At 66.2% G+C, this 56,705-nt stretch carries 51 protein-coding genes and 1 pseudogene (2 of these 52 cut by a window edge); 24 read left to right on the top strand and 28 right to left on the bottom strand.

The genetic code is table 11. The features are described from left to right. The 8 genes from ACOXXX_RS07685 to ACOXXX_RS07650 form a co-directional block, all read left to right on the top strand. On the top strand, positions 1-1,054 hold the 3' portion of the coding sequence (locus tag ACOXXX_RS07685) for an ABC transporter substrate-binding protein (protein ID WP_422825979.1). The gene continues 635 nt to the left of window position 1, outside the view; 1,054 of the gene's 1,689 nt are visible here — the last part of the coding sequence; the start codon falls outside the window, past its left edge; its stop codon occupies positions 1,052-1,054. A gap of 18 nt (positions 1,055-1,072) precedes the next feature. Continuing rightward, positions 1,073-1,882: an SDR family oxidoreductase gene (locus ACOXXX_RS07680; protein ID WP_422825978.1), complete on the top strand. Its 810-nt coding sequence runs from the start codon at positions 1,073-1,075 to the stop codon at positions 1,880-1,882. A gap of 66 nt (positions 1,883-1,948) precedes the next feature. Next, complete coding sequence (locus ACOXXX_RS07675; RefSeq protein ID WP_422825977.1) at positions 1,949-3,247, top strand: M24 family metallopeptidase; 1,299 nt, start codon at positions 1,949-1,951, stop codon at positions 3,245-3,247. Between the two features lie 74 nt (positions 3,248-3,321). Beyond that, positions 3,322-4,317, top strand: a complete 996-nt coding sequence (locus ACOXXX_RS07670) for a thiamine pyrophosphate-dependent dehydrogenase E1 component subunit alpha (protein ID WP_422825976.1) — start codon at positions 3,322-3,324, stop codon at positions 4,315-4,317. A 10-nt stretch (positions 4,318-4,327) separates the two neighbouring features. Next, complete coding sequence (locus ACOXXX_RS07665; RefSeq protein WP_422825975.1) at positions 4,328-5,323, top strand: alpha-ketoacid dehydrogenase subunit beta; 996 nt, start codon at positions 4,328-4,330, stop codon at positions 5,321-5,323. Next, a complete protein-coding gene (locus tag ACOXXX_RS07660) occupies positions 5,313-6,620 on the top strand; it encodes a biotin/lipoyl-containing protein (protein ID WP_422825974.1) in 1,308 nt (435 codons plus the stop codon). Before ACOXXX_RS07665 ends, ACOXXX_RS07660 begins: the two co-directional genes overlap by 11 nt. Before the next feature lie 15 nt (positions 6,621-6,635). Beyond that, positions 6,636-8,060, top strand: coding sequence for an NAD-dependent succinate-semialdehyde dehydrogenase (locus ACOXXX_RS07655; RefSeq protein ID WP_422825973.1), 1,425 nt, complete (start codon positions 6,636-6,638; stop codon positions 8,058-8,060). 7 nt (positions 8,061-8,067) lie between these two features. Further along, positions 8,068-8,952, top strand: a complete 885-nt coding sequence (locus ACOXXX_RS07650; protein WP_422825972.1) for a 2-oxo acid dehydrogenase subunit E2 — start codon at positions 8,068-8,070, stop codon at positions 8,950-8,952. A gap of 299 nt (positions 8,953-9,251) precedes the next feature. Here the strand turns inward: ACOXXX_RS07650 and ACOXXX_RS07645 are convergent, their stop codons facing one another. The 13 genes and pseudogenes from ACOXXX_RS07645 to ACOXXX_RS07585 all read right to left on the bottom strand — a co-directional run bounded on the left by ACOXXX_RS07645 (position 9,252) and on the right by ACOXXX_RS07585 (position 23,621). Further along, positions 9,252-10,457, bottom strand: coding sequence for an NAD(P)/FAD-dependent oxidoreductase (locus ACOXXX_RS07645; RefSeq protein ID WP_422825971.1), 1,206 nt, complete (start codon positions 10,455-10,457; stop codon positions 9,252-9,254). A gap of 3 nt (positions 10,458-10,460) precedes the next feature. Beyond that, complete coding sequence (locus tag ACOXXX_RS07640) at positions 10,461-12,140, bottom strand: thiamine pyrophosphate-dependent enzyme (RefSeq protein WP_422825970.1); 1,680 nt, start codon at positions 12,138-12,140, stop codon at positions 10,461-10,463. Positions 12,141-12,179: 39 nt separating this feature from the next. Continuing rightward, positions 12,180-12,650, bottom strand: coding sequence for an asparaginase domain-containing protein (locus tag ACOXXX_RS07635; protein WP_422825969.1), 471 nt, complete (start codon positions 12,648-12,650; stop codon positions 12,180-12,182). 42 nt (positions 12,651-12,692) lie between these two features. Then, positions 12,693-13,499, bottom strand: coding sequence for a 5-deoxy-glucuronate isomerase (gene iolB, locus ACOXXX_RS07630; RefSeq protein WP_422825968.1), 807 nt, complete (start codon positions 13,497-13,499; stop codon positions 12,693-12,695). A 30-nt stretch (positions 13,500-13,529) separates the two neighbouring features. Next, a complete protein-coding gene (locus tag ACOXXX_RS07625; protein ID WP_422825967.1) occupies positions 13,530-14,711 on the bottom strand; it encodes a phytanoyl-CoA dioxygenase family protein in 1,182 nt (393 codons plus the stop codon). Between the two features lie 31 nt (positions 14,712-14,742). Beyond that, positions 14,743-15,648, bottom strand: a complete 906-nt coding sequence (gene iolE, locus ACOXXX_RS07620; protein ID WP_422825966.1) for a myo-inosose-2 dehydratase — start codon at positions 15,646-15,648, stop codon at positions 14,743-14,745. Then, positions 15,648-17,480: a 3D-(3,5/4)-trihydroxycyclohexane-1,2-dione acylhydrolase (decyclizing) gene (gene iolD, locus ACOXXX_RS07615; protein WP_422825965.1), complete on the bottom strand. Its 1,833-nt coding sequence runs from the start codon at positions 17,478-17,480 to the stop codon at positions 15,648-15,650. The genes iolE and iolD overlap by 1 nt, the downstream gene beginning before the upstream one ends. Positions 17,481-17,542: 62 nt before the next feature. Beyond that, a complete protein-coding gene (gene iolG / locus ACOXXX_RS07610; RefSeq protein WP_422825964.1) occupies positions 17,543-18,547 on the bottom strand; it encodes an inositol 2-dehydrogenase in 1,005 nt (334 codons plus the stop codon). Positions 18,548-18,634: 87 nt separating this feature from the next. Beyond that, on the bottom strand, positions 18,635-19,408 hold the full coding sequence (locus tag ACOXXX_RS07605; protein ID WP_422825963.1) for an ATP-binding cassette domain-containing protein: 774 nt from the start codon (positions 19,406-19,408) through the stop codon (positions 18,635-18,637). Positions 19,409-19,419: 11 nt separating this feature from the next. Further along, the gene (locus ACOXXX_RS07600) at positions 19,420-20,502 is read right to left on the bottom strand and encodes an ABC transporter permease (RefSeq protein WP_422825962.1); all 1,083 of its coding nucleotides are present in this window, start codon (positions 20,500-20,502) and stop codon (positions 19,420-19,422) included. Between the two features lie 100 nt (positions 20,503-20,602). Then, positions 20,603-21,492 (bottom strand): annotated as a pseudogene (locus ACOXXX_RS07595) (sugar ABC transporter substrate-binding protein). Positions 21,493-21,630: 138 nt separating this feature from the next. After that, positions 21,631-22,425, bottom strand: a complete 795-nt coding sequence (locus ACOXXX_RS07590) for a TIM barrel protein (protein ID WP_422825961.1) — start codon at positions 22,423-22,425, stop codon at positions 21,631-21,633. Positions 22,426-22,592: 167 nt separating this feature from the next. Next, positions 22,593-23,621: a LacI family DNA-binding transcriptional regulator gene (locus ACOXXX_RS07585; RefSeq protein ID WP_422825960.1), complete on the bottom strand. Its 1,029-nt coding sequence runs from the start codon at positions 23,619-23,621 to the stop codon at positions 22,593-22,595. Positions 23,622-23,774: 153 nt separating this feature from the next. On the opposite strand from ACOXXX_RS07585, the gene ACOXXX_RS07580 reads away from it, so the two are divergent. Next, positions 23,775-24,773: a LacI family DNA-binding transcriptional regulator gene (locus tag ACOXXX_RS07580; protein WP_422825959.1), complete on the top strand. Its 999-nt coding sequence runs from the start codon at positions 23,775-23,777 to the stop codon at positions 24,771-24,773. Here the strand turns inward: ACOXXX_RS07580 and ACOXXX_RS07575 are convergent. Genes ACOXXX_RS07575 through ACOXXX_RS07565 form a run of 3 tightly spaced genes read right to left on the bottom strand, consistent with a single transcriptional unit; the run spans position 24,770 to position 27,973 of the window. Next, entirely contained in the window at positions 24,770-25,927 is a 1,158-nt protein-coding gene (locus tag ACOXXX_RS07575) for a Gfo/Idh/MocA family protein (RefSeq protein WP_422825958.1), read from the bottom strand. The two genes, ACOXXX_RS07580 and ACOXXX_RS07575, sit on opposite strands and share 4 nt — an antisense overlap. A 40-nt stretch (positions 25,928-25,967) precedes the next feature. Next, on the bottom strand, positions 25,968-26,858 hold the full coding sequence (locus ACOXXX_RS07570; protein ID WP_422825957.1) for a TIM barrel protein: 891 nt from the start codon (positions 26,856-26,858) through the stop codon (positions 25,968-25,970). After that, positions 26,855-27,973: a Gfo/Idh/MocA family protein gene (locus ACOXXX_RS07565; protein WP_422825956.1), complete on the bottom strand. Its 1,119-nt coding sequence runs from the start codon at positions 27,971-27,973 to the stop codon at positions 26,855-26,857. Before ACOXXX_RS07565 ends, ACOXXX_RS07570 begins: the two co-directional genes overlap by 4 nt. 83 nt (positions 27,974-28,056) lie before the next feature. Here ACOXXX_RS07565 and iolC point away from each other — a divergent pair, with 83 nt between their 5' ends. From iolC to ACOXXX_RS07550, 3 genes are read left to right on the top strand one after another with little or no spacing between them, the layout of a single operon-like run. Beyond that, on the top strand, positions 28,057-29,034 hold the full coding sequence (iolC, locus tag ACOXXX_RS07560) for a 5-dehydro-2-deoxygluconokinase (protein ID WP_422825955.1): 978 nt from the start codon (positions 28,057-28,059) through the stop codon (positions 29,032-29,034). Between the two features lie 11 nt (positions 29,035-29,045). Then, a complete protein-coding gene (locus tag ACOXXX_RS07555; RefSeq protein WP_422825954.1) occupies positions 29,046-29,885 on the top strand; it encodes a 5-deoxy-glucuronate isomerase in 840 nt (279 codons plus the stop codon). Beyond that, positions 29,882-30,706 carry a class II fructose-bisphosphate aldolase gene (locus tag ACOXXX_RS07550; protein WP_422825953.1) on the top strand — a complete coding sequence of 275 codons (825 nt, stop codon included), beginning with the start codon at positions 29,882-29,884 and terminating at the stop codon, positions 30,704-30,706. Before ACOXXX_RS07555 ends, ACOXXX_RS07550 begins: the two co-directional genes overlap by 4 nt. Here the strand turns inward: ACOXXX_RS07550 and ACOXXX_RS07545 are convergent. Both ACOXXX_RS07545 and ACOXXX_RS07540 read right to left on the bottom strand, forming a co-directional pair. Beyond that, on the bottom strand, positions 30,703-31,011 hold the full coding sequence (locus ACOXXX_RS07545) for a MocE family 2Fe-2S type ferredoxin (protein ID WP_422825952.1): 309 nt from the start codon (positions 31,009-31,011) through the stop codon (positions 30,703-30,705). The genes ACOXXX_RS07550 and ACOXXX_RS07545 overlap by 4 nt on opposite strands. Positions 31,012-31,041: 30 nt before the next feature. After that, positions 31,042-31,950 (bottom strand): fatty acid desaturase, encoded by a 909-nt coding sequence (locus ACOXXX_RS07540; protein ID WP_422825951.1) that lies wholly within the window; start codon positions 31,948-31,950, stop codon positions 31,042-31,044. A 325-nt stretch (positions 31,951-32,275) separates the two neighbouring features. Here ACOXXX_RS07540 and ACOXXX_RS07535 point away from each other — a divergent pair, with 325 nt between their 5' ends. Continuing rightward, positions 32,276-33,283 (top strand): LacI family DNA-binding transcriptional regulator, encoded by a 1,008-nt coding sequence (locus ACOXXX_RS07535; RefSeq protein WP_422825950.1) that lies wholly within the window; start codon positions 32,276-32,278, stop codon positions 33,281-33,283. A gap of 7 nt (positions 33,284-33,290) precedes the next feature. Here the strand turns inward: ACOXXX_RS07535 and ACOXXX_RS07530 are convergent, their stop codons facing one another. The 4 genes from ACOXXX_RS07530 to ACOXXX_RS07515 form a co-directional block, all read right to left on the bottom strand. Further along, positions 33,291-33,758, bottom strand: coding sequence for a CoA-binding protein (locus tag ACOXXX_RS07530; protein WP_422825949.1), 468 nt, complete (start codon positions 33,756-33,758; stop codon positions 33,291-33,293). Between the two features lie 51 nt (positions 33,759-33,809). After that, entirely contained in the window at positions 33,810-35,357 is a 1,548-nt protein-coding gene (locus tag ACOXXX_RS07525; RefSeq protein ID WP_422825948.1) for a hypothetical protein, read from the bottom strand. 257 nt (positions 35,358-35,614) lie between these two features. Beyond that, positions 35,615-37,912 carry a xanthine dehydrogenase family protein molybdopterin-binding subunit gene (locus ACOXXX_RS07520; RefSeq protein WP_422825947.1) on the bottom strand — a complete coding sequence of 766 codons (2,298 nt, stop codon included), beginning with the start codon at positions 37,910-37,912 and terminating at the stop codon, positions 35,615-35,617. Positions 37,913-37,943: 31 nt separating this feature from the next. Next, the gene (locus ACOXXX_RS07515) at positions 37,944-39,095 is read right to left on the bottom strand and encodes a type III PLP-dependent enzyme (RefSeq protein WP_422825946.1); all 1,152 of its coding nucleotides are present in this window, start codon (positions 39,093-39,095) and stop codon (positions 37,944-37,946) included. Between the two features lie 115 nt (positions 39,096-39,210). Between ACOXXX_RS07515 and ACOXXX_RS07510 the strand changes: the two genes are divergently transcribed. Beyond that, entirely contained in the window at positions 39,211-39,645 is a 435-nt protein-coding gene (locus ACOXXX_RS07510; protein WP_422825945.1) for an Lrp/AsnC family transcriptional regulator, read from the top strand. Between the two features lie 14 nt (positions 39,646-39,659). On the opposite strand, the gene ACOXXX_RS07505 is transcribed toward ACOXXX_RS07510, so the two are convergent. Both ACOXXX_RS07505 and ACOXXX_RS07500 read right to left on the bottom strand, forming a co-directional pair. Continuing rightward, positions 39,660-40,058: a hypothetical protein gene (locus ACOXXX_RS07505; protein ID WP_422825944.1), complete on the bottom strand. Its 399-nt coding sequence runs from the start codon at positions 40,056-40,058 to the stop codon at positions 39,660-39,662. Between the two features lie 46 nt (positions 40,059-40,104). Next, on the bottom strand, positions 40,105-41,130 hold the full coding sequence (locus ACOXXX_RS07500; RefSeq protein ID WP_422825943.1) for an alkane 1-monooxygenase: 1,026 nt from the start codon (positions 41,128-41,130) through the stop codon (positions 40,105-40,107). 206 nt (positions 41,131-41,336) lie between these two features. Between ACOXXX_RS07500 and ACOXXX_RS07495 the strand changes: the two genes are divergently transcribed. Then, positions 41,337-43,022: an NAD(P)H-dependent oxidoreductase subunit E gene (locus tag ACOXXX_RS07495; protein WP_422825942.1), complete on the top strand. Its 1,686-nt coding sequence runs from the start codon at positions 41,337-41,339 to the stop codon at positions 43,020-43,022. Between the two features lie 39 nt (positions 43,023-43,061). On the opposite strand, the gene ACOXXX_RS07490 is transcribed toward ACOXXX_RS07495, so the two are convergent. Then, on the bottom strand, positions 43,062-43,946 hold the full coding sequence (locus ACOXXX_RS07490; RefSeq protein ID WP_422825941.1) for a transglycosylase SLT domain-containing protein: 885 nt from the start codon (positions 43,944-43,946) through the stop codon (positions 43,062-43,064). A gap of 102 nt (positions 43,947-44,048) precedes the next feature. Between ACOXXX_RS07490 and ftsY the strand changes: the two genes are divergently transcribed. The 5 genes from ftsY to glmM all read left to right on the top strand — a co-directional run bounded on the left by ftsY (position 44,049) and on the right by glmM (position 49,278). Beyond that, positions 44,049-45,416, top strand: coding sequence for a signal recognition particle-docking protein FtsY (gene ftsY, locus ACOXXX_RS07485; RefSeq protein WP_422825940.1), 1,368 nt, complete (start codon positions 44,049-44,051; stop codon positions 45,414-45,416). A gap of 44 nt (positions 45,417-45,460) precedes the next feature. Continuing rightward, entirely contained in the window at positions 45,461-45,850 is a 390-nt protein-coding gene (locus ACOXXX_RS07480; protein WP_422825939.1) for a metallopeptidase family protein, read from the top strand. Between the two features lie 103 nt (positions 45,851-45,953). Next, positions 45,954-46,886 carry a dihydroneopterin aldolase gene (locus tag ACOXXX_RS07475; protein WP_422825938.1) on the top strand — a complete coding sequence of 311 codons (933 nt, stop codon included), beginning with the start codon at positions 45,954-45,956 and terminating at the stop codon, positions 46,884-46,886. A 39-nt stretch (positions 46,887-46,925) separates the two neighbouring features. Next, on the top strand, positions 46,926-47,945 hold the full coding sequence (gene folP / locus ACOXXX_RS07470) for a dihydropteroate synthase (protein WP_422825937.1): 1,020 nt from the start codon (positions 46,926-46,928) through the stop codon (positions 47,943-47,945). After that, entirely contained in the window at positions 47,935-49,278 is a 1,344-nt protein-coding gene (glmM, locus tag ACOXXX_RS07465) for a phosphoglucosamine mutase (RefSeq protein ID WP_422825936.1), read from the top strand. The genes folP and glmM overlap by 11 nt, the downstream gene beginning before the upstream one ends. A gap of 120 nt (positions 49,279-49,398) precedes the next feature. On the opposite strand, the gene ACOXXX_RS07460 is transcribed toward glmM, so the two are convergent. Together ACOXXX_RS07460 and proS are read right to left on the bottom strand one after the other, a co-directional pair. Beyond that, complete coding sequence (locus ACOXXX_RS07460; protein ID WP_422825935.1) at positions 49,399-49,932, bottom strand: DUF2937 family protein; 534 nt, start codon at positions 49,930-49,932, stop codon at positions 49,399-49,401. A gap of 114 nt (positions 49,933-50,046) precedes the next feature. Beyond that, on the bottom strand, positions 50,047-51,390 hold the full coding sequence (proS, locus tag ACOXXX_RS07455) for a proline--tRNA ligase (RefSeq protein ID WP_422825934.1): 1,344 nt from the start codon (positions 51,388-51,390) through the stop codon (positions 50,047-50,049). Between proS and ACOXXX_RS07450 the strand changes: the two genes are divergently transcribed. The 4 genes from ACOXXX_RS07450 to ACOXXX_RS07435 all read left to right on the top strand — a co-directional run bounded on the left by ACOXXX_RS07450 (position 51,389) and on the right by ACOXXX_RS07435 (position 56,103). After that, on the top strand, positions 51,389-51,997 hold the full coding sequence (locus ACOXXX_RS07450; protein WP_422825933.1) for a hypothetical protein: 609 nt from the start codon (positions 51,389-51,391) through the stop codon (positions 51,995-51,997). The genes proS and ACOXXX_RS07450 overlap by 2 nt on opposite strands. Positions 51,998-52,121: 124 nt before the next feature. Further along, positions 52,122-53,189, top strand: a complete 1,068-nt coding sequence (locus ACOXXX_RS07445; protein WP_422825932.1) for an AI-2E family transporter — start codon at positions 52,122-52,124, stop codon at positions 53,187-53,189. 1 nt (position 53,190) lies between these two features. Next, a complete protein-coding gene (locus ACOXXX_RS07440; RefSeq protein WP_422825931.1) occupies positions 53,191-53,886 on the top strand; it encodes a chromosomal replication initiator DnaA in 696 nt (231 codons plus the stop codon). A gap of 39 nt (positions 53,887-53,925) precedes the next feature. Further along, on the top strand, positions 53,926-56,103 hold the full coding sequence (locus tag ACOXXX_RS07435) for an RNA degradosome polyphosphate kinase (protein WP_422825930.1): 2,178 nt from the start codon (positions 53,926-53,928) through the stop codon (positions 56,101-56,103). Positions 56,104-56,111: 8 nt separating this feature from the next. Here ACOXXX_RS07435 and ACOXXX_RS07430 read toward each other — a convergent pair whose 3' ends face one another. Then, on the bottom strand, positions 56,112-56,705 hold the final stretch of the coding sequence (locus ACOXXX_RS07430; protein ID WP_422825929.1) for a TrkH family potassium uptake protein. 750 nt of this gene lie beyond the right edge of the window; 594 of the gene's 1,344 nt are visible here — the last part of the coding sequence; the start codon falls outside the window, past its right edge; the stop codon is at positions 56,112-56,114.

The raw sequence follows: 56,705 nt of genomic DNA, 5'->3' as shown, positions 1-56,705 counted from the left end.
GCCTTGGGTCGGGGAATTCGCGTCGGAAAACGTGCTGATGCCGCTGGACCAGGCGATGGACATCGCGCGGCTCGATCCGGCGGATTTTCACACCGCAGGCTGGAAAGCGGCGCATTGGGGCGGCAGGCCCTACGGCGTTCCGGCCCAGACCACGCCGGAACTGCTCTTCTATCGCAAGGATCTTTTCGCAAAGGAGGGGCTGGAGCCGCCGGCCACGACCGACGCGCTGCTCAAGGCCGCGGCGGCGTTCCACGACCCGCTCAAGGGCCGCTACGGCATCGCCTGGAACGCCGCGCGCGGCACGGCGCTGGGGCATACGGTGCTGATGACGATGGCCGATTTCGGCCAGCCGGTGCTCGACCTGCGCGAAATTGCGGGCGGATACGACATCGACGATCTCGCCTCGCGCCGCTACCGGCCCACCATCGACACAGAGGCCGGGTTGCGCGCCGCGGAATACCTGCTGGAGCTCTTGCGCTATTCGCCGCCCGACATCCTGTCGATGTCCTGGTACGAACGCGTCCGCCCCTATGCGCAGGGGCGCATCGCCATGGCCTATGGCTACACCCTGCTGGCCCCTTACTTCGAATCCGACGAAACCTCGCCCGCCTTCGGCACAACCGGCTACCTGCCCCACCCGGCAGGCCCCGGCGCGTCGCCGGTGGCCCCGGTCGGCGGCTACGTCATGGGCATCCCCGCCAACCTGCCGGCGGACCGGCTGCGCGCCGCGGTCGAGGCATTGTGCGTCTTCACCTCGCCAGAGGCACAGAAGATGTACGTGCAGAACGGCAGCCGCACCAATCCGCGCTATTCGGTCGGGGCCGACCCCGAGGTGCGCCGCGCCTCCGGCATCTTCGAAGCGGTGGACGGCATGTCCTGGCGCGACGAGCTGCAGTTCTGGCCGCGCCCGCCGGTGCCGGAAATCAACCAGATCATCCAGATCTGCGGCGAGGAATTTCACGACATGCTGCGCGGCATCCAGTCGCCGCGCGAAGCGATCCGCCAGGCCCAGACCCGGGCCGAGGTGGTGTTTACCGAAAACGGGTCTGCGTGATCAAGGGAGGACACAGTCATGGACGCCAATCGCCTCAAGGGCAAGAATATCCTGATAACGGGGGCCGCCCGCGGCATGGGCGCCGCCAACGCCGAAGCCTTTGCGGCACAGGGCGCCAACGTGTGTCTGGGCGACCTTGATCTGGACGAGGCGACGCAAACCGCCGCCCGCATCAACGACGCCGGAAACGGCAAGGCCATCGCGGTCCGGATGGACGTGACCAAGCGCGAGGACAACGCCGCCGCCGTGGCCGCGACCGTCGACGCCTTCGGCTCGATCAACGTGGGGCTTTTCAATGCGGGCCTCAACAAACCCCGGTTCTTCATGGATATCGACGAAGACAACTGGGACATGATCATGAACGTCAACACCAAGGCGATGTGGCTGGGCATGCAGGAAACCGCCCGCCAGATGATCAAGCAGGGCCCGATGGAGGATCACCCCTACAAGCTGATCAACGTCGGCTCCATCGCATCGCGCAAGCCGCTGGTGGATGTGACCGTCTACTGCACGTCGAAATACGGCTGCCTTGCGCTGACCGAATGCGGCGCGCTGGGTCTGGCCGAACACAACATCACCGTGAACGGCTACGCCCCCGGCGTGGTGGTCACCCCGCTTTGGGAACAGCTTGACAAGGACCTGGTCGAAATCGGCTTCAAGGAGCGTGAGGGCCAGGCCTACGAGGACATCGTCGAAAGCAACCTGGTGATCAAGCGGGTGTCCTATCCCAAGGACATCATCGGCACCGCGTCGTTCCTCGCATCCGACGACAGCGATTACATGACCGGCCAGATGATCTCGATCGACGGTGGCTGGGTTACCAAGTAACCACCTGATTCAAAATCAGAAAACTTAGACATGGGCCGCGACTGCGCCGCCCGGGAGGAGAACCACATGTCACGCGCCCTGATGCCCAACCTGCTGACCCCGCAGGATCTGGAACCGAACTGGGAATGGCGGGAACGTCTGCCGGCCTGGGGCCACACCTCGGTCGATTTCGAACGCCGGATCGACCATGACCGCCTTCGCCGCTACCGGCTGGCGCGGACGCGCCAGTCGCTGCAGAACTCAAAGGCCGGATCGCTGCTGCTGTTTGACGTGAACAACATCCGGTACGTAACGGCGACCAAGATCGGCGAATGGGAACGGGACAAGATGTGCCGCTTCTGCCTGCTGACCGGCGACGATTCCCCTTACGTCTGGGATTTCGGTTCGGCGGCGGTGCATCACAAGCGGCATTCCGACTGGCTGGAGCCTGATCACTGCCTGGCCGGTGTGGTCGGCATGCGCGGCACCATCCCGCCGGATTTCGGCCTGATGACCAAATACGCCAAGATGATCGCACAACTGATCAAGGATGCGGGCATGGCCGACATGCCGGTGGGCGTGGACTATGCCGAAACCGCGATGTTCCACGCGCTGATCGCCGAGGGTATCAACGTTGTGGACGGCCAGCAGATCATGCTGGCGGCGCGCGAGATCAAGAACTGGGACGAGATCCAGTTGCTTACCCAGGCGGCCAGCATGGTCGATGGCGTCTATCACATGATCTACGAAGAGCTGAAGCCGGGCGTGCGCGAGAACGACATCGTCGCAATGTCCAACAAGCTGCTCTATGAAATGGGGTCGGACGATGTGGAGGCGATCAACGCTATCTCGGGCGAGCGCTGCAACCCGCATCCGCACAACTTCACCGACCGGCTGATCCGCCCCGGCGACCAGGCGTTCTTTGATATTCTGCAAAGCTATCAGGGCTATCGCACCTGCTACTACCGCACCTTCAACGTGGGCCGCGCGACGCCTGCGCAGAACGACGCCTACGTGAAGGCGCGCGAATGGATCGATGCCTCGATCGCAATGATCAAGCCCGGCGTGACCACCGACAAGGTGGCCGAGGTCTGGCCGACGGCGGAATCGCTTGGCTTCCCGAACGAGGATGCGGCCTTTGGCCTGCAGTTCGGCCACGGCCTGGGTCTGGCGCTGCACGAACGTCCGATCATCTCTCGTGCGATCAGCCTCGATCACCCGATGGAGATCAAGACCGGCATGGTCTTCGCGCTGGAAACCTATTGCCCCGCCGCCGACGGATATTCCGCCGCACGGATCGAGGAAGAGGTCGTGGTGACGGAAACCGGCTGCGAGGTGATCAGCCTATTCCCCGCCGAAGAACTGCCAATCGCCAACCGTTACTGAGCGGTGGGTCATCAACCCGCCCTGCGCAGGCTGCGTAGGGTGGGTTTCCAACCCACCTGCCGCAAGAGGACATTATGGCCAAAGCCAAGACCAACACCGAAGATTACCTGCGCATGTACCGCCAGATGGTCCGCATCCGCACCTTCGAGGACAATGCCAACCGGCTGTACCTCGACGCCAAGATGCCGGGCCTTACCCATATGTATTCCGGCGAGGAAGCCGTGGCCGTGGGCATCTGCGAGGCGCTCGAGGTCACGGACAAGATCACCTCGACCCACCGCGGGCACGGGCACTGCGTTGCCAAGGGTGCGGAATTCAAGGAAATGTTCTGCGAACTGCTGGGCAAGGAAGAAGGCTACTGCCGCGGCAAGGGCGGATCGATGCACATCGCCGACCAGTCGAACGGCAACCTCGGCGCCAATGCCATCGTGGGCGGGTCCATGGGGATCGCCACCGGGTCGGCCTTCACCGCCAAGATGCTGGGCCGCGACGACGTCACAGTCTGCTTCTTTGGCGACGGGGCGACCGCGCAGGGGCTGATGTACGAGGTCATGAACATGGCCGCGCTCTGGAACCTGCCGGTGATCTATGCCTGCGAAAACAACGGCTATTCCGAATACACCAAGACCGAAGAAATCGCCGCCGGATCGATCACCGCCCGGGCCGAAGCCTTTGGGATCGAGGCGCACAAGGTCGACGGGCAGGATGTTCTGGCGGTCAACGAGTTGACGCAGAAGCTGGTGGCACGGGCGCGCAAGGGCGAAGGCCCATTTTTCATGGAGCTTGAGACCTACCGCTATCACGGTCACCACGTCGGCGACATCAACCGCGAATACTACCGGTCCAAGGACGAGGAAAAGGATTGGCGCGACAACCGCGATCCGATCATCCGCTTCCGCGGCTACCTTGTCGAACAGGGCATCGCCACCGAGGACGAGATCGAGGCGATGAACGCAGAGGTCAAGAAAGATGCCGCCGCCGCCGTCGACTATGCGCTGAACGCGAAATATCCCGATCCGTCCGAGGTGGACATGCATGTCTACACCGACGTCGAACACGCCCTGGCCTGAGGAGACCGCGATGAGAGAGATTACCCTGTCCCAGGCCGTGAACGAGGCCCTGGCCGAAGAGATGCGCCGCGACGAGACGGTGTTCATCATCGGCGAGGACGTGGCCGAGGCCGGAACGCCCTTCAAGGTGCTGTCGGGCCTTGTCGAGGAATTCGGCACCGACCGCGTGGTCGACACGCCCATTGCCGAGCCCGGTTTCATGGGGATCGCCGTAGGCGCCGCCATGACCGGCACACGGCCCGTGGTCGACCTGATGTTCGGCGATTTCCTGTATCTGATCATGGATCAGCTCTGCAATCAGGCGGCCAAGACCCACTACATGTCCGGGGGCAAGCTGAGCGTGCCGCTGGTCCTGCGCACCAACCTTGGCGCCACGCGCCGCTCAGCCGCCCAGCACAGCCAATCGCTGCACGCGCTGGTGGCGCATATCCCCGGGCTCAAGGTCGCGATGCCGTCGTCGGCCTACGAGGCGAAGGGCCTGATGAAGACCGCGATCCGCGATGACAACCCGGTGGTGATCTTCGAAGACAAGCTGATGTATCAGGACAAGGCGCCCGTGCCGGAAGAGGAATACCTGATCCCCTTCGGTGTCGCGAACATCAAGCGCGAAGGATCAGACATCACGCTCATCGCCACGTCGTCGATGGTGCAGGTGGCTGAAAAGGCGGCAGAAATGCTCGCCAAAGAGGGGATCGAGGCCGAGGTGATCGACCCGCGCACCATCGTGCCGCTGGATGAGGAAACGCTGCTCAAGAGCGTGAAAAAGACCAGCCGCGCCATCGTCATCGACGAGGGCCACCAAAGCTATGGCGTGACCGGAGAGATCGCAGCGCGGCTTAATGAAAAGGCGTTCTATCATCTCGATGCGCCGGTGCTGCGGATGGGGGCCATGGATGTGCCGATTCCGTTTTCCCCGGCGCTCGAGGATGTGACAGTGCCGACGCCCGAAGGTGTCGTCGAAAACGCCCGCAGGCTGATGTCTGGAGAGATGATCCATGCCGCGTGACGTGACAATGCCGCAGCTGGGGATGGCCCAGGACGCGGGCAAGATCGTCGCCTGGCTCAAGGCGCCCGGCGACCCGGTGGCCGAAGGCGACGCACTTTTCGAGGTGGAAACCGACAAGGCCACGATGGAGGTCGAGGCGCAGGCCGCGGGCTTTCTGACCGGCGTGACCGCGCAGGCGGGCGACGACGTGCCCGTGGGCGCGGTGATCGCCCAGATTTCGGACAGCGCCGAAGAGGACAGCCCCGCGCCAGCCGCCCCTGCCAAAGAGCCCGATGCCGAAGGCGCGCAGGACCTTCCCGAAGGCAACCCCGTCACCATGCCGCAGCTTGGCATGGCCCAGGATACCGGGCTGCTGGTCAATTGGCTGAAATCACCCGGCGATGCGGTCAGCGCGGGCGACGTGCTTTTCGAGGTGGAAACCGACAAGAGCACGATGGAAGTCGAGGCCGGCAGCGATGGCTACCTGGCCGCGACGCTGGCGCAAGCGGGCGAAGAGGTGCCGGTGGGCGATCCGGTCGCGATCATCTCGGTCGAAAAACCCGACGCGCCCGTGACACGCTCTGTCAAGAAAGCAGCCTCCGCGCCCGCGCCGAAGGAAGAGGCGCAGTCTCCGGCGCCCGCCAAGACCGGTAAAGCCGAAAAGGCCCCCGCCCCCGGGCCGAAACCCGCCGCGGCCAGCGCCGATGGGCGCATCCTCGCCTCGCCCAAGGCGCGCAGGCTGGCGCTGGAACAGGGACTGGACCTCGCCCGCCTGGTGCAGGCAGGCCATCCCCAGCCCTTCCACGTCGCCGATCTGGAGGTGCTGCGATCCTTGCCCGCCGACGCGCCCGCGCCGGTCGGCGCGGCGGCGACCCCTGCCCGCCGCCTGACGGCCTCCGTGCCGCAGGACGGCTTTGCCGCCTTCGCCACATGGGCCGCGAAAGAGGCCGGTCTTGGCGATCCGGCCGCCCTTCTGGCCGGTCTGGCCGCGGCGAGCCTGGGCGCTGACACCGCCACGGTCGCGGTCGAAACCCCCGGTGGCACAAAGGCGTACACGGTTCCGGCCGGGCCTCTGTCTGGCATCGCGCAGACCGAGGCGGACACGCCCGACCTGCGCCTGCGCGATCTGCGTCTGAGCCGGATCACATCCGTGGCACAGGGCCCCGAGGATGCGCCGGTGATGACGCTCACACCACAGGGCGATGGTCTGTCGATCACGCTGGAATGCGCCGCCGAGCAACTGGCGCCCGCCGCGGCGCTCGCCCTTCTTTCCGACTTCGCAGGCCGGATGGAGCAGCCGCTCCGCCACCTGCTCTGAGAACTGGAGAACGACATGGACTTCACCGATCTCTACATCAACGGCCAATGGCACGGCAGCGACGAACGGTTTGACGTGCTCAACCCCGCCACCGAAGAGGTTCTGGCCTCGGTCGCCTCGGCCGATATCAAGGATGCCGATGCCGCACTCGACGCCGCCGAAGCGGCGATGGCGGACTGGGCCGCGCGCACGCCGCGCGAACGCTCCGAAGTGCTGCGCAAGGCGTGGGAGTTGATGACCGCGCGGCTCGATCATTTCGCGAAACTGATCACGCTGGAAAACGGCAAGGCCCGCGCCGATGCCATGGGCGAGGCGACCTATGCCGCCGAATTCTTTCGCTGGTTCGCCGAAGAAGCGGTGCGCGCAGATGGCCTGATCACCCGGGCGCCCGCGTCCGGCGCGCGGATCATCGTGCAGCACAAGCCCGCCGGATTGGCAGTGCTGATCACGCCCTGGAACTACCCCGCCGCCATGGGCACGCGCAAGATCGCGCCCGCGCTGGCCGCAGGCTGTGCGGTGATCATCAAACCCGCCTCGGAAACGCCCCTGACCATGCTGGCGCTGATGCCGCTTCTGGAAGAGGCCGGCGTGCCGCCGGGGCTGGTCAACGTGCTGCCGTCGAAAAAGACCGGCGCGCTGGTCGATCACATGATGCACGACCCGCGCGTGCGGGTGGTCAGCTTCACCGGCTCCACCGGTGTCGGCCGCAAGCTCTTGAAAGGCGCCGCCGATCAGGTGCTGAAACCGGCGATGGAACTGGGCGGCAACGCGCCGGTGGTGGTGCTGGACGATGCCGACATGGACACCGCCATCGAAGGCACCATGCTGGCCAAGATGCGCAACTTGGGCGAGGCCTGCACCGCCGCAAACCGCATCTACGTGCACGAAAGCATCGCCGACGCCTTTACGGCCCGGCTGACGGAACGGATGGCGGCGCTTAAGGTCGGTGACGGCAGCGACCCGTCGGTCGATGTGGGCCCGCTGGTCAATGCCGACACCCGCGACAAGGTGGCGGCCTTCGTGGCCGATGCGGTGGCCAAGGGGGCCAAGGTGGAATGCGGCGGTGAGACGCCCGACGGGACGGGCTATTTCTACCCGCCCACGGTGCTGTCGAACGTGCCCGAGAATGCCGATTGCGTGCATGACGAAATCTTTGGCCCGGTGGCCGCGATCCAGACCTTTTCCGACACCGAAGAGGCGATCCGCCGCGCCAATGACACCGAATACGGGCTGGTGGCCTACGTCTTCTCCGCCGACATGAAGCGTGCGATGCAGGTCTGCGAACGGCTGGATTACGGCATGGTCGGGCTCAACCGCGGGCTGGTCAGCGACCCCGCCGCCCCCTTTGGCGGGACCAAGCAATCCGGTCTGGGCCGTGAAGGCGGGCATGAGGGCATGCTTGAGTTCATGGAAACCCAGTACATTTCGGCCAGCTGGTGAGGCGCAGATGAGCAACGTCAAAGCCGCCCCCACGGTTCGCGCCATGGCCCTGCAAAAGGGCATCGACATCGACGCGCTGGCCCGCGACCTGGGCCGCACAACCATCGGGGCCGAGGATCTGGAGCAGTCGGCCAAGCCCGCCGCATCCGCGCCTAAGGGCGACACCTCGTACTGGCAGGTCGATCACGCGCAGTACGGGCCCGTCAGCGAAGAGCCGATGAGCCGCTTCGCGCAGATCGCGTCGGCCAATCTGTCGGCGGCGAATGCGCTGATTCCGCAGGTCACCCACCACGACCGCGCAGATGTCACCGCCATCGAGGCGCTGCGCGCGACACTCAAGCCCGAGGCCCAGACGCGCGGCGTGAAGCTCACGGCGCTGGTCTTTCACCTCAAGGCGCTGGCGCGGGCGCTGCGGGAATTCCCGCGCTTCAACGCGTCGCTAAGTGCGGACGGCAAGACGCTGATCCTCAAGGACTATGTCCATATCGGCGTGGCGGTGGACACGGCGCACGGGCTGATGGTGCCGGTCATTCGCGACGTGGATCGCAAGGGCCTGTGGCAGATCGCGGCAGAGCTGTCGGACCTCGCTTCGCGGGCGCAGGCCCGCAAGATCACGCCCGATGAAATGGGCGGCGCGTCGATGTCGGTGTCGAACCTGGGCGGCATCGGCGGCATCGGCTTCACGCCCATCGTCAACCCGCCGGAACTGGCCATCCTGGGCATCACCCGCACCGAGACGGTGACCGTCTGGGACGGCGACACGCCGCGTCCGGTGCCGATGGTGCCGCTTGATCTGAGCTATGATCACCGGGTGATCAACGGCGCGGATGCCGCACGGTTCGTCAGCTACCTTTCGGGGCTGATCGCCGATCCCCGAAGGATCATGGTGTAAAGCGGGATGCTGACAATTTGAATCGCGCGCGAGCCGCCTGAAGCGGACGTACGAGCAAAGCTCCCGGCGCGGCCTCAAGGCCGAAGGCCGCCGCGCCATCGCAGTCGCGCCCCCACGCGGCTGCGATTAGGCTGAGCTTGGTAAATCGCCGGGGTGGCGTGCGGTTTGGCTGGCATAAAGCGCCTGAGCGGAAAGACCTGATCGCATCCGCGCGCGACTGCAATGGCGCGACACCTCACCCTGTTTGCGCAAGGTCCACTCAAGGCCGTTTCAATCCTACCGCATCCCGCTATACCGGCTCAGATCACCGCCCGTTCCAGGAACGGGCGGTTCTGCGCGATCCGCTCGAACCCCAGCGGACTCAGGTCCAGCGTGCGGAAGCCGCCGTAAAGGATCAGCTCCGACACCCCGCGTCCGACCGCCGGGGCCTGTTGCAGCCCATGCCCGGAAAAACCGTTGGCGAAAAGGAAATTGCCCACCTCGGGCGACGGGCCGACGATCATGTTGTGATCGAGCGTGTTGAACGCATAGTGCCCGGCCCACTGCCCCACCACCTTGATCGCCTCGAACGCTTCGGACCGGGCGGCAAGCGCGGGCCAGACCAGTTCTTCGAATTCATCGTGGCGGGGATCGAAATCGTCATAATCCACGGCGGTGTCCTGAACGGGGGGGCACCCGGCGATGAAATACCGGCCTTCGGGGCGGCTGAACACGCCGCCCGCGTCGATCATCAGCGGCAGACGGCCACCGTTGACGCGCGCCGTGCCTTCGGGCGATTTCGCGCAATCGAAGACGAACACCGTCCGCTTGCGCGGCTCGACCGGAATCGTGAGCCCCGCCATCCGCGCGGTGAACGCCGCGCGCGGACCCGTGGCGTTGACGAGCATGCCCGCGCCGATCACCCGGCCCGAGGCAAGCTTCACCGAGGTGACGCGGTCGCCCTCGCGCGAAATCCCCGTCACCTCGTCGGTCAGGAATTCCGCCCCCTGCGCCCGGGCCTTTTGCCGAAACCCAGCCATCATCGCGGCGTTGTCGAACCAGCCTTCGCCCGACCGGCCGTAAGAGGCGAGCGCCACATCTTCGACCCGCAGATGCGGAAAGGCCTCGGCCAGGTCATCGCGGCTCCACAGTACGACATCCGCCCCACAGGCCCGCTGCACCGCGTGATTTTCGCGCATCACCTGCACCTGGTCGGCGTCGCGGGCCAGAAACAGGTACCCGCCGGGCTGGAACTGCAGATCGGGCCGGTTGTCGCCGACTTGCGTCATGGCGGCGAAATCGCGAATGACCTCAAGCCCGTACTGGCTGATCTGCACGTTGATCGGGTTGGAAAACTGCGTGCGGATCGATGAAAACGACAGCGCGGTGGACGACCGGGCATAGGTCGGGTCGCGCTCGACCACCAGCACGCGGCCGTCGAAATCCGGGTTCGCCGTCAGGTAATAGGCGATGGCAGAGCCGATCACGGCGCCGCCGACAATCACCACGTCATAGCGATCAGACATTGCCTAGCCTTTGTCCGACCGCGCCGCGAGCGCCGCGTCGCGGATTTGCGTCAGGCTCTGGCGCGGGGTCAGCGCCTCGGGTGACACGGCCAGATCAAGCACCGCGCCGGTGTCCGACGCCAGCGCGCGTTCGAACGCCGCGGCAAAGTCGTCCGCCGCCTCAACCCGTTCGGCGTGAAAGCCGTAAGCCTTTGCCAAGGCGGTGAAATCCGGATTGACGCTCATCTCGGTCGCCGAGACGCGCGTGGGATAATGCCGTTCCTGATGCGCGCGGATGGTGCCGTAGATGCCGTTGTTGACGATCAGGATGATCGGCTGCGCACCGTATTGCGCAGCGGTCGCCAGTTCCTGCCCGGTCATCTGGAAATCGCCGTCGCCCGCAAAGCAGATCACCCGGCGGGCCGGGTCCGCAAGCCGCGCGGCGATGGCCGCGGGCACGCCGTACCCCATGGCCCCCGACTGCGGCGCCAGGAGCCGCGCCTGCGGTCCGAAGCGGTAGAACTTGTTCGGCCAGACCGCGAAATTGCCCGCGCCGTTGGTCAGGATCGCATCGTCGGGCAGCACTTTGCGCAGATGCGCGGTGACCTTGCCCATGTCCACCGGCCCGGGCAGATCGCCGATGTCGAACCCTGCCTCCCACGCGGCCTTGGCATCGGACCGCCACCCGGCCCAGCCACCGCTGACCGGGGCAGAGGCAAGGGCTGCGACAAAGGCGTTGGGGCCGCAGCAGATCCCCAGTTCCGGCTGGTAGACCTTGCCCAGCTCGGCGTCGGAGCCGTGCACATGGATCAGCCGCTGGCGCGGCACAGGCACGTCAAGCAGCCGCCAGGCATCGGTCGAATTCTCACCAAAGCGGTTGTTGATCGCCAAGATCACATCCGCTTCCTGCATCAGCTTGCGCACGTTGGGCATCATGCCGACGCCCGCCTCGCCGCAGAAGCAGGGCGAGAAGTTGTCGAACCGGTCCTGATAGCGGAAGACCGACACGACCGGAATGTCAGAGGCTTCGGCAAAGGCCTGCAGCGCCGCCCGGCCCGCATCGGTCCAGTTGCACCCGCCGTAAAGGATCAGCGGCCGCGCCGCCGCCGACAGGGCCGCGCGCACCTGCGTCATCGCCTCCGCCGACGGCTCCGCCTCGGGATAGGCGGCGGGGCCGGTCAGCGCGGGTGCGTCGGTGAGGGTTGTCAGCATATCCTCGGGCAGTGCCACGACCACCGGACCGGGGCGGCCCGTGGTGGCGGTTTTCCAGGCCCGCGCGACGATTTCGGGAAGGCGCGCCACGTCGTCGACCTCGACCGCCCATTTCGCCATGCTGCCGAAGACGGCACGGTAATCAAGCTCCTGAAACGCCTCGCGCCCGCGCATGCCGGTGCCGATCTGGCCCACGAACATCAGCATCGGTGCGCTGTCCTGCATCGCCGTGTGCACGCCGATGGACGCGTTCGTTGCCCCCGGGCCACGCGTGACCATGCAGATGCCCGGCTGGCCGGTCAGCTTGCCCCAGGCGGCGGCCATGAAGGCCGCGCCGCCCTCGTGCCGGCAGTTTATGAAATCGAAGGTGCCCGCCGTGTCGTGCAGCGCGTCCAGCACCGCCAGATAGCTTTCCCCCGGCACGCCAAACGCCTTGGTCGCGCCAAGCGCGCCCAGGCATTCCACCAAAAGCTGCCCACCGTGTCGCGTCATGTTCGTGCGTCCTTTCGGGGCAGGCGCAGGGGGTTGCTCTCAGACATCGAACCGCCCCTGCGCCGTGTTCTTGTTGAGCTTGTCTGCGGCAAAGACCCGCCCGTTCATCACGCCCCAGACACCCGGCGACAAAAGCTGCGCGGCGACCACAGCACCGCCCAGGTTGAATTCCCCGTCCGAGGCATAAAGCGAAAAGGGCCGCATCGCGCCGGTCAGCACCACGGTCTTGTCCGGCGCCTTGCCCTGCAGGAACCGCGCGGTGTCACCCATGGTGCCGGTGCCGTGCGTCACGACCACCGCGCGTTCCGGCGCGTCGCGCACGGCAGCGGCAATCGCGTCGCGGTCGGCATCGTCGAAATACAGGCTGTCCTTGAGCATCAGCAGCTCGACCAACGGGAAATGGCAGCGCCCGATGCGCAGCATCTCGGGGATATGCGTCGATCCGTCCGGCGCAAATCCCAGCCCTTCGTTTCTGACGTCATGGACCTTGTCGATGGTCCCGCCCGTCACCACTATCCTGACATCTTCCAATCCGGCACCGTCCCTGCCCGGTCACGCATCGCGCTGCATGATCCATTCCACCTCTGGCGCGGGGACGAAACGCCATTTGCGCAGCGGCCCCGCCATCACGTTGAGATAATACATCTCGAACCCGTATGGCGCGCCGCAGGGGTGATGACCCCGGGGCACCAGTACAACGTCGCCATCGCTCACGGCCATGGTTTCGTCAAGCCCTCCGTCGTCGGTATAGACTCGCTGAATGCCGAACCCCGAGGCCGGGTTCAGTCGGTGGTAGTAGGTTTCTTCCAGGTAGGTGATACGCGGAAAGTCATCCTCGTCGTGCCGGTGGCTGGGGTAAGACGACCAGTGGCCCGCGGGGGTAAAGACCTCGGTCACCAGCAGGCTGTCGGCGTAATCTTCGTTCTCCATCGCGATGTTGTTGATGTGGCGGGTGTTGGTGCCCTTGCCGCGTTCGGTCAGGGTGATGCCGTCGGGGCCGATGCGGCGCGCCTGGTGTCGGCCGTGGCCCGGTGCGCTGCACACCGCCAGCACGCAGTCAGTTTCCGCCACGGCCTGCCAGTCGCTGCCATTCGGCAGGTAGAGGCAATGCGGCGGGGTCTTTTCGAACACATCCATCCGGTCGCCCAGCACGCCCCAGTCCTGTCCCGCACCGGTGATCGCGGCCTTGCCCTCGACCATGACAAGCATCACCTCGCGATCCCCCGTTGCCTCGGCCGCCGTGTCGCCCGCACGCAGGCGATAGAGCGAAAAGCCCACATAGCGCCAGCCCGCGCTTTCAGGGGTGATCTGGTGTACCTTGCCACGGGTGCCGAAGGGTTTTCTGAGAAGCTCGGGCATGAGGGTCCTTTCGTGCTGTGGTCGCCCCGCTCAGGGCCGTTGGCGCGTGGCGAGGGCGGTCAGTTCCGCATCCAGCGCGTCCGGTGTCCAGTCCTCGGCCAGCGCGCGGCGCAGGATATCGGCCTGGCTGGCCGGAGCCAGCCCGCCGATGGGCGGATCGGTGTCGAGGTTGGTGGGAAACGGATAGCCCTCGGCGGTGGCGGCCACGGCGGCGTCCACCTCTGCCGGGGTGAGCCGCCCCGCGCCGCGCAGCGCTTTGAGCGCCGGAAAGATTGCGCGCGTCATCGCCGCGCGATCCACCGCCTCGAGCGAGCGGCCAAAGGCCGACGATACCTGCAACAGGTTCACCATCCGCTCCACATCCCCGGTCCGGTTGGCGCCGGCGGCGTGAAAGAGCGCGGGGTTGAAGAACAGCGCATCGCCCTTGGCGAGCGGCAGTTGCACGCAGGCCTCTTCGAACCAGTCGGCATGGGCGCTGTCGTGCATCGCGACGTAGCCGGCCCCGTAAAGCTGGGAAAACGGCAAGAGCTTGGTCGGCCCGCTTTCCACCGACATGTCGCAATGCGCCACCGCCCCCTGCAGCGTCAGCGTCGCGGTCACCAGATGCGCCAGCGCCGGATAGCGGGCAGCCCCCTCGGCGGTCTGGAACCCCAGGTGATAGTCGCGATGCGCGTTCTGCGCCTTGCCGCCCGGGCGCACCTGGTTGACCTGGGCGGTCATCTGGTAGTTCGGGCCAAGCCAGGCCTCGGACGCTGCCGCAATGGCGGGATTGCCGAAATAGAGCGCAAAGCCTTCGGGGTCGCGCAGGCATTGTTTTTGCAACGAATTCCAGATCCTGTCGTTGGCCCCGGCGGCGGCAAAGTGATCGCCCTTGCCTGCGGTCTGGCTGCGTTCCTCGGCGATGATCGCGCGGAACACCTGGGACGCGCGGTCGATGGGGGCGGTGTCGGGATAGGCGGCTTTGAGCACGATCACCCCGGCAGAGGCGCTGAGGACATGATTCCATTCGGCCAGCAGCGCACGGCGCTGATCCGGGTCCGCCAGCGCGGGTGCCAGCGTCGTCATGACGTACAGCGGGATGTTCTTTTCGACGCGCGCGGCCTGCGGCACCTCGGCTGGGTCCAGCCTGCGCGAGGTCAGCGCTTTGAACGCGTCAAGATCGCCCGCATCAGCGTCGAAATAGCCGCTGTATCCGGTCAATTGGTCTTTCATGCGGTCCTCCTGTGCTGTGACCTGCCGCGCGTCAGTCGGCGATGGCCAGGTTCGAGCGCGCGCAAATCTCGCGCAGGTGGTCATGGCCCATGCGCGAATATTCGAACGGCGGGGACTTGGCCGGGTCCTGTTCCGCCTCGACCACGATCCAGCCGTCATAGCCCATGGCCGCCAGCCGGTCGGTGATCTGCTGAAAGTCGATGCAGCCTTCGGGGTCGCCCGGCACCGAAAAGACGCCGCCCGCCACCCCGTCCAGAAAGCTGCCGTCGCGCGCCCGCAGCCGGTCCAGCACCTGCTGGCGCACGGTCTTGAAATGCACGTGGTGGATGCGGTCGCCCCACTTGTCCAGCACCGCCAACGGATCGGCCCCGGCGAACCACAGGTGCCCGGTGTCGAACAGCAGCGTCACCTCGGGGCCGGATCCCTCCATCAGCCAGTCGATATCCTCGGCATCCTGGATCATCGACCCCATGTGGTGATGATAGGCCAGCGTGACACCGCGCCCCGCCGTCCACTTGGCCAGTTCGGTGAGCTTCGCCCCATAGCCCGTCACCTCGTCCCGGCTGAGCTTGGGGCGTTGGCTGACCGGCGTCGCGATTTCGCCCTGCACGGTGTTCGAACATTCGGCGTAGACGATACAGGGCGCATTCAGGGCGGCGAACTGGTCGACCTGCAACCGCACGGCGGCCTTTTCCTCGTCAAGCGCGGCGCGCATGAGGTTGCCCGAACACCAGCCGCCGCAAAGCGCCACGCCGTAGCGGTCGAGGTAGGCGCGCAGCCCCTCGGTGTCGCCGGGCATGCGACGGCCGCGTTCGACCCCGGCAAAGCCGATGCGCGCGGCATCCTCCATCGCCCCTTCGGTGGTGAACGCCGCCGTCAGTTGCGGCAGGTCGTCGTTCTGCCAGGCGATCAGCGATATGCCCAGACGCACCGCCATCAGTCGGCCCTTTGCAGTTTCTTGTTGGCCTCGTACTGCGCGCGCGCCGCCTTGACCTCGGGCCGGTCCGACACTTCGGGCGCGCCGACCTCCCACCAGGTGCCGCCAGGATCGGTGCTGGGATAGGGATCGGTGTCGATCACCACGACGTAAGGCCCTTTGACGCCGTGGCGCTTGGCCAGCGCCTCCTCCATCTCGGCGATGGAGCCGACCTTGACGGCCGTTGCCCCCATGGAGGCGGCGTGGGTGGCAAAGTCGATGGCCGAAGGCTGGGCGTGCACCGTGTGGTCGAGCAGATTGTTGAACTCCGCCCCGCCGGTGCCCATCTGCAACCGGTTGATGCAGCCAAAGCCGCGGTTGTCGGTCACCACGACGGTAAAGCTGATCCCCATCATCGCCGCCGTGGCCATTTCGGAATTGGCCATCATGTAGGTGCCGTCGCCAGTGAAACAGATCACGTCGGCCTGCGGCTGGGCCATCTTGATGCCCATGGCGCCGGCGATCTCGTAGCCCATGCAGCTGAAGCCGTATTCCATGTGATAACTGCCGGGCTTGCCCGCCTTCCAGAGCTTGTGCAATTCGCCCGGCATGGTGCCTGCCGCGCACATCACCACGGTATCGTCGGTCGCCGCGCGCTGCACCGCGCCCACGACCTGCATATCGGTGGCCAGCGCGTTGGTGTCTTTGGGCGCATCGGTCAGGGGATCGACCGCGGCGAACCAGTCGGATTTGAGCGGCCCTGCCCCAACGTCCACCCGGTAGCCATCGAGCGCGCCCGACAGGTCCGCCAGACCGGTGCGGGCATCGGCCATGACCGGCAGCGCGCCGTGCTTGGCGGCGTCATAGGCCTGGACGTTCAGGCTGACGATCCTGCGCGCGGGATTGGCGAAAAGGCCCCAGGATCCGGTGGTGAAGTCCTGAAACCGCGTGCCGATGCCGATGATCACATCCGCCTCTGCGCAGACCGAATTGGCGGGGGTGCCGCCGGTCACGCCGATGGGGCCAAGGTTAAGCGGATGATCCCACGGCAGCGCCGATTTGCCCGCCTGGGTTTCGGCCACCGGGACGCCCGTTGCCTCGGCAAAGGCGCGCAGTTCCTCTGTCGCGCGGGAATAATGCACCCCGCCGCCCGCGACGATCACCGGCTTCTTGGCCTCGCGGATCACGTCCGCCGCGCGGTCCAGTTCGCGCTGATCGGCGCGCGGGCGGCGCTGGTGCCAGACCTGCGGTTCAAAGAAACTGGCAGGGTAGTCATAGGCCTCGGCCTGCAGGTCCTGACACATCGACAGGGTCACCGGGCCGCAATCGGCGGGGTCGGTCATTGTGCGAAAGGCGCGCGGCAGCGCGGTCAGCAGATGTTCGGGCCGAGTGATGCGGTCGAAATAGCGGCTGACGGTCTTGAAGGTGTCGTTGACCGTCGCGGTGCCGTCGCCGAAATCCTCAATCTGCTGGAGCACCGGATCGGGGCCGCGATTGGCGAAGACATCGCCGGGCAGCAACAGCACCGGCAGCCGGTTCACATGCGCCAGCGCCGCTGCGGTGACCATGTTAGTGGCCCCCGGTCCGATCGATGAGGTCACGGCCATCGCCCGGCGGCGGCGCAACTGCTTGGCATAGGCGATGGCGCAATGGGCCATGGTCTGTTCGTTGTGGCCCCGGTAGGTCGGCAGCGTGTCGCGCACGCCATAAAGCGCCTCGCCCAGGCCCGCGACGTTGCCATGCCCGAAGATCGCCCAGACCCCGGCGATAAACGGATCGCCATCCTCATTCATCTGCGCGCCCAGATAGCGCACCAGCGCCTGTGCGGCCGTCAATCGGAGGGTTGTGCCCATTGTCCTGTTTCCTTCGTGACGCGTCCGGGCCGTACCCACGCCTCGCGTGTCGTCCCTGTGGTCTATCCTGTGATTTCGCTCAGCTTCACGGTGCGTCCTTCGGCGACCGAGGCGAGCGCCGCATCGGCCAGCGCCAGCGCCAGCATGCCATCCTGCCCGGTCGTGGGCGGCGAGGTGCCGTTTTCCACCGCCTCGACAAAGGCTGCGATTTCATTGGCATAGGCCGCTACATAGCGGGTCATGAAAAAGTTCAGCAGCGGCGGCGTGCCGAACCCGTCCTTCCCCGCCACCTCGATATTGGCCTCGGCCATGTTGCGGGCACTGACCATGCCCTTGGACCCCAGCACCTCTATCCGCTGGTCATAGCCATAGGTGTCGCGGCGCGAATTGGTGATGACGGCCTGCCGCCCCGATGCGGTGCGCAGGATGACGTTGGCGCTGTCGTAGTCCCCTGCCTCGCCAATCGCTGGATCGACCAGGACCGACGCCTGGGCGGTCACGGTCTCGACCTCCTCTCCCAGCAACCAGCGCGCCACGTCGAAGTCGTGAATCGTCATGTCGCGGAAAAGCCCTCCCGACACCTTGATGTAGTCCAGCGGCGGCGGGCCGGGATCGCGCGAGGTGATGGTGATCATCTCGACCGCGCCGATGCTGCCCGCGTCGATGGCGGATTTGACCGCCCTGAAATCCGGGTCGAACCGACGGTTGAACCCGACCATGAGCGTTGCACCCTCGGCCTCGACCGTCTTCAGGCAGTCCTGTACCCGCGCGAGGCTCAGATCGACGGGTTTTTCGCAGAAGATCGCCTTGCCCGCGCGGGCAAACTGTTCGATCAGGTCGGCATGGGTGTTCGTGGGTGTGCAGATCGCCACCGCGTCCACATCCGCCGCGGCGGCGATGTCGTCAATGCTGCGGATCTCGCAACCGTAGCGGTCGGCGACCGCCGTCGCCGCCTCTGCAACCGGATCGGAGATCGCCACCAGTATGGCACCAGGGTTTGCCGTGACGGCGCGGGCGTGGACCTGGCCGATGCGGCCCGCGCCAAGGATCGCAAATCTGACTGTCATCGGGTGTCCTTTCTTCCCGCGTCTGCCCGCCCCCAACGGCCGGGGCGGCGTCAGCGCACGGCGGATTACTGTGTGGATGTGCCGGCCTCAGGCGGCGTCGGCATATTCGGGTTGGGTCTTGGCGCCGGTGATATAGGCCACGACATCCTGACCGTCGGTGTCTTCCTTGCGCAGGTTCGCGCAGATGCGCCCGCGCCGGAACACCACGATCCGGTCCACCAGGTCCATCACCTGCCGCATGTTGTGGCTGATCAGGATCAGCGGTTCACCTTGTTCCTTGAGCGTGCGGATGATGTTTTCCACCTGCGCGGTTTCCTGCACCCCCAGCGCCGCCGTCGGTTCATCCATGATCGTGAGCTTGGAATGGAACGTCGCGGTGCGCGCAATGGCCACGCACTGGCGCTGCCCGCCCGACATGTTCTGGATGGTGTTGCGGATGTTGGGGATCTTCACGGCGGTCTTTTCCAGCGCCGCGATGGTGTCGGCGCGCATCGCCTTGTAATCGAGCAGGCGAAACGGTCCGAGCCAGTTCCACTTGGTCTTTTCACGCCCCAGAAACAGGTTGTCGGACACGTCAAGGTCGTCGGCCAGCGCGAGGTTCTGGAACACCGCCTCGATTCCCGCCTCGCGCGCCTCGAGCGGGCCTGCGAAATGCACCGGCTTTCCGTCGAACAGCACCTCGCCCCGGGTGCGCTGTTCGACCCCAGTGATCTGCCGCACGAAGGTCGATTTGCCCGCGCCGTTGTCGTCCATGATCGCCACGTGTTCGCCCTTGCGCAGAGTGAAATTCGCGCCCTCGAGCGCATGCACGCCGCAATAGTATTTGGTCAGATCCCGGGTTTCCAGAATGATGTCGCTCATTGTCCGTCTCCTCAAGATCGCGCGGCGGCGCGTTGCTGACGCCATTTGTCCAGCACGACCGCGCTGATGATGATCGCGCCCATGGCCATGATCTGGAAATAGGCGTCGAGCTTGACGTAGGTGAAACCGGACTGGATCACGCCAAAGACCATCGCGCCCAGCACCGTACCGATGATCGACCCGCGCCCGCCGGTAAGGCTGACGCCGCCGATCACCGCCATGGCGATGGCGTAAAGCTCGTAGAAGAGGCCCATGCCGCTCTGCGCTGTGAGGTTCTTGGAACTCAGCACGATGGCGGCAAAGGCCGCCAGCATCGACGCGATCATGTAGACCATGACCTTGTGCCGCTTGACGTTGATGCCAGACATCCGCGCCGCATCCTCGTTCGATCCGATGGCATAGGTGTGTTTGCCATAAACGGTGTAGCGCAACAGCACGTGGCACAGGATCGCCAGCAGGGCGAACCAAACCACCGGCATCATCCCCGCCCCAAGCGCGGCGTAGCCGTCTGTCGGGAAGGATACGGGCTGCCCGCGCGTCCACCACTGCGCGATGCCGCGGCAGATCAGGAACATGCCCAGTGTGGCGATGAAGGGCGGAATGCGGGTAAAGGCGATGAACATGCCGTTGATCGACCCGATGAAAGCGCCGAAGGCCAGCCCCACCATCACCGGCACGATCACCGGCAGGTCGAAGGACCAGGCGCCGAAGACCGCCTTGGGGTTGGGGTTGCCGTTGACCAGTTCGGTCTGCGCAAACGACATCACGATCATCGCCGTCGCGGCCACCAGCGGCCCCGACGAAAGGTCGATCCCGCCCGAGATGATCACCTGCGTCACCCCCAGCGAAATGATCCCGATGATCGCGACCTGCAGGATGATGATCCTCAGCCGCGCTTCGTTGAACACGGTGTCAAAGCGGTCGTTGGTGTCGAACAGAAAGCTTTGCCCGTTCATGTAAGGCAGCAACTGTCCCAGCGCCTCGAAGATCGCGACGATGATGACGAGCGCGAGAAAGATGTTGAGCTCGTTGGGCCATTGCCGTTTGGAGCTTTCGAATTTCAACCCACCGGTCCCGTGCGTGGTCTCTGCCATGTCTGACACTCCTGATCGGTCTGCTGCGGTCTGCTGTGCGCGCCGGGAGGGATGGCGGCAGGGCTGGATCGCCCCGCCGCCGGTCCCGGATCCGCGCGGATCAGTTGCGGTCGAGGAAGTCGTCCAGGTTGGCCGGGGTCACCAGCTTGAACGGGATATAGACCTTCTGGTCCACCTCCTCGCCCCGGGCGAGCGCCAGCGCCGCGTCGACCGACCCTTCGCCCTGGCCGAAGGCATCCTGGAACACGGTCGCGTCCAGATCGCCCGCCTGCATCGCGACAAGCGCGTCCTGCGTCGCGTCCACGCCGACGACAACGACATCTTCCATCGACACGCCGTTGGCCTTCATCGCCTGGATAGCGCCGATGGTCATTTCGTCGTTATTGGCAAAGACCACCTGGAATTCCTCGCCCGAGGACAGCCAGTTGGTCATCAGGTCCTGCGCCTCGTCGCGCGACCAGTTGGCGGTCTGCTCGTCGATCAGGGAAATGAAGTTGCACATGTCCATGCCGATCACGTCCTTGACGTCCTTGGTGCGCTGCACCGCCGCCTGGTTGGACAGCTGACCCATCATCAGATAGCCCGAACCCCCCCCGCATGACCCATCGCGTGCAGCATCTTGCAGGCCTCGAAGGCCGCGAACGTGCCGGATTCGATCTCGTTCGAGGCGACGAAGGCCTGGTTGTCGGGCAGGCTGTCGACGTTGACCGGCTGGCGGTTCACGTAGACCAGCGGCACGCCTGCGCTGGCAGCGGCCTGGCTCATGGCCTCGGTGGCCGAGGTGTCGACGGCGTTGACGATGATCGCATCGACGCCGCTTGCGATGAAGTTGTTGATCTGGTCCAACTGCTTGGCCACGTCGTCCTGCGCATCCTCGACCTGCAGATCGACACCGTCGATGCCGGCGGCATATTCCACCATGCCGTTGCGCATGACGGTCAGAAAGTTGTCGTCGAACCGCGCGATCGACGCGCCGATGGTTTCCGCCATCGCGGTGGTTGACAGCAGCGACACGAGACCTGCGGCAATAAGGGTCTTTTTTTTATCAGTTTCGTCCTCCCAATTCGGTGCCGGCACACCCATTATTCTCTGCCGGTGCCCCCGTCCCCGGGGGCGGTTTCCCTTCGCTCAGGCGGCCTGGGCCCCGATCTGCGAAGAAATGAAATTCAGCGACGCGCGGATCGCGGTTTCGGGATCCGCCAGCGCGTGGGTTTCGGGCGCAAAGCATTCATAGGACACTGGCCCATCGTACCCCGCCTGCACCAATGCGCGCAGCTGCGCGGTGTTGCCCAGCCTGTCCCGCTCATCGACCAGCACGCGGTGCGCGTCCTTCATCTGGTCGAGCGTGAGTTGGGGATCGACCACCCCAGAGATGTGCACGATGCCGGTCTGCTTGGGGTAGATCGGCCCGCCCCCGGCCAGCGCATGGTGGAACGTATCATGCACGATCCGGAACACATGCTCTGCATCCAGCGCCGCGATGGTTTCCACCGTGTCCCGCTTTGAGCGCAGCGAAGACCGCGCAAAGCCGAGCGGTTCGATCAGCGCCACAAGGCCCGCATCCTCGACAATCGGGCGGATCTGCTTGAGCGCGATGCGCAGGTTGGCGTGCCTCTCGCCTTTGCCGGTTCCGGTGCCGTCGTTGCGGGGGATCAGGCTGATCGTCTCGGCGCCGCAGGCCCGGGCGGTGTCGCACAGGGCCCCGACCTCGGCCCCGATGGCATCGGACCAGGTATTAAACGGGTACACCTGGCTTAGCCCGACGATGCGCAACCCGCGGTCACGGGCCATCTGCCCGGCGTCGCCCGCGGCAAGCCCGTCGAAGAGCGGGCGGTCAAGATCATTGCGCAACTCGACCCCGATGCAGCCCAGCAACGCCGCCATGTCCAGCAGCGCGGTAAAGTCGTACCGTGGCAGGGTCATATGATTGAGCGCAAATTTCATCGCCGTCACACCCCCTTCCCCATCTGCGCGGCTTGTCCGTGCCGAGAAATCAGTGCGGCCGCGGGGTGATTCCGTCAATGTTGCGGCGCGTGGTTTGCATCAACCATGATGTTTTTCTGCGCGCGCAGAATGATGGTTTTCCATCACTACAGGATTTCCGGCAGGATGATCCGCGGCTCCAGAAAATGCTGTTCGACCGAGGTCGACATGGGATCGGACGCGGCCCGGATCGCCAGGTCGATCATGCGCTGGCACAGCTCGTCCAGCGGCGTGACGATGGCCATCTGCACGTAGCCGTCCAACAGCGCGGCGCGGCTGTCGGGGGTGATCTCGTTCACGACAAGGCTCACCTTGCCGGGCGGGCGCACCTGGCGTAGCGCGGCAATCGCCCCCTCCATCCCGCCGCCCGCCACATAGATGCCGCGCAGGTCGGGGTAGCGCTCGAGCAGGCTCAGAGTTGCCTCGTAGGTGACCTGCCGGGTTTCGAGGTTGACCAGCGTTTCGAGGGTTTCGAACCCCGAGCCGTGTTCGCGCATGAAGGCGCGAAACCCGACCTCGCGCAGGTCATGCCCATGCCAGCGGTTGCCGCCCACGAAGATCGCGAACCGCCCGGGCGGGGCGATCCGGGTCAGCATCCAGGCCGCCTGCCGCCCGACCTTGAGATTGTTCAACCCTATGTAACTGCGCCGAATTCCCTGCGCAAAGTCGTTCAGAAGCGAAAACACCGGCACATCGCGCGACCGCAATTCGCTGACCACCTTGTCAAGGCTCTGGTGGTTCACCGCCATGGCCGCGACCGCCTGGGATTCCTCTCCCAGACCGCCGATCAGCTCGGCGAATTCCGCCGGCGACTGGGACTGTGCAAAGCGGATGGTCACCCGCCCGCGGATATCGCTGCGAGAAGCCACGGCGCGCTCGATCTTGTCCCGGAACGCCTGAAAGAACGGCTGCCGTTCCTTGAGCAGGAGCACCCCAAGCCGCAGTTCCGGCACGTTGGCGTCGATGCGATAGTCCAACAACCCGCGGGCGTGATAGCCCACGTCGCGCGCCGCCTCGGCGATATTGCGCAAGGTCTCTTCGCGCACGTTCGCCCGACCGTTGAGCGCCCGGTCGATGGTCGCCGTGCTGAGCCCCGAGGCCCGCGCGACATCCTTGATCGTGGCCCGCCGTGCCATGCCAACTCTCCCGCGATTTGTCTGAACGCAGTTCATCACGAATGATGTCTTTTCGGCAGGTCCGGCGTTTCCAGCACCCCGAATTTGCAACTGGTTGCAAAAATCGCCATCCCCCGGTCAGATAGGCAGAGCGGATCAGCACAAAAGGACCCCATGCCAATCACCCTTCAGGATGTGGCGGCGCGCGCGGGCGTGTCGAAATCGGCGGTATCGCGCACCTTCACGCCCGGCGCGTCGGTGTCGGCCAAGACCCGCGCCAAGGTCGAGGCTGCCGCCGCCGAACTCGGCTATTCGCCGAACGTCCTGGCGTCGAGCCTCACGACCGGGCGCACGGCGCTGGTGGGGCTGATCTCGAACAACTTCACCAACCCCTACTTCCTTGAAATCTTCGACCACCTGACCCGCGCCTTGCAAGAGGCGGCACTTCGCCCGCTGCTGATCAACCTCAGCGCCGAAGAGGACGCGGCGAAATCGCTGACGATGCTGCGGCAATACAACGTCGACGGGGTGATCGTCGCGTCATCGACCCTGCCGCCCGACTTTGCCAAGGTGTTCCACGACGCGGGCCTGCCCGTGGTCCATGCCTTCGGCTGGTCGTCCGAGGCGCCGCAGACCGCGCGGGTCAGCATCGACAATGCCCAGGCCGGGCGGTTGGCCGCGCGCACGCTGCTGGAGCGTGGATATGCCAGCGTCGGCTTTCTGGGCGGGCCACGGGATGCGGCGACGACCCGCGACCGACTGCGGGGCTTCGACGCTGAACTGCGCGCCGCCGGGATGGCCCCGACGGTGCGCTATGCCACCGCCTATTCCTATGGCGCGGGCCGCACGGCCATGGGCCACGCGCTGGCGTCCGATCCGACGGTCGAGGCGTGGTTCTGCGGCGACGACGTGATCGCCATCGGCGCGCTGGACGCGGCCCGCGCGGCGGGCGTGACGGTGCCCGACGGCCTGGGGCTGCTGGGCCTCAACGACATGGACATGGCCGCCTGGGACCGGATCGCGCTGACCACGATCCGGCAACCGGTCCGCCGCATCGTCGCCACGTCGGTCGAACTGGTCCGGCAGGGGATCGAGGCCCCCGACACACCGCCGCAGATGGTGCTCCTGCCCTGCACGATGGTCGAGCGCGGCACGCTGCGGCCCAAGCGCTAGCGAAACATCGGCGGTCTGGCGTCGACCCAGGTGCCCTTGGCCTTACCGCTTTCGGCCACGGCAAAGACCGCCGCCATCGACCGCAACCCATCCTCGGCGCGGGGATAAAGGTTCGCGGCGGGGTCCATCGCCCTGCCCTCTTTGTCCGCGCGGATCGCCTCGGCCAGATCGGCATAGATGTTGGCAAAGGCCAGCGGCATGCCCTCGGCATGGCCGATGGTGACACGGGATGTGCGGTCGGCCTCGGGCGACAGGTGCGCCTCTCCGCGTTCGATCACCTGCACACGGCCCCCGAGCGGCATCCAGTAAAGCTGGTTGGGCTGTTCCTGCGCCCACCGCAGACCGCCCTTTTCGCCAAAAACCTGCAGCGACAGCCCGTGCTGGTTGCCAAGCGCGATGGACGAGGTCCAAAGCCGCCCGACCGCGCCGCCGTCAAAGCGCAGATTCAGCATCGCATCATCCTCGAGCACGCGGCTTTCGATGCAGCTGACGGTGTCGGCGCTCAGCCGTTCGACCTGCTGGCCGATCACGAACGACGCCATGTGCAGGGCGTGAATACCGCAATCCGCGAACTGCGCGCTGACGCCGGCCTGTGCCGGATCATAGCGCCAGCGCACCCGCGGATTGTCGGCATCGGCGGCGTCGGCGTGATGGCCATGCGCGAACTCGGCCTTGACCAGCCGGATGCGCCCCAGATCGCCGCGTGCCACCATGGCGCGCATGTGCCGCACGAGGCTGTAGCCGGTATAGCCATAATTCACCGCGCAAATCCGCCCGGTGTCGGCGGCGAGGCGCACGATCTCTTCGCCCTCGTCCACGGTCATGGTCATCGGCTTTTCGCAGAGCACGTGAAACCCCGCCTGCAAGAAGGCCTTCGTGATCTCGAAATGCGTGGCATTGGGTGTGGCCACGGTGACCAGATCGACGCGGTCGTCGCGGGCCTGTTCACCCGCCAGCATCTCCTGCCAGTTGCCATAGGCGCGGTCGGGGGTCAGCCCCAGCCGCTGGCCATAGGCTCGGCCCGCGTCGGGCCGGTGATCCAGCGCCCCCGCGGCAAAGTCGAAATGCCCGTCCAGGCCCGCGCCCAGACGGTGGGCCGGGCCGATCTGGCTGCCCTCGCCCCCGCCGATCATGCCCCAACGCAGCTTTGCCATACGCCTGTTCCTTTCCATGAATGCCCCCGCGCGCGGCGGGTCAGAATCCGATCGCGCGCAGGTAGTCGCGGTTGCGCCGCGCGTCGTCGATGGGCCGCACGTCCAGCGTCGGGTCGCAATCCTGTTCAACGGTGCACCAGCCATCGAACCCCGCGTCGGTCAGCACCTGCCGGACGGCGGGAAAATCGACGTCGCCCTGACCCAGGTTGCAAAAGATGCCCTGCCCGCAAGCCTTGTAGAAATCGGTACGGTTGGCCACGACATCCGCCTTCACCGCCGGGTTGATGTCCTTGAAATGCATGTAGGATATCCGGTCCACATGGCGCTGCATGAAGGCCACGGGATCATAGCCCGCATAGGAATGATGGCCGGTGTCGAAGCAGATTTTAAGCAATGCCGGATCGACCTCGTTCAAAAGCCGCTCAAGCTCGGGTTCGAAATCGACAAAGCCACCGGCATGGGCGTGGATCGACGCGGTCAGACCAAAATCCTCGGTCCCGATCCGGGCCGCGGTTTCGATGCGCTGCACGAAGGCTTTCCATTCGTCAGCCCCCATCTGTTCGGCTTCATCGGCTCGGCCCGCCGTCGGCGCGCGGCGGGGCGAAATGGAATCGATGAGCACGAAATGCTGCGCCCCGTGCGCGGCCAGCGACCGCGCCGTGCGGGTCGCGCCATCGACCACGTCATCCCATTTCGCCGCATCGTGGAAGGGCCGGAACACCACCCCGCCGATCAGCGTCAGCCCGTGTTCCTCCAGCGCCTCGCCCAATTCCGACGGGTCTTCGGGCATATAGCCGACAGGGCCCAGCTCGATGCCGGTATATCCCGCTTCGGCGCAGTCGCGCAGCACCTGCCGCCAGGGCGGATTGCGCGGATCCCCCGCGAATTCAACCCCCCAGGAACAGGGGGCGTTGCCGATCCGGATGGTCATTCTGTGCGCTCCTGCATCTCGCTGACATTGACCCAGCCGCCCCGCGCGGCCGAGGCATGCACGGCCTCGATCACCTCTGCGACGTCAAGACCGTCGCGGAAGGTGGACCAGACCGGCTGACCGCTGTGAATGGCGGTCAGGAAATCCTTGGCTTCGATGATGATCTGATCCTGATAGCCCGTCCCGTGGCCCGGCCCCTGGCAGAACGGCAGGTAGTCGGGATGCGCCGGGCCGGTCAGGATCTTGCGAAAACCGCGCGTCGCCTCGGGCCCGTCGGCCAGGTAAAGCCAGACCGCGTTCTGATCTTCCTGATCGAACCGGATTGCGCCCTTTGTACCCATGATTTCATAGGCATAGCCCATCTTGCGCCCAGTTGCCACGCGGCTGGAATAGATGTGCCCCATCACGCCAGACGCAAAGCGGCACATGATCTGGGCGTGATCGTCGTTGTCGACCGTGCCGCCGGGGCGGTCGCGGTGCACGGTTTCCACCTCGGCACAGACCCGCGCCACCGGCCCCATGAGCGCCAGTGCCGCGTTGATCGGATGCGGGGCCAGATCGCCCATGTTGCCGTTGGCCTGCCCGCGACAGCGCCAGTTGAAGGGCGCGTCGGGATCGGCCAGGAAATCCTCGGTATGTTCGGAGCGAAACCAGGTGATGTCGCCGATGGCGCCCTCGGCCAAAAGCTGGCGCACGAACTGGCTCGCGGGCGTGCGGATGTAGTTGAAGCCGGTCATGGTGACCACGCCCGACGCCTCGGCCGCGGCGACCATGGCGCGGGCATCCGCGATCGTGTCGGCCAGCGGCTTTTCACAGAAAACCGGCTTGCCCAGGGCCAGCGCGGCTTCGGCGATGGCGCGGTGGGTGTCCTGGGGGGAGGCGATGATCACCGCCTCGACCCGCGGATCATCCACCAGTGCGCACCAGTCGGCGGCCGCGCGATCGAACCCGAAAGCGGCGCGGTACCGCTCGGCACTCTCGGCGCTGGAGGCGGCGATCATCTCGAGCCGGGGTCGCAGGGCGGTGCCAAAGACGGCGCCCACCGACGCCATGGCCACGGCATGCGCCTTGCCCATGTAACCGCCCCCGACGATGCCGATTCCGATCTCGGTCATGTCGCCCCTCCCGTGGCTTTGCAACCGGTTGCAAAATGTGTATCGTCGGGATCGGAACGGTGCAACTCGAAACGAAGGTGGCCATGAAAGATCTGTCCCGCCTGCAGGGCAAGGGGTTCCTTATCATCGGGCGTGCGGGCATGGATTTCTATGCCGATCCGCCCGGCACCCGGCTGGAAGAGGCCACACGATTCACCGCAGCCCTTGGCGGATCGTCGGCCAATATTGCCGCCGGTCTGTGCCGTCTGGGCTGCGACGCGGCGCTGGTCACCTGCGTGTCCGATGACGCCATCGGGCGCTATTGCCTGGGCCAGCTGGACGCCTACGGAATCGACCGCCGTCATGTGCGGTCGGTGGGCGGTGAGGCGCGCAACTCGCTGGCGGTGGTGGAAACCCGGCTGCAGGACACGCAGTCGGTGATCTATCGCAACGGGGCTGCCGATTTCGCCATGACGCTGGCCGATGTGGAGGCCCTGCCCTACGCCGGGTTTTCGGCGCTGGTCACGACCGGTACGGTGCTCGCGGCAGAGCCTTCGCGGGGCGCCGCCTTTCATGCGTTCGAGCGGGCCAATGCCGAGGGGCTGCCGGTGATCTTCGACGTCGATTACCGCCCCTATTCCTGGGCCTCGGCGCAGGAGGCATCGGACGTCTATTCCCGCGCCGCGGCGCTCTGCGACATCGTGATCGGCAACGATGTGGAGTTCGACTTCATGGCCGGTTCGGCGGGGAAAGGCCTGGACAAGGCGCGGTACCTTCTGGCCGAGGGCGCGCAGATCGTTATCTACAAGATGGGTGAAAAGGGCGCGATCACCCTCACGCCAGAGGGCGAGACACGCACCGGCATCTACCGGACAGAGGCGCTGAAACCCACAGGCGCTGGCGACAGTTTCATGGCCGGCGTCCTGTCGTCGCTGGCCGAAGGCCGCGACCTGGCAGAGGCCGTGCAGCGCGGATCCGCCGCCGCCGCGATGGTCGTGGCCCGCGTCGGCTGTGCCCCCGCGATGCCCACGCCGGACGAACTCGCCGACTTCATGGCGCAGGCCAGCATGCGCCCAACCTGACAGGAGCCTTCATGCACATTCCGCCCTTCGACAACGCCAACCAGCCCATCGTGGATGTGGATCACCCGCTCGTGCCGCTGAACTACTTCAACATCGTCAATCTGCGCGCGGGCGAGGTGTTCGACTACCGCCTCGACGGGTACGAGACCTGCATCGTGCCCGCCACCGGCACCGTCACCGTCGAGACCGGAGGCCAGACTTTTGCCGATATCGGGCATCGCGGCACGGATGTCTGGGACGGCGATCCCGAAGGCGTCTATGTCCCCACCGACACCGGCGCGCGCATCACCGCGCGCACCGATACCGAGGTGTTCGTTGCCGGGGCCAGGTTCGCCGAAACGCTCAAACCCTTCGCGGTGCGCAAGGACGATCTGGACCTCGTGCAATACGGCAGCGACGACACCAAGACCCACCGCAAGATCAAGCATATCCTGGGGGCCGGTCATCACGACCGCGTGGGCCGGTTGCTGGTGTCCGAGTTGTTCACCGTCGGCGCGGGTGGCTGGTCTGGCTTTCCGTCGCACAAGCACGACACCGACCGCCTGCCGGACGAGACGCGCCATGACGAGACCTATAACTTCCGCTTCAAGCCCGACTACGGGTCCGGGCTGCAAATGCTGCAGCGGGAAGACAACGAACCGGGTGACGCCTATCACATCATGAACCGCTCGACCGTGCTGATCGACAAGGGCTATCATCCCTGCTGCGCCCTCCCCGGCTACGAGATGTATTATTTCACCATCCTGGGCGGCCTCTCGCAGCGCTCGCTCAAGCAGTATTTCCAGCCGACCCATGCCGAACAGTTGCATACCATTCCGGGGATCATGGACATGGTGGCCAAGTTCAAATGACCCGCGCCACGCTGTCCCAGGTGCTGCAACCCGCGCTGCGGGGCGGCCATGCGGTGGCGGGGCTGGTCTGCCTAGGGTGGGAAGATGCCCGGGCCTTTGTCGCGGCGGCCGAGGCCGAAGCCGCGCCGGTGATCCTGCAAGCGGGCCCCGGCGCCCGCAGGCACATGCCGCTTCCGGTCTGGGCCGCGATGTTCCATGCCTTGGCCGATGCGGCGACGGTGCCGGTCGTGTCGCATCTCGACCACGGTCAAAGCGCTGTGGAGTGCGAAGAGGCCATAAGGCTCGGCTTCACCTCGGTCATGTTCGACGGGTCGCGCCTGCCGCTGGACGACAATATCGCGCAAACCCGCGCGGTGGTCGAGATGGCCCATGCCGCGGGCGTGTCCTGCGAAGGCGAGATCGGGTTCGTGGGCTATCAGGACGGGGCCGAGGGCCTTGGCACCGACCCGGGCGAGGCCGCGCGGTTTGCTGCGGAAACCGGCGTCGATGCGATGGCTGTGTCCATCGGCAACGTACATCTGCAGACCGACCAGGCGGCGCAGATCGACAGGGACAAGCTGGCCGCCATCGAGGCCGCAACGGATGTGCCGCTGGTCATACACGGCGGGTCCGGCCTGCCGCATGCGCTGCGCCGCGATCTGGCCCGGCAGACGGCGGTCTGCAAGTTCAACATCGGCACCGAGTTGCGCATGGCCTTCGGCGCCGCCCTGCGCGACACGCTTGCGGCGCAGCCCCACACCTTCGACCGGATCGCTCTGCTGTCGGCGGTCGAACCTGCCCTGACCGACCGCGCCCGCGCCGTCATCCGGGATTTGCGCTAAACCTCGATCCAGACGCGCCCACCCTCAACGCGCGTCTTGTAGGTGTTGAGGTTCACGCAGGCAGGCGCGCGCAGCGCCTCTCCGGTGCGGTAATCGAAAGTGGCGTTGTGCTTGGGGCATTCGATCTCGTACGCCATGACCAGCCCCTCCTCCAGATGCACCTGCTCATGCGTGCACAGACCGTCGGTGCAGAAGAACGCGCCATCGGGGCTGTGGTAGATCGCAAAGGTCCGGCCGTCGTGATCGAAACGGATCAGGTCCTCTTGGTCGATGTCGTCGGTCGCGCAGGCGTCGATCCAGGGCATGGGGGGCCTCCTTTCGCTTGGGGGTCGGCGTCACTCGGCAGCGGTGCCCAGGGCGGCGCTGTGAAAATCCTCGCGGTAGGGCCGGGCCGAGGCCGGCAGATCGCGCTTCAGGAACACATCCTCATAGGCCAGTTGCCGCCAGAGCACCGGAAGGATTTCGGCATAAGCGTCCCAGATCGAGGTGTTCGCGGGCGGCAGGTCATGCTTGATGGCGGCGTGAAGCTCCGGCAGGCGGTGGTAAGGCACCATCGGGAACATGTGGTGTTCGACGTGGTAGTTCATGTTCCAGTAGATGAACCGCGACACCGGGTTGATCAGCACCGTACGGGAATTCAGCCGATGGTCGGTCACGTTCTCGGCCAGGCCCGCGTGCTGCATGATGCCGGTCAGCACATGGTGCCAGGCGCCGTAAAGCCGCGGCAGGCCGATCACCATCAGCGGCAGGATCGACCCCAGCGCCAGCGCCAGGCCGATCGTCGCCGCATAGATCGCCACCCAGATGCGCGCCACGCGGATCACCTTGGGCTGTTCGCCATTGGGGATATAGGCCGCCTCTTCGGGGTGAATGCGGCCAGACGCGTTGAAAAGCATCCGCCGCCAGCCGTTCCAGGCGTCGAAGAGGCCAAGGAAGTTCAGCGCGATCCGGAACAGCGCCGGGGGTCGCATCGCCACGATCTCGGGGTCGCGCCCGACGATGATCGTGTCGGTGTGGTGGCGGGCATGGCTCCACCGCCAGGACACCGGGTTGCGGACCATGCAAAAGCTCGCGATCTGGTAAAGCCAGTCGTTGTGGCGCCGGGTCTTGAAGGCGGTGCCGTGCGAACATTCGTGCCAGCGCGAATCCATGGCCGAGCCGTAGAGCACGCCGTAGGCCAGCCAGAACGGTGCCGCCCACCATGACGGCCAAAGCGCGATGCCGAGGCCCGCAAAAAGGATCATCGCCCGAACAGCAGGATGGTGTCGCGGATCGCGGGCTGGTCGCTGCGCTGCATCAGCGCCTTCATCTGCTTGCGCGGCACGTCGGTGTGATACCACGCCGCCGCCGCAAGGCCTGTGTCGACGGCGCGCCGTGCATCCGGGCCCAGAAGCGAATAGTCGCGCTGTGTCCTGGCCGTCTCCCCTGCGGTTGCTTCGATTCAGGCTAGACCTGGGATGCACGCTGGGAAAAATTTCCCGATGCTGATACCATCAAATCACATCAGTTGCGCCGCCAGGATTGATGGAATCACATCAGGAGCCCCGATTGCCCCGCAGACCGACCATCTTGGACCTTGCCCGGGCCGCCGGTGTCGGCACCGCGACGGTCGACCGCGCATTGAACGGGCGGGCCAACGTGTCGGCCCGCAGCAAGGCCGCCATCGCTGCTGCGGCAGAACGGATCGGCTACCACCTGCCCCCGGCGGCGGCGCTGACCGCCCCTGCCCGGCCCGACATCACGCTGGCCTTCGTGCTGCACAAGCCGTCGCAGGAATTTTACCGCCGGTTCGCAGATGAACTGAACGCCGCCTGCGCCGACTGCCGCACCGCACAGGTCACCCCCGACATCCGCTTTGCCGCGTCGCAGGCGCCCGACGATTTCGCCGACGCCATTTCCGCAGCGGCCCGCGCCGGACAGGCCGTCGCCGCCACCGCCATCAACCACCCCACCCTGTCGCGGCTGGTAGAGACGCTGGCGGCCCGGGGCACGGCGGTCTTTCCGCTGCTCAACGACTTTGCCGGGCGGGCCGGGGCCGGATACGTGGGGATGGACAACCTCAAGGTCGGGCGCATCGCGGGATGGATGATGGCGACGCAGCTGCAACGGCCCTGCCGGGTCGCCATTTGCGTCGGCGGCGCGCGCTGGCACGGCCAAGGTCTGCGCGAGGCGGGATTTCGCAGCGCGCTGCGCGACACCGGCCCGCAGATCGACCTTGCGGACACGATCGTGAACCTTGAAACTCGCCAGGTGACCTATGAGGCGACGCTGAACCTGCTGGAACGCCACGCCGATCTGGCCGGGATTTATGTCGCCGGTGGCGGGATGGAGGGCGCCATTGCCGCCCTGCGCGAGGCGCGCCCGCCGGGCAAGGTCGCGCTGATCGTCAACGAGTTGACCGCCGAAAGCCGCGCGGCGCTGGCCGACCGCTATGCCATCATGGCCATCGCCACCCCGTTGCAGCAGCTTTGCCGGGCGCTGGTCGACCGGATGGTCGCCGTGGTGCAGGCCGCCGACAAAACACCGCCCGCGCCATTGCTTTTTGAGCCGCAGCTTTACCTGCCGGAGTCGGTCTGAGCTGGGATCACAGCTTGGACGAGATCACCCCGGTGGCAAAGCCGCCCATGCGCAGCTCGCCGAACAGGCGCTGATATTCGATCTTGGGGCAGCGGTCCTGGATGACGTCGATGCCCTGCGCTTCGGCCTTTTGCGCGGCGTCGGCATGGGTCACGCCGATCTGCATCCAGACCGTGCGCAGCTTTGGCAGATGCGCCAGCGCCTGGTCGACGATCTCGGGCACCGCCTCGGGGCGGCGGAAGATATCGACCATATCCACCGGCTCGGAAATCTCGGACAGGTCGGCGCGCACGGTCTGGCCGAACAGCCTCTCGCCCGCATGGCCGGGGTTCACCGGGATCACTGTATAGCCCTTGAGCCCAAGGTAGCGCGCCACGTAATAGCTGGGCCGCACCGGGTTCATCGACACGCCCACCACGGCGATCACCTTGGTGCGGTTGAGGATGTCGCGAAGATAGGCGTCAGAATAGCTCATGCCGCCACGCTACACCGCGCCGGTGCCAGGCAAAAGGGCGATGTGGCGCGGCTAGCTGTCGGCCACGGTGATTTCCGGCTGCAGGCCAAAGACCTTGGCCAGTTGCGACAGGCGTTCCTTGACCGCATCGCTGTCGGGCACATCCGAATCGGCGCTGATTTCGAGCCGGATGGCCTCGGCCCCGATGTGCAGCCGGGCTTGGCCCAGGATGGCGGGCACGCTGGCGGAAAAACGGTGCCCGAGCAGTAGCGCGCGGCCCAGGAATTCGGCCTGTTTCAGCTCGGCCGCCGAAAGGATGTCCATCGCCGCGGTGTCGAGCTTGGCGGGTTTGCCGCCGTACCGCGCCATGACGGCGGCGGCCACATAGGCGCGTTCGGGATGGGTAAGGCCGATAAAGGGAAACTGCAGGATGCGCGCGAAGCTGTGGCTGGCGCGAATCTTCTGGTGATCGCGCCAGGCGATGTCGGTCAGCGCGCAGACGGCCATGCGGATGCGCCTGTCACTTTGCACCTCTCCGGGGAACAGCTCCTCGGTCCAGCGGGCCAGCGCCTCGGGGAAGTGAGGCACGCGCGCGCCGGGCAGGCCTGCGGCCAGCGCCCCTTCGATCAGCGGATCGCGATATTGTTCGTCGGTATCCAGTTGCGCGTAAAGCCAGCCTTCGCGCAGTCCCAGCGCCGAAAACACCACCTGGTCGGGTTTGAGTTTGCGCAGCACCCGCCACATCACCATGGCCGAGGCCGACAGCGTGTCGATCCGGCGGCTTGGCACGTCGGGCAGTTGCGCCACCTCTTCCAGCGTCATCTTTGCGATGGATTTCGCCAGGTCCGCCACCTCGCCCGCGGGCAGGGTATAAGCATGCACCACCGCGATGGGCCAGGAGTTCATCGCCATGTGCACCCGCGCCAGCGCCCGCCAGCCGCCGCCGACCGCGTAGAACGTGGGTTCGGTCAGCATCGGCGGCAGGTCGCTGCGCAGGATGTCGTCGATGCGCTTTTTCGCGGCATCGAAACCCTCGCGCATCATCGCACGCACCGGCAGCGCGCCCAGCGGCATGCTGACCTTGCGATCACCGACCCGGTCCCCCAGCGCTTCGGCAATCTCAAGGCTTCCGCCGCCGACATCACCGACCAGCCCGCGCGGCTGAAACAGCCCCGAGATCACCCCGAAGGCGGCATATGTCGCCTCTTCCTCTCCAGAAAGCAGCCGGGGGGAAAAGCCGGTTTCCGCCTTGATCCGCGCGATGAGGTCGGGCCCGTTCTTGGCCCGCCGCATCGCTTCGGTCGCGATGACATCGACGCGGGTGACGCCCATGGCATCGGAAATCGCGCGGAACCGCAGCATCGCATGCACGGCACGGTCCATCGTGTCCTGGGTGAAATGGCCGTCATCGTCGATGCCATCGCCAAGCGCCACCAGCGATTTTTCGTTGAAGCGGGGAAACGGCGCGCGGCTCAGATCGTCGTAGACCACCAGCCGCATGGAGTTCGATCCGACGTCGATGACGCCGTAATGTTCGGCCTCGCGCGCCTGAAACCGGGCGGTGTCGATCTCGATGGTACGCGGGTCGAAATGCGGCGTGACGGCGCCTCCGATAGGCATGTGGCTTCCTCCCTCGTTTGGGAAAGACCCTAGCACGCCAAGGCCAAACGGAAACCGGCATTCGGGATTGCGGGCAGTCTGACAAACGTCCAGACAAGAAAAAAGCGCCCAAGAAAATCTTGGGCGCCAGTACGGAACGAGGGACAGTGAAGGTCTCGCGGGGGTTCCGGACCCGCGGACATGAAAAACAGATAGGAAGGCCCTGCCTGGTTTAAAGGCGGGTCGCGAAAGCGTGATCGTTTACGCAGGTTTGCGCCTTATTCCGCGGCAATCCGCCCCTCTTGGAGCATGCTCCAGACCCTTTGCGGGGTGAACGGCATATCGGCCTGCCGTACGCCCCGCGCCCAAAGCGCATCCTGCACCGCGTTGGCCACCGCCGCCAGCGCGCCCACGGTCCCGGCCTCGCCACAGCCCTTCATGCCCATGGGGTTGGCGGTCGACGGCACCGGTTCGGTGTCAAAACCGATCATCGGGACGTCGCCCGCGCGCGGCATCGCATAGTCCATGAAGCTGGCCGACAGAAGCTGCCCCTCGTCGTCATAGACCACCCGTTCGGCCAACGCCTGTCCGATGCCCTGCACCACCCCGCCGTGCACCTGGCCCTCGGCCAGCATCGGGTTGATCAGGTTGCCGAAATCGTCGACGACCGTGTAGCGGTCAACACGCACCTCGCCGGTTTCGGGGTCGATCTCGACCTCGGCCACATGGGCGCCGTTGGGAAAGCTGCGCGCGGGCAGTTGCGATGTCGCCTGATGCACCAGCAGATCGTCGCGGCCCTTGTCGCGGGCCATCTCCGCCACCTCGAGCATGGTGGGCGTGAGGTTCGACCCCTCGGCACGGAACCGTTCGTCGTCAAAGCTGACGACGCTTGGGTCCACACCCGCCTCTTCGGCCACGAAGGCGCTGAATTTTTCGACGATATCGGCCACCGCGGTCAGCGTCACGTTGGTCTGGACCGTCACCGAACGCGACCCGCCGGTGCCGCCGCCGTTGGCGATGCGGTCGGAATCGCCCTGCACCACCTCGATCCGGTCGGCGGGAATGCCGGTCTGGTCCGACAGGAACTGCGCAAAAACCGTTTCGTGCCCCTGCCCGTTGCTTTGCGTGCCGACGTAAATCAGCGCGCCGCCGTCTTCGGTGAATTCGATCTTCACATCCTCGGACGGGGCGCCCAGGATGCTTTCGATGTAATAGCAAAGCCCCTGCCCGCGCAGCATGCCCCGCGCTTCGGACGCGCGGCGGCGATCGGCAAACCCGTCGCGGTCGGCCTTGGCGGCGGCATGATCCAGCACCCGGGGGAAATCGCCCACGTCATAGGTTTCCCCCACCAGCGTCTTGTAGGGAAACTGGTCCGGCTGGATGAAATTGCGGCGGCGCAGTTCCCACGGGTCGACGCCCAGTTCGCGCGCGGCGCGGTCCATCGCCCGTTCCAGCGCATAGATCGCCTCGGGCCGGCCGGCGCCGCGATAGGCATCGACCTGGGTGGTGTTGGTATAGATGCCTTCGACCTGCAACCAGACGGCGGGAATGTCGTAAACCCCTGTCAGGACACGGGAATAAAGCTGCGACTGAATAAGCTGGCCGAAGTTGGAGTTATAGGCGCCCAGGTTTGAGGTGGTGCGGGTGCGGAACCCGGCCAGCCGGTGATCGGTGTCGAACGCCAGTTCCAAGGTCGAGATCAGGTCGCGGCCCGCGTTGTCGGTCAGCATCGCCTCGCCCCGGTCGGACATCCAGCGCACCGGTCGTCCCAGCACCCGGGTGGCATGGCAGCAGACGTGGTATTCGGGATACGGCATGCCTTTCATGCCGAAGCCACCGCCGACATCTGGGTTGGTGACGCGCACCTGGTCCTCGCTCAGCCTCAGTGCGCGCACCAGATCGGCCTTCATGCCCCAGACGCCCTGGCCGTTGAAGGACAGATGCAGCCGATCGCCGTCCCATTCGGCGAAACAGCCGCGCGGTTCCATCGAATTGCAGATGATCCGGTTGTCGGACACCGTCAGGCTCACGGTATGCGCAGCGCTGTCGAACGCGGCCTTGGTCGCCGCCTCGTCCCCCAGCGCCCAGTCAAAGGCGCGGTTGTCTGGCGCTTCGGGATGCAGGGCCTCGCCGCCGGGTTCGAGCGCGGTGTGCACCGGCAGATCGTCATAGTCGAACGCGATCAGCTCTGCCGCGTCGCGGGCCTGATCCAGCGTTTCGGCAAAGACCGCGACGACCTGTTCGCCGACAAAGCGCACGCGGTCCTTGGCCAGCAGCGGGCGGACCGTGTGGGCCCCCATGCTGCCGTCGCGGTTCTTGATGAGCACAGCCGACATGCCCAGTTCCACCCCCGCCTCTTCCAGATCGGCGGCGGTCAGCACGAGGGCCACGCCTTCGGCCTCGCGCGCCGCGGATACGTCCAGTCCCGTGATCTGCGCATGCGCGACGGGCGAGCGAAAAAAGGCGCAGTGCAGGGCATCTTTCGGCGCGATATCATCCACATAGCGCCCCTTACCGGTCAGGAAGCGATTGTCCTCGACCCGTTTGACCGACTGGCTTTTGCCGAACTTGTCCATGAAACGCCCCTTCTGCTGTGCAGTCAGGACATTAGAGGCTGGTCTTCGCGTGTCCAGTCCCCGCGGCCAGGGTAACGATGCGTTCCGCCCCGTATCCGTTGAACCGGGTTCCCAATGTGCGGGAATAGGCGCCCATCCCTGCAATCAGCAGGTGATCCCCTTCGGCAATATCCGACGGCAGCGGCACCGCGTCCGGCACCCGGTCGAGCGAGTCGCAGGTCGGCCCGAAGACGGTGAAGGCGCGCCTCTCTCCGCTGGGCAACGGACGGCCGCCGCGCAAGACGGTGATCCGGGGGCTCGCGGGCAGGTCGCGCCATTCGGCCAGCGCGCCATAGAGCCCGTCGTTGAGCGTCACCGCATCCTTGGACACCGCCTTGACCCGCAGCGCGAGCGTAAAGGCTTCGGCCACCATGGCGCGGCCCGGCTCGCACACAAGCCGCGGCGGAGTGGCGCCAAAGGCGTGCTGCACCGTTTCGGCGATGGCGGCGAAGACCGCGCCCAGATCCGGCGCCGCGCCTGCCCGGTGCGATGCGAAACCGCCCCCGACGTTGAGCCGCGCCAGCTGCACGCCAGCCGCCTTGGCCACGTCCGCCGCGGCGCGGATATAGGCGCGCCACAGGTCCGGCGCGTCGCATTGGGTGCCGGGGTGAAAGGTCATCGACGGGGTGAGGCCCCGCGCCTGCACCGCGCGAAGCAGGTCCGCCGCGAGGGTCGCATCGGCGCCGAATTTCGACCCGAAATCATAGGCCGCGCCGGTCAGCGGCAGTTTCAGCCGCACCGCCACCTCGCTGCGTTTCGGGATCTCGCCCAGCTTGTCCAGCTCTGACCAGCGGTCCACCGACCAGGAGGTCACGCCATGTTCTATCCCTTGGGCGATTTCCAGCTGCGACCGCACCGGATTGTGGAAATGCAGCGCCGCCGTCGGACAGGCCGCGCGCACCGCCACCATTTCGGGCACCGACGCCACGTCGAATGCGCGCAGTCCCGCCGCCACGAGGTTGTCCAGCACGCAGGCCGCCGGATTGGCCTTGACCGCATAGGTCACCGTCCCGGGAAAGTCCGCCTGGAACCGCGCGGCCGTCGCCTGCAGGACGCGGGGGTCGAAAAAGAACACCGGATCATCCGGTGCCTCGCGCATCAGCCAGAGCCGGGGATCGCTCAGAAACGCCTGTTGTGTGACCATCTGCCTTGCCTCGTTTTGTTGGTCTTATGGGACCAGTCTGGGCCGGTCTCTTGCCGGACGGCAGTGGCAGATGGTACCTATCGATTCATTCTTTCGGCAGATTGACGGACAACCCATGCAGATCGACGAAACCGACCAACAGCTTATCGCGCTTCTGTCGCAGGATGCCCGCGCGCCGGTGGCCGATATGGCCCGGCGTCTGGGCATCGCGCGCACGACCGTGCAGGCGCGCATCGACCGGCTGCAGGCGCGCGGCGTCATCGCCGGATATACCCTGCGCCTGGGCGCCGCGCACAAGGCCCCGATCCGCGCCACGGCGCTGGTGTCGATCGAACCGCGCGCCGCCGCCGCCGTGCTGGCGCGGCTGCAATCACTGCCGGGGGTCGAAACTGTGCACACCACCTCTGGCCGGGTCGATCTGATCGTCACCCTGCGCGCCCAAAGCACCGAGGCGCTGGATGACACGCTCGACCGGATCGGCGAGGCGAAAGGCGTCAGATCATCGGAAAGCCTGATCCATCTGAGCACGAAGATCGACAGGTCGGCCTGACCGGCCCCAAAGCGTCAGACACCCACGTCGGGGCCGAAACACATCATCGGCTCATCGTCCTGGCGCGCCTCGTACAACGATGTCGCGGTGGGGTCGTTTTCGAAGATCGCCCGCAGGCCCGACCCTTCGCGGAAGAATGACCAGCATTGCGGGGTCGGGTTGTCCTCATAGACAAAGCAGATCTGATCCGCCTCTTCATACCAGAACCCGTCCTTGCACTTGCCATCGAGGAAGGACCATTGCACCTGCCGGTTCTCGAGATAGCGCTCGACACCGTAGGCTTGGCCCGCCTGCCCGAAATAGAGCGTCTTTCCGGTGACATAGGCCTCGAACTCTGCACCGCTCATGGCGGTTTGGGCAAAGCTGGCGCTGGCGCTCAGCAGACCGGCGAGGATGAAGGCAAGACGTTTCATGCAGTGCAGTCTGAAACGACGGCGCGCGGGGCGCAACCGCGATTGCTCAAACGTGATCGAAATCACCCGACCAACGGCGCGCGCGCCTGTCCATGAGGCGCCGCCACACCGGCGGCAAAAGCGCCAGCACCGCCATCACCGGCAGCGAATGCGGCAGGATCGGCATCGCCTCCCGGTCGAGCGTCAGCCCGGGAAAGGGTTTCGCAGGCTTGGCATGATGGTCGGAATGGCGCGGCGCGTTTAGCATCAGCGCGCTGGAAAACCCGTGCGGCGCGTTCCAGCTGTGCGCCGGGCCGACAGGTTCCCACCGGTCCCCCCGTTGCCGCCGCCGTAGCCCGTAGTGCTGCACGTAATCCGACAGCAGAAGCTGCGCCTGCGCATAGATCGCCAGCGCCAGCAGCCAGAGCACCCCGGCGATGCCACCCAGCCCCCAGGCCAGCGCCAGCGAGGCCGCGGCGCCTGCGCCATAAGCGAGGTAAGGATGCAGGCCCCCGCCGCCCCTGCGCGCACGCATCGCGCTGTCGGCCCGGTAGCCTTCGCGAAAGGAACCGACCCAGGCCCGCAGGGCGAAGCGATAGAATCCTTCGCCCAGACGGGCGGAATTGGGGTCGCGGTCGGTGGCCGCGTGAATGTGGTGCACCCGCGGATGGGCCGAGGCGTGGTGCCCGAAGAGGATCGAGGCATAGACCAGCACCCCCAGCCTGCGCACGCCGCGTTCGGGCTGGTGAATAAGCTCGTGCGCGTTGGAATTGCTGACCTGGCCCAGGAACAGCGCCAGCGCCACAAAGCTCAGCCCGGTGTTGACCGGCCCCAGCGTGCCTTGCGCCAGCACCGCCACCCCGCCGTAAAGCAGCGGGAAATGCACCAGCCCCAGCACCAGCGACAGCCCGCGGCCGGCGGGAAATTCCTGCCCCTCGGGCGCGTCGGGTGCTGCAAAGGCGGCGATCCGGTCCATGCAGAATGTGAAGACCGTCACGTAGAGCAGCGCCAGAAGCGGCCAGACGCCGCCAAGGGTCAGCGCCAGCGCCAGAAGCCCGGCCAGCCCCAGCGTGATGAGGGTGAATCGCGTCACGTGCCTGCCTGTCCTTCCGCCCTATCCAAATGGCTGCCTTAAGCCCGGTGCCGGGCCATGGTAGTCCTATCGGAAAATTCCGTCACGCATGGGACGAAACCGCGACAAATTCGGGCCGCTTCGCGAGGGCTTTGGGTCGTTTTTGGTCTCGCGCGCCACCAACACTTCGCTAGGGTGCGCGAAACCGCTGGATAGAGGGGCCGGACATGGCACTGGACGAACGCAAGGGTGTGTGGAAACGCGGCAAGGGCAAGGGCCGTGTGCATACCAAGGGCCGACCGCTCGAGGATGACGCCTGGGCCGAGGTTCAGGCGCTTTTGGGCGACGCCCCGCGCCGCCGCGACTTGCTGATCGAGCATCTGCATCTGCTGCAGGATGAGTTCGGCCACCTGTCGGCCCGCCACCTGCGCGCCCTGGCCGAGGAAATGCGCCTGTCGATGGCCGAGGTCTACGAGGTCGCGAGCTTCTACGCGCATTTCGACATCGTGAAGGAAGGCGAAACACCGCCCCCCGCGCTGACCATCCGGGTCTGCGATTCGCTGTCCTGCGAACTGGCGGGGTCCGAAGCGCTGCAAAAGGCGCTGGAGGATGGGCTTGATCCGTCCGAAGTGCGCGTGGTGCGCGCGCCCTGCATGGGCCGCTGCGACACCGCCCCGGTGCTGGAACTGGGCCACGCCCATATCGACCACGCCACCCCGGAAAAGGTGAGGGCCGCGATCGAGGCGGGCGACACCCATGCCCATATTCCAGACTACCAGGACTACGCGGCCTATGCCGGGGACGGCGGATACGAAACCCTCAGGTCCCTGCGCGACGGCGGCGACTGGGAGGCGGTGCAGCAAAAGGTGCTTGATTCCGGGCTGCGCGGCCTGGGCGGCGCGGGCTTTCCGTCGGGCAAGAAATGGGGCTTTGTCCGGGCCAATTCCGGCACCCGCTACCTGGCCGTCAACGGCGACGAGGGCGAACCGGGCACCTTCAAGGATCGCTATTACCTTGAGCGTGAACCGCATGTTTTCCTTGAAGGAATGCTGATCGCCGCCTGGGCGGTCGAGGCCGAAACCTGCTTTGTCTACATGCGCGACGAATACCCCGCGGTGATCGAAATCCTGCGGCGCGAGATCGCGGCGCTGGAAACCGCGGGCGTGGTGACGCCGGGATATATCGACCTGCGCCGCGGCGCGGGCGCCTATATCTGCGGCGAGGAATCCGCGATGATCGAAAGCATCGAGGGCAAGCGCGGCATCCCGCGCCACCGCCCGCCCTATGTGGCGCAGGTGGGTATCTTCGACCGCCCGACGCTCGTGCACAATGTCGAAACGCTCTACTGGGTGACCAGGGTCTGCCGCGAAGGGCCCGAGGTGCTCAACAGCACCGAAAAGAACGGGCGGCGCGGGCTGCGGTCCTATTCCGTATCGGGCCGCGTGAAAAACCCCGGCGTCTACCTGCTGGCGGCAGGTTCGACCATCACCGACATCATCGAAGCCGCGGGCGGAATGCTCGATGGCCATACGCTGAAGGCCTATCAGCCGGGCGGGCCGTCGTCGGGGCTGCTGCCCGCGTCGATGGCGGATGTGCCGCTTGATTTCGACACGCTGCAACCGCACGGCTCTTTCATCGGCTCGGCCGCCGTGGTGGTGCTGTCGGACAAGGACAGCGCCCGCGATGCCGCGCTCAACATGCTGCGGTTCTTCGAGGATGAAAGCTGTGGCCAGTGCACGCCCTGCCGGGTCGGTTGCGAGAAGGCGGTCAAGCTCATGCAGGCGCCGCATTGGGACCAGCCGCTGCTGGAAGAGGTCTGCCAGGCCATGGCCGACGCGTCGATCTGCGGTCTGGGCCAGGCCGCGCCGAACCCCATTCGCCTGACGATGAAGCATTTCCCGGACGAACTCTGACGCCCGGGTCCAAGCGTAGGGTGGGTTTTCAACCCACCCTCAGCCGTTGCGGTAGACCGCGCAGAGGCAGCCGCTGGCCTTGAGCCTGGCGCAATATTTCCACGCGGCATCGCGGTCGTTGCGCCCGATGCGGGCCATGTAGTACCCGCCACGCGGGCTGGCGCGGCTTTTTTCATAAACGTAATCCACCGTCTCGCCCTTCAAAAGGCCGGTGCACCGTCTGGTTCTGGCTTCCAGTTTCTGCTTCGCACTGGCCTTGGACGTGCCAAAGGCCACCTGCACCCCCCAGGGTTTGATCTTGGGTTCGGGCCGGGGATAGGCCGTCAGCCGCCGGTTGCGTGCGAGATCGTAGCAGGCCGGACGAAAGGCCTTGTCCTTCTGCAGACGGAAATCATGGCTCTCGGGCGGGGCGTCGCGCCAGTCCTCGGCCGTCAGGCCGGTGATGATCTGCACGTAATCGATGGTTTCCCGCGCCAGACCGCCGGTCTTGGCGATCAGCCCCTCGGCGCGCCGCTCTCCGCCGTTGTAGCCCACGGCCGCCAGCCCCTGGTTGCCATAGCGCTGCGCCATCTCGCCCAGGTAATCGGCGGAATGCTCCAGCGCCAGCGCCGGGTCGTAGCTGTCGCGCAGCCCGCGCAGGGCGGCGGTGGAATCGATGAACTGCGCGATGCCGCGCGCGTTGGCCGGGCTCAGCGCGTTGGGGTCAAAACGGCTTTCCTGCCAGATCAGCCGCGCGAAGAAGCCCGGGTCCAGCCCGTTGGCGCGGGCGAAGACCTCGATCGCCTGGCAGGTGTCGTGCACGAAATGCTGCGGGCGGATGCAGTGCACATGCCCCCATTTGCCAGAGCTGCACATTACCCCCGGGTCGGCCCGGGCCGGACCCAAAAGGCCGCACAGCATCACCAAGAAAATCAACCAGCGCATGTTTCGACTAGGCCCGGTACGCGCGCAAAAATCAACTGCCACTTTCCCTCTGCCCCGGCAGGCATTAGGTGAAAGGCATCTGGAACCAGCGCGGGGCGGGTGATGTCCTTTTTCGGCAAACTCAAGAGCAAGCTCTTCAAATCCTCCTCACGGCTCGAGGAGGGGCTGGATGCCATTGTCGAGGATGGCGGCAGCGCCGATCCCGCGCCGAGGCCCGATCTGCCCGACCCCGAGCCGCCAAGGGTACCCGAACCTGCGCAGCCGGACGTGACGCCGCCCGACGACCCGGTTCCGACGCCCCCGGCCGAAACCCCGCCCGACGCCCCCGTCGAGGCGCCTCAGCCCAGCGATCCGGAACCCGACTTGCCCCCGGACCCGACGCCCGATCCAGGCCCCGACACGCCGCCGCCGACGGATCCGTTCCCGGCGCCCACACCGCCGCAAACGCCGCAGGCCCCGCCGACCGAGGTGCCACAGGCCGCGCCCCCGCGCCCCGCGCCCACGCCGGTCGAGATCCCGCAGGCCGCCCCCGCCGCCCCGTCGCCCGCGCCGGTCGAGATCCCGCAGCCAGAGGTGCCGAAATCGCCGGGCCTGCTGGGCCGCCTGATGGGCCGCAAGACCGACGCGCCGGTGATGCGCCGCACCCTGGACGACGACATGCTGGAACAGCTGGAGGAGTTGCTCATCGCCGCCGACATGGGCGTCGACACCGCGCTGCGCGTCACCGCCAACATGGCCGAAGGCCGCTATGGCCGCAAAGTATCGACCCGCGAGATCAAGGAGCTGCTGGCCGCCGAGGTGTCGCGGATCATGGACAGCGTCGCGCGCCCCATGCCGCTTTATCCCACCAAGCCGCAGGTGGTGCTGGTGGTGGGCGTCAACGGGTCGGGCAAGACCACCACCATCGGCAAGCTGGCGTCGCAGTTCCGCGCCGCCGGAAAGTCGGTGGTGATCGCCGCCGGCGACACCTTCCGCGCCGCTGCCGTCGAACAGCTTCAGGTCTGGGGCGACCGCGCCGGGGTGCCGGTGCTGACCGCCCCCGAAGGATCGGACCCCGCGAGCCTTGCCTTTGACGCCATGACCAAGGCGCAGGCCGAAGGCGCGGACCTCTTGATGATTGACACGGCGGGGCGGTTGCAGAACCGCGCCGACCTGATGGAGGAGCTGGCCAAGATCGTCCGCGTAATCCGCAAGAAGGACCCCGACGCGCCGCACAACACCCTGCTGGTGCTGGATGCCACCACCGGACAGAACGCCCTGCGCCAGGTCGAGGAATTCCAGAAGCTGTCGGATGTCTCGGGCCTGGTGATGACGAAACTCGACGGCACCGCCAAGGGCGGCGTGCTGGTGGCGCTGGCCGACAAGTTCGGCCTGCCGATCCATGCCATCGGCGTGGGCGAACAGATCGACGATCTTGCCCCTTTCGATCCCGAGGAATTCGCCGCCGCGCTGACCGGGCTGGACAGCTAGGCCATGGGCACGGCGGGCGCTTTGCTGTCGCGCGGGCTGATGCGATGACCCGCACCGACCTGGCCAGCATGGAAGAGACCGCCCGCGCCACGGTCCGCAGCCTGCCCGCGCCCTTTGCCGAGGCCGCAGCGCAGGTGGTGCTACAGGTGGTCGACTGGCCGCCTGACGACATCCTGCGCGATCTGGGCATGACCGACCCGCTGGACCTGACCGGGCTTTACGACGGTATCCCGATGACCGAGAAATCGAGCTTCGATCCCGCGCCCTTTCCCGACACGGTCTGGCTTTTCCGCGAACCGATCCTTCAGGAATGGCGCGACCGGGGTGACGTGACGTTGGACGCGCTTGTGGCGCATGTGACGGTGCACGAATTCGCCCATCACTTCGGCTGGTCCGACGACGACATCGCCACCATCGACCGCTGGTGGGAGTAGCGCCGACCGGATTTCGTCCGACACCCCCTTTTGGCGCGGTGGCATTGCGCGCCACCGCAGGTTTAGGGTAGTCCGGTTCGAACCGCAGTTCCGGAGCCGCGCCATGAGCACCGAAATTCACCTTGCCTTTGCGCATCCCTCGGAACGGGCGATCGCCACCGCGGGGGACGATCCGCGCGACAGGATTTCCCTGCGCGACCACATCCGCGAGGTCGAGATCGGCGCCTTTCAGGCCGAACGCGGCACGACGCAGCGCATCTGCTTTAACGTGGTGGTCGAGGTGATCCCCTTTACCGGGCCGCTCGACGACGATGTCGACCGCATCCTGAGCTATGATCGTGTGACCGAGGCCATCGCGTTCGAGCTTCAGGCCGAACGGGTCAACCTGTTGGAAACCCTGGCAGAACGTATCGCCGAACGCATCCTGCTGGAACCGCAGGCGCTGCGCGCCTTCGTGCGGATCGAAAAGCTCGACCGCGGGCCCGGCGCGCTTGGCGTCGAAATCGTGCGGTCCCGCCGTGATCTGGGCGACCGGGTGGAAAGTGCCGCGCAGGAACGCCCGCATCCGCGCGTGGTGTACCTGTCGAACGCCGCGATTGCCGATGCGAACCTGCCCGGCTGGCTCGATACGCTGCAGGCGGCCGGCGCGCCGCTGATCTTCTGCGTGGGCGCGCCGGACGTGGCCCCGGTCCAGCCTGGCCAGCCGCACCGGATGGTGCAGCGCCGCATCGACCTGCTGGCGCTGGAACAGAACGGCTGGGTCCTGGCGGCGCGCGATGACCGGTGCAAGGTCGTGGCCACCCGGACAGAGCTCGACTGGGCGATGAAGAACGGCCAGGTCTGCGTCTGGGCGCCTTCGAAGATCGTGCTGGACAGCACCGACAGCCCCGCGGTGCCGCCGCGCGACAGCGTGGCGTTGGCGGCCTGGTTCGCGGGCCACATGACGGCGCGGGAACTGCTGGTGGTGGGCGAAGCCCCACCCGAGGACTGTTCGGTGCCGGTGCGCGCCGTAGGCCTGTCCGACCGGATGATCTGACCCCTTGCAACCCCGCGGCCGATCGCCCATGCAGACCCCATGAGCAGTTACTTCCGCCCCCTCGTGCGCAGCGACCGCAGCGCGCCGGACGCCGCCCTGCCCGTCGCGGGCGGTCCGCGCTGGTTCACCCATGCCGAACGTCTGGACCGCGACGGCACCCGCACCCTGGTCGATCTGGATGCGATCCCGCCCGACATGCTGACCGCGATCACCGCTCCGCGCCCGGCGATTTGCGGGCTGACGATGGACCGCCCCCGGATCATGGGCATTCTCAACGTCACGCCCGACAGCTTTTCCGACGGCGGCCAACATGCCAGCGCCGCGAAATCCACTGCGCACGGTCGGCGGATGGTGGCCGATGGTGCCGACCTCATCGACGTGGGCGGCGAATCCACCCGCCCCGGCGCCGAAACCGTGCCCGTGCCTGCGGAAATCTCGCGGGTCGAACCGGTGATCCGCGCGCTGCGCCACGCCGTGGCGGTGCCCATTTCCATCGACACCCGCAAAAGTTGCGTTGCCAAGGCGGCGGTTGATGCCGGCGCCACGCTGGTCAACGACGTGTCGGGCTTTACCCATGACAAGATGCTGGCGCCCTACTGCGCGCGCCACGACCTGCCGGTTTGCGTGATGCATGCGCGCGGCGATCCCGAAACCATGCAGGCCGATCCGCGCTACGACGACGTGCTGCTGGATGTCTACGACTTCCTCGCCGCACAGGTCGCCATGCTGGAAGAGGCCGGATTGCCGCGCGCGCAGGTGCTGATCGACCCTGGCATCGGCTTTGGCAAGACCGTGGCGCACAACCTGGCGCTTCTACACGGCATCGCCCTGTTTCATGGCATCGGCTGCCCGATCCTGCTGGGGGCCTCGCGCAAGGGTTTTATCGGCAAGCTGTCGCACACCCCCGATGCGGCGAAACGGGCCCCCGGGTCCATAGCGGTAGCCCTTGCAGCCGTGGCACAAGGTGTGCAGGTTCTGCGCGTGCATGACGTGGCCGAAACCCGGGCCGCGCTGAACCTCTGGCAGGCGGTCGAGACAGGAGAGACCCATGGCGCGTAAACTTTTCGGCACCGACGGCGTGCGCGGGACCGCCAACATCCACCCCATGACAGCGCAGATGGCTCTGGCCATCGGCGCCGCCGCCGGGCGCTATTTCCGGCGCGAGAAAAGCGGCGTGCATCGGGTGGTGATCGGCAAGGACACGCGGCTGTCGGGCTACATGTTCGAAAACGCGCTGACCGCCGGGCTGACCTCCACGGGCATGAACGTGCTGCTGCTGGGGCCGGTGCCGACGCCTGCGGTGGGGCTGCTGACGCCATCGATGCGCGCCGATCTGGGCATCATGATCTCGGCCAGTCACAACCCCAGCAAGGACAACGGCATCAAGTTCTTCGGCCCCGACGGGTTCAAACTGTCGGACGAGGTCGAATCCGAAATCGAGACGCTGGTCGATTCCGGCGTGGACCTCGCCCCGTCCCAGGACATCGGTCGCGCGCAGCGGATCGACGATGGCCGGTTCCGCTATCAGGAGCGGGTGAAATCGACCTTCCCGACCGGCATGCGGCTGGACGGGATGAAGGTGGTCATCGACTGCGCCAACGGCGCCGCCTATCGCGCCGCGCCCGAGGTGCTGTGGGAACTGGGGGCCGAGGTCATTCCCGTGGGCGTGTCCCCCGACGGCCACAACATCAACGACAATTGCGGATCGACCAAGCCTCGCACCGCCGCCGAGGCGGTGGTGGCGCATGGCGCGCATATCGGCATCTGCCTTGATGGCGATGCCGACCGGGTGATGATCATCGACGAGACCGGCACCGTGGCCGACGGCGACCAGATCATGGCGCTGATGGCCGCCCGCTGGGCCGAGGAGGGACGCTTGCGCGACGGCACGCTGGTCGCGACGGTGATGTCGAACCTTGGCCTGGAACGATTCCTTGACGGCAAGGGCCTGCGGCTGGAACGCACGGGCGTCGGCGACCGCTACGTGGTCGAGGCGATGCGTCGCAGCGGTTGGAACCTGGGCGGCGAACAATCGGGCCATATCGTCATGACCGACTATGCCACCACCGGCGACGGGCTGATGGCGGGGCTGCAGTTCCTGGCGGAAATGGTGCGCACCGGCGTGCCCGCCAGCACCCTGAGCAAGAGCTTCGAGCCGGTGCCGCAACTGCTTAAGAACGTGCGCTTCGGCGCCGGTCAGACCCCGCTCGAGACACTGAAGGTGCAGCAGCGCATCGCCGAGGCCGAGGCGTCGCTCAAGGGCAAGGGACGGCTGCTCATCCGCAAGTCGGGCACCGAACCGCTGATCCGGGTGATGGCGGAATGCGAGGACGCGGCGCTGCTGACCCAGGTCGTCGACGGCATCGTGGACGAGATCAGCGCGGCGGTCTGAGCGGAGCACGGGCCCGGAAAACACGTGTTTTCCGGATCGGAATTCTCAAGAATTCCGGCGTCTGTCCGGCAACGCTTTCGTGCGGCAGCCGGAAAACACGGGTTTTCCGGTCCGGAATTCTCAAGAATTCCGATTCTCGACCGCGGCCTGTGGCGGGCGGGACCGACCGGGCCGCCGGAAGACCCCGCCAAAAACCCCCGCGAGCATCGCGACCAGCGCCCATCCGCCGAAAAAGCCCGTGCCTGCGAAAACCGCGCCTTCGAACGTGGCGGGCACCGATGGCTCGAAGGCCTCCCAGGCGCGGGCGGCGATGTCGGGGTCGCCCATGTGCCCCGCCAGCCGGGCGCGCATGAACGGCCCCGCCCCTTCCAGCGCGGCCAGATCCGCCTCGAGCCGGGCGTGGCGCGCGATGATGTCGGCCATGCTTTGCGACCGCGCCGCGCCAAAGGCCCCGCCGCCCGCGAGGTCCGCCAGAGCTGCCGCGCGATCCAGACCCACGCTTTCTGCATCCCCGTCGAATTGCGCGACCACGCGCGACAGTTCGTCCACGGCCCCGCCAAGGCGTTGCTGGTATTGCTGCGAAAACGCGGGAAACTGCGACAACCCCGCGGCCCCGGTCAGCCCGGCGGCCAGGGTCAGTGCCCGAAGGATCATGCCTGCGCTCCTTGCCTGCGGCCCTCTTGCGGGGCCTCAGGCGGCAGTCTAGCGCAAAACCGGCGTGCTGTCAGCGGCGATGGCAAACCTCGCGCAACGCCTCAGAAACCCGGCTCAGATCTTTGTTTTTCCGTAGATTTCCGCAATCCGCGCCACGGCCTCTTCGGGCGGCAACTCTTCGCTTTCGCCGCTGCGGCGCGAGGTCAGTTCGACCACCCCGTTCTTGAGCCCGCGCGGCCCGACGGTGATCCGCCAGGGCAGACCGATCAGGTCCATCGTCGCAAACTTGCCGCCCGCGCGTTCGTTGCGGTCGTCGTAAAGCGGCTCCAGCCCCAGCGCCGTCAGGCTGGCATACAGCGCCTCACAGGCTGCATCCGCCTCGTCGTCGCCCTGCTTGAGGTTGACGATCCCGCAATGGAACGGCGTGACGCCCTCGGGCCAGATGATGCCCTTGTCGTCGTGGCTCGCCTCGATGATCGCGCCCACCAGGCGGCTGACCCCGATCCCGTGAGAGCCCATGTGCACGGGCACCTTGTTGCCCGCGTCATCGCTGACGGTGGCGCCCATGGCGTCAGAATACTTGGTCCCGAAATAGAAGATCTGCCCGACCTCGATCCCGCGCGCGACGCGGCGGCGCTCCTCGGGCACCTTGTCGAACAAGGCGGCGTCGTGGGTCTCGTCCGTGCGGGCATAGCGCGAGGTGAACTCCTCGAGCACGGCCTGACACTGCTCTTTCGAATCGTAGTCGATGACCCGGTCGCCGAACTTCAGATCGGTGATCTCGGAATCGTAGAACACTTCCGACTCGCCGGTTTCGGCCAGCACGAGGAATTCATGCGTGTTGTCGCCGCCGATGGGGCCGCTGTCGGCGCGCATCGGGATCGCCTGAAGCCCCATGCGTTCGTATGTGCGCAGGTAGGTGACCAGATGGCGGTTGTAGGCGTGCAGAGCGTCCTCTTTCGTGAGGTCGAAGTTGTAGCCGTCCTTCATCAGGAACTCGCGCCCGCGCATCACACCGAACCGGGGGCGCACCTCGTCGCGGAACTTCCACTGGATGTGATAAAGCGTCAGCGGCAGGTCCTTGTAGCTGCTGACATGGCTACGGAAGATGTCGGTGATCAGCTCTTCGTTCGTGGGGCCGTAGAGCATGTCGCGATCGTGCCGGTCGCGGATGCGCAGCATCTCGGGGCCGTAGGCGTCATAGCGCCCCGACTCGCGCCACAGGTCCGCCGATTGCAGCGTCGGCATCAGCATCGCGATATGGCCAGCGCGCGCCTGTTCCTCGTGCACGATCCGTTCGATGTTGCGCAGCACCTTGAAGCCCATGGGCAGCCAGGAATAGATTCCGGCGCTTGCCTGCTTGATCATGCCCGCGCGCAGCATCAGCCGGTGCGACACGATCTGCGCCTCGGCGGGGGTTTCTTTCAGAACAGGCAGAAAATAACGGCTCAGGCGCATGACGGACCCCTTGTTGGTCGGTGATGGCCCGGTTGTGAGGCAACGCGGCAGGCTTGGCAAGTTCACGGTTGCACGAATCTCTGCCCCGCCGCACGATTGCGGCATGACCTTTGGACGACGCACTTCAATGCAGGTGGTCGCGCTCTGCGCATCCCTGATCTGCCTGGCGATATTGGCGCCCCCTGCAAAGGCCCAGCAAGACCCCTGGCAACCCACCGGCCCCGTCTTCCAGATTGAACTGAAGCGCGGCCAGGACCTGCTGAAAAGGGCATATCGCAAGTGCCCCGCCGGATTTCACGAACGTCAGCGCATCTTCAACCCAAAAGACCAGTCGCAGACCGTGCAGTTCCAGTGCCTTAGCGGTCTGGCGGTGCCACGTCTGCCAAGCGTGCAGCAGATCGGGCGCATCAGCGGCAAGCCGCTTTTCCGGGTCGCCTGTGCGAAAGCCGGCGACTGCTTTGTCATGGCCGGTCAGGCCTGCTCTGGCGGCATCGATATCCTGGACTATGGGACGCCGGTGTCCAAGGGCGGCATGTATTACGCGCAGGCGCTGAAGGTTGGCAACCGCTGGCGCGAGGCCACCTTCTACAGCTTTGTCTGCGATTAGCCGCCGCAGCATCGGCAAACCGCCAATGCGCGGTCCCGCGTCACCTGCAATGGTGCGGCTCTGCCGCCCTTGAAACCCGGCGCGGGACGGGCGATGAAGGGCTGAACCTTCCAAGGACCGGACCATGTCGCTTTCGCCGCGCGATCAGCTGAAATACTGGGGCATCGCCGCGGCGGTCTTCGTGGTCGTGCTCTGGGCGCTTGGCAACGTGCTGCTGCCGTTCCTGATCGGCGGGGCCATCGCCTATTTCCTCGATCCGGTGGCCGACCGGCTGGAGCGGCTCGGGCTCAGCCGCGCGCTGGCCACGGCGACGATCACCCTCGTGGCGATCCTGATCTTCGTGCTGCTGGTCCTGCTGGTGGTGCCGACGCTGATCCAGCAGACCGGACAGCTGGTCAACACCGCGCCGCAGCTGTTCGACAACCTGCAGACCTTTCTCGCGCAACGCTTTCCCACCCTGCTGGACGAAGGCGGCGTGGTGCGTGAAACGCTGGTGTCCATCGGCAACACGATCAAGGACCGCGGCGGAGAGTTGCTCAACACCGCGCTGTCCTCTGCCGCGTCGCTGATCAACATCGCGCTGCTTTTCGTCATCGTGCCCGTGGTCGCCGTCTACCTGCTGCTTGACTGGGACAACATGGTTGCCCGCATCGACGAGCTTTTGCCGCGCGAACATGCGCCCACCGTGCGCCGCCTGGCGTCGGACATCGACGACACGCTGGCCAGTTTCATCCGCGGCATGGGCACCGTCTGCCTGATCCTGGGCACCTACTATGCCGTGGCGCTGATGGTGGTGGGGCTGCAGTTCGGTGTGGTGGTCGGCTTTGTCGCCGGGCTTGTCACCTTCATCCCCTACCTGGGTGCACTGATCGGCGGGACGCTGGCGATCGGGCTGGGCCTGTTCCAGTTCTGGGGCGACTGGGTGTCCATCGGGCTTGTGGCCGGCATCTTCGTGCTGGGCCAGGTGATCGAGGGCAATGTGCTGACCCCCAAGCTGGTCGGGGATTCGGTCGGCCTGCACCCGGTCTGGCTGCTGCTCGCGCTGTCGGTCTTTGGCGCGCTCTTCGGCTTTGTCGGTCTGCTGGTGGCGGTCCCCATGGCGGCAAGCCTCGGCGTCGTGACGCGCTTTGCCGTGGCGCAGTACAAGGACAGCCGTCTCTACCGCGGCACCGACGACCCGGACACCCCCTGACATGGCCCAACAGCTGCGTTTCAACCTGCCGGTGCGCCCCGCCCTGGGCCGTGGTGATTTCCTGGTGACCGAGGCCAATGCCGTGGCCACGGCGCTGATCGACGACTGGCAGGGCTGGCCCGGATCGAAACTGGTGCTGACCGGGCCGCGCGGCTCGGGCAAGACGCATCTGGCGCATGTCTGGCAGGCCTCGGCCGACGCCGCGCTCCTGCCCGCGCGCGACCTGGCCAGCGCCGACATTCCCGCGCTCGCCACCGGCTGCGTCTGCGTCGAGGATACGGAAACCATTGCTGGGGATCCCAAGGCCGAGGATGCGTTGTTCCATCTGCACAACCTCACGCTTGCGCAGGGTCATTCGCTGCTGGTCACGGCACGGCAGGCCCCCAGCCGCTGGGGGCTGACGCTGCCGGATCTCGCCAGCCGCCTGAACGGCACCACCGTCGCGCGGCTGCAGCCGCCCGACGACATGCTGCTGACGGTCGTGCTGGCCAAGCTCTTTGCCGACCGCCAGATCGTGCCCGCCGCGGATGTGCTGCCCTACCTGGTGCGCCACATGCCGCGCAGCTTTGCCATGGCGGGCGCGGTGGTCGAGGCGCTGGATAACGAGGCGCTTGGCCGCCCCAAGGGCGTGACCCGCAAACTGGCGAGCGAAATTCTCGCCGGGCTTGCGTCCGCCCCCCCGGACAGCCCAGAATGACGTCACGATACCGTCACACTTCCTGCCAATAAGGCGCTTATGACCAAAGCAGATTTCCTGACCGCCCCGCTGCCGGATCCGGTGCCCTATGATCACGTCGACCTGAAGGGTCCGGCGCGCTTTTTCAACCGCGAACTCAGCTGGCTGGGGTTCAACTGGCGGGTCCTGGAAGAGGCTGAAAACCCGAGGGTGCCACTGCTGGAGCGGCTGCGCTTTCTGTCGATCTCTGCGGCGAACCTGGATGAATTCTATACAGTGCGGGTCGCGGGCCTGCGCGAACTTGCGCAGGCAGGCAACACCACGCCCGCCGCCGACGGTCTGACCCCGGCCGAACAGCTGGTGCTGATCAACGAGGATGCCCGCCGCCTGATGGCCGCGCAGCAGCGCGTGCTGATCACCCTGCGCGCGGAAATGGCGTCGGAAGATATCGCCGTGCTGAGCCGCAGCCAGCTGACCGACGACGACAAGCGCCTGCTCGAGACCTATTTCCTGGAACAGGTGTTTCCGGTGCTGTCGCCGCTGGCGATCGACCCCGCGCACCCCTTCCCGTTCATCGCCAACATGGGCTTTTGCCTGGCGCTGCAGCTGGAACGCAGCCGCGACAAGCGCACGTTGCAGGCGCTGCTGCCGATTCCGGCGCAGGTCGACCGATTCGTGCCGCTGCCCGCCCCGAACGGCGGGCACCGGTTCCTGATGCTCGAGGATCTGCTGCTTCTGCATCTCGACAGCCTGTTCCCGGGCTACCGGGCCAAGGATCACTTCGGCTTTCGGGTGCTGCGCGACAGCGACCTCGAGGTCGAGGAAGAGGCCGAGGACCTGGTGCGCGGATTCGAGGTGGCGCTCAAGCGCCGCCGCCGGGGCGAGGTCGTGCGGCTGACGGTGTCGGCGGGCGCGCCGAAGGCGCTCAAATCGGTGGTGATGAACGAACTGCACGTCAAGGATGACGAGGTGATCGAACTTGACGGCATGATCGGCGCGGCGGACCTCAAGGAACTGGTGCTCGACGCGCGGCCCGACCTGCTCTGGCCCACCTTCACCCCGCGCGTGCCCGAACGGGTGCAGGATTTCGAAGGCGACATGTTCGCCGCGATCCGCCAGAAAGACATGTTGCTGCACCATCCCTACGAGACGTTCGAAATGGTGACGCGGTTTCTCGCGCAGGCGGCGCGCGATCCGGATGTGGTGGCGATCAAGCAGACGCTTTACCGCACGTCGCGCAACTCGCCCATCGTCGACGCGCTTTGCGAAGCGGCCGAAGACGGCAAGTCGGTGACGGCACTGGTCGAACTCAAGGCACGCTTCGACGAGGCCGCCAACATCCGCCAGTCGCGGCGGCTGGAACGGTCGGGCGCGCATGTGGTCTATGGCTTTCTGGACTGGAAAACCCACGCCAAGATCAGCACCGTGGTGCGGCGCGAAGGCGCCAAGCTGGTCACCTATACCCACTACGGCACCGGGAACTATCACCCGATCACCGCCAAGATCTACACCGATCTGAGCTTTTTCACCTGCGACCCGGCGCTGGGGCGCGATGCCACCAAGGTGTTCAACTACCTCTCGGGCTATGCCCAGCCCGAGACACTGGAAAACCTCGCCATTTCTCCGCACGGGCTGAAACCCCGCATGCTCGAGATGATCGCGGCGGAGGCGGAGCATGCCCGGGCGGGCAAGCCCGCGCAGATCTGGGTCAAGATGAACTCCCTGATCGAGCCCGACATGATTGACGCGCTTTACGCCGCAAGCGAGGCCGGGGTGCGGATCGACCTGGTGATCCGCGGCATCTGCGGTGTACGCCCCGGCATCAAGGGGCTGTCGGAAAACATCCGCGTCAAATCCATCGTCGGGCGGTTTCTGGAGCATTCGCGCATCGCCTGTTTCGGCAACGGCTTTGGCCTGCCGCACAAGAAGGCGCGGGTCTTCATTTCCTCGGCCGACTGGATGGGCCGCAACCTGTCGCGCCGGATCGAAACCCTGGTCGAGATCAACAACGCCACCGTGAAGGCGCAGATCGTGCGGCAGATCATGGCGGCGAACCTTGCCGACACCGCGCAAAGCTGGGTGATGGCGCCGGATGGATCGTTTTCGCGCGAACTGGTGCCCGAAGGCACCTTTGCCTTCAACTGCCACCGCTTTTTCATGGAAAACCCGTCGCTGTCGGGCCGCGGATCGGCCGGTGCCGCGGACGTGCCGGACCTGACCCATACCGACGACGGCTGAGGCCCCCGTTAGCCCAAGTATATCTGCCCTGCCGGATAGCGCACCCGCGGCACGCTGCGGGTGGCCAGAAAGAACCCCAGCGCCAGCGGCCCCACCCGGCCCACGAACATCATCAGCATGATGAAGGCCAGCCCGATGCCGTCCAGTTCGGCCGTCGCCCCGCGTGACAGGCCCACGGTGCCGAAGGCCGAAGTCACCTCGAACGCGAGGTCGATGAACGCGCCGTCATGGCTGATCGACACCACGAAGATGCCCGTCAGGACCAGCAGCATCGACACGGTCGTCAGCGCCATGACCTTGAGCACTTCCTCAAGGCCCAGAGACCGGCCAAAGGCGTGCAGCGCCTTCTGCCGCCGAAAGAACGCGACCGTGGCCAGCAGCAGCACGCACAGCGTCGTCACCTTGATGCCACCCGCGGTCGAGGTGCTGCCGCCGCCCACCAGCATCAGCGCCATCGTCAGCAGCGTCGTGCTGTCGTGCATGCCGCCGGTGTCGATCGTGTTGAACCCGGCAGTGCGCGGCGTCACCCCCTGAAACCAGCTGGCCCAGATCTTGTCCCCGGTGGAAAGCGGGCCCAGCGTCGCGGGATTGGTCCATTCCAG

This window comes from Thalassococcus sp. BH17M4-6 (assembly GCF_049323015.1).
Lineage (GTDB): Bacteria > Pseudomonadota > Alphaproteobacteria > Rhodobacterales > Rhodobacteraceae > Puniceibacterium.
This window is presented reverse-complemented; position numbering and strand designations above follow the sequence as displayed.

Bases quoted from the DNA above. Each gene is read 5' to 3' on its own strand.
- ACOXXX_RS07490 (WP_422825941.1), bottom strand. From the start codon at position 43,946: ATGCGCTGGTTGATTTTCTTGGTGATGCTGTGCGGCCTTTTGGGTCCG.
- ACOXXX_RS07525 (WP_422825948.1), bottom strand. From the start codon at position 35,357: ATGCCTATCGGAGGCGCCGTCACGCCGCATTTCGACCCGCGTACCATC.
- ACOXXX_RS07515 (WP_422825946.1), bottom strand. From the start codon at position 39,095: ATGGTCACACAACAGGCGTTTCTGAGCGATCCCCGGCTCTGGCTGATG.
- ACOXXX_RS07570 (WP_422825957.1), bottom strand. From the start codon at position 26,858: ATGACCATCCGGATCGGCAACGCCCCCTGTTCCTGGGGGGTTGAATTC.
- ACOXXX_RS07650 (WP_422825972.1), top strand. From the start codon at position 8,068: ATGAGCAACGTCAAAGCCGCCCCCACGGTTCGCGCCATGGCCCTGCAA.
- ACOXXX_RS07665 (WP_422825975.1), top strand. From the start codon at position 4,328: ATGAGAGAGATTACCCTGTCCCAGGCCGTGAACGAGGCCCTGGCCGAA.
- ACOXXX_RS07520 (WP_422825947.1), bottom strand. From the start codon at position 37,912: ATGGACAAGTTCGGCAAAAGCCAGTCGGTCAAACGGGTCGAGGACAAT.
- ACOXXX_RS07575 (WP_422825958.1), bottom strand. From the start codon at position 25,927: ATGGCAAAGCTGCGTTGGGGCATGATCGGCGGGGGCGAGGGCAGCCAG.
- ACOXXX_RS07600 (WP_422825962.1), bottom strand. From the start codon at position 20,502: ATGGCAGAGACCACGCACGGGACCGGTGGGTTGAAATTCGAAAGCTCC.
- ACOXXX_RS07625 (WP_422825967.1), bottom strand. From the start codon at position 14,711: ATGAAAGACCAATTGACCGGATACAGCGGCTATTTCGACGCTGATGCG.
- ACOXXX_RS07440 (WP_422825931.1), top strand. From the start codon at position 53,191: ATGGCCCAACAGCTGCGTTTCAACCTGCCGGTGCGCCCCGCCCTGGGC.
- ACOXXX_RS07585 (WP_422825960.1), bottom strand. From the start codon at position 23,621: ATGGCACGGCGGGCCACGATCAAGGATGTCGCGCGGGCCTCGGGGCTC.
- ACOXXX_RS07580 (WP_422825959.1), top strand. From the start codon at position 23,775: ATGCCAATCACCCTTCAGGATGTGGCGGCGCGCGCGGGCGTGTCGAAA.
- ACOXXX_RS07675 (WP_422825977.1), top strand. From the start codon at position 1,949: ATGTCACGCGCCCTGATGCCCAACCTGCTGACCCCGCAGGATCTGGAA.
- ACOXXX_RS07480 (WP_422825939.1), top strand. From the start codon at position 45,461: ATGACCCGCACCGACCTGGCCAGCATGGAAGAGACCGCCCGCGCCACG.
- folP (WP_422825937.1), top strand. From the start codon at position 46,926: ATGAGCAGTTACTTCCGCCCCCTCGTGCGCAGCGACCGCAGCGCGCCG.
- ACOXXX_RS07540 (WP_422825951.1), bottom strand. From the start codon at position 31,950: ATGATCCTTTTTGCGGGCCTCGGCATCGCGCTTTGGCCGTCATGGTGG.
- ACOXXX_RS07565 (WP_422825956.1), bottom strand. From the start codon at position 27,973: ATGACCGAGATCGGAATCGGCATCGTCGGGGGCGGTTACATGGGCAAG.
- iolD (WP_422825965.1), bottom strand. From the start codon at position 17,480: ATGGGCACAACCCTCCGATTGACGGCCGCACAGGCGCTGGTGCGCTAT.
- glmM (WP_422825936.1), top strand. From the start codon at position 47,935: ATGGCGCGTAAACTTTTCGGCACCGACGGCGTGCGCGGGACCGCCAAC.
- ACOXXX_RS07555 (WP_422825954.1), top strand. From the start codon at position 29,046: ATGCACATTCCGCCCTTCGACAACGCCAACCAGCCCATCGTGGATGTG.
- ACOXXX_RS07445 (WP_422825932.1), top strand. From the start codon at position 52,122: ATGTCGCTTTCGCCGCGCGATCAGCTGAAATACTGGGGCATCGCCGCG.
- ACOXXX_RS07435 (WP_422825930.1), top strand. From the start codon at position 53,926: ATGACCAAAGCAGATTTCCTGACCGCCCCGCTGCCGGATCCGGTGCCC.
- ACOXXX_RS07605 (WP_422825963.1), bottom strand. From the start codon at position 19,408: ATGAGCGACATCATTCTGGAAACCCGGGATCTGACCAAATACTATTGC.
- ACOXXX_RS07550 (WP_422825953.1), top strand. From the start codon at position 29,882: ATGACCCGCGCCACGCTGTCCCAGGTGCTGCAACCCGCGCTGCGGGGC.
- ACOXXX_RS07460 (WP_422825935.1), bottom strand. From the start codon at position 49,932: ATGATCCTTCGGGCACTGACCCTGGCCGCCGGGCTGACCGGGGCCGCG.
- ACOXXX_RS07680 (WP_422825978.1), top strand. From the start codon at position 1,073: ATGGACGCCAATCGCCTCAAGGGCAAGAATATCCTGATAACGGGGGCC.
- ACOXXX_RS07495 (WP_422825942.1), top strand. From the start codon at position 41,337: ATGGCACTGGACGAACGCAAGGGTGTGTGGAAACGCGGCAAGGGCAAG.
- ACOXXX_RS07660 (WP_422825974.1), top strand. From the start codon at position 5,313: ATGCCGCGTGACGTGACAATGCCGCAGCTGGGGATGGCCCAGGACGCG.
- ACOXXX_RS07450 (WP_422825933.1), top strand. From the start codon at position 51,389: ATGACGGACCCCTTGTTGGTCGGTGATGGCCCGGTTGTGAGGCAACGC.
- ACOXXX_RS07545 (WP_422825952.1), bottom strand. From the start codon at position 31,011: ATGCCCTGGATCGACGCCTGCGCGACCGACGACATCGACCAAGAGGAC.
- ACOXXX_RS07645 (WP_422825971.1), bottom strand. From the start codon at position 10,457: ATGTCTGATCGCTATGACGTGGTGATTGTCGGCGGCGCCGTGATCGGC.
- iolG (WP_422825964.1), bottom strand. From the start codon at position 18,547: ATGACAGTCAGATTTGCGATCCTTGGCGCGGGCCGCATCGGCCAGGTC.
- ftsY (WP_422825940.1), top strand. From the start codon at position 44,049: ATGTCCTTTTTCGGCAAACTCAAGAGCAAGCTCTTCAAATCCTCCTCA.
- ACOXXX_RS07640 (WP_422825970.1), bottom strand. From the start codon at position 12,140: ATGACGCGACACGGTGGGCAGCTTTTGGTGGAATGCCTGGGCGCGCTT.
- iolE (WP_422825966.1), bottom strand. From the start codon at position 15,648: ATGGCGGTGCGTCTGGGCATATCGCTGATCGCCTGGCAGAACGACGAC.
- ACOXXX_RS07590 (WP_422825961.1), bottom strand. From the start codon at position 22,425: ATGACCCTGCCACGGTACGACTTTACCGCGCTGCTGGACATGGCGGCG.
- iolC (WP_422825955.1), top strand. From the start codon at position 28,057: ATGAAAGATCTGTCCCGCCTGCAGGGCAAGGGGTTCCTTATCATCGGG.
- ACOXXX_RS07670 (WP_422825976.1), top strand. From the start codon at position 3,322: ATGGCCAAAGCCAAGACCAACACCGAAGATTACCTGCGCATGTACCGC.
- iolB (WP_422825968.1), bottom strand. From the start codon at position 13,499: ATGCCCGAGCTTCTCAGAAAACCCTTCGGCACCCGTGGCAAGGTACAC.
- ACOXXX_RS07510 (WP_422825945.1), top strand. From the start codon at position 39,211: ATGCAGATCGACGAAACCGACCAACAGCTTATCGCGCTTCTGTCGCAG.
- ACOXXX_RS07530 (WP_422825949.1), bottom strand. From the start codon at position 33,758: ATGAGCTATTCTGACGCCTATCTTCGCGACATCCTCAACCGCACCAAG.
- ACOXXX_RS07475 (WP_422825938.1), top strand. From the start codon at position 45,954: ATGAGCACCGAAATTCACCTTGCCTTTGCGCATCCCTCGGAACGGGCG.
- ACOXXX_RS07505 (WP_422825944.1), bottom strand. From the start codon at position 40,058: ATGAAACGTCTTGCCTTCATCCTCGCCGGTCTGCTGAGCGCCAGCGCC.
- ACOXXX_RS07655 (WP_422825973.1), top strand. From the start codon at position 6,636: ATGGACTTCACCGATCTCTACATCAACGGCCAATGGCACGGCAGCGAC.
- proS (WP_422825934.1), bottom strand. From the start codon at position 51,390: ATGCGCCTGAGCCGTTATTTTCTGCCTGTTCTGAAAGAAACCCCCGCC.